Origin of the sequence: Vibrio sp. 10N.222.54.E6 (genome assembly GCF_041473955.1) — a bacterium.
In the GTDB taxonomy this organism is placed as follows: domain Bacteria; phylum Pseudomonadota; class Gammaproteobacteria; order Enterobacterales; family Vibrionaceae; genus Vibrio; species Vibrio tasmaniensis_A.
Genome location: NZ_JBFRTD010000010.1, coordinates 1 through 57,671, shown reverse-complemented (window position 1 = coordinate 57,671; position 57,671 = coordinate 1). Strand labels below are relative to the sequence as shown.

Genomic DNA, 57,671 nt, shown 5'->3' with positions numbered 1-57,671 from the left:
GAAACTGAACTGGTTCAATGGCCTAAAAATGCCATCGATCTATTGCGATCGCAGCAATGGCGAAGTTCAGAAGCTAAATGAATTTGGCTATGAAGACTTCAAACGATCATTATCACAATGGTCGGTTAAGTAACTAAGTCATAGTTTTAGAACAATAAAAAGAGCAGCCGGTGAGCTGCTCTTTTTTTTATAGATAACTGTTACCAGAGAAAAGAGTAAGGATAGAAGTGAAATGCTATCCGTTAGCTCTCAATCATCACTCGAGTATCTTCACTGAGCGTTTCTAATTCATTCACGACATCATCAATCAAGACTTCAATTGGCAACTTCACAGCGATCTTGGAAGTAAATAGACTTGAGCTAACACCACCGCCACCCGCGATAAAGACTCGGTGACAATCCATATCTAGAATGCTAATTCCTTGTCTGTCTAGTACATGTGTCACTTCGTTGACGATGCCAGCTCGGTCGTTAGAGTCGAGTCGTAAGTGATGTATTGTGTCTTGTGCGTTGTGAGTGTGGTCTGAATCAACAAACTGCACGATCAAGTCAGCATTGGCACTGAAAGCATCCTTAACAATTGATTCGTTGATGGCGGGAAGTTGAATCTTTAATACACCTGCAACTTGATCTTCAATAAAGTTAACTTTACTGATGAGCCATTTTCCGTCGTTTTCGTGAGTAACCGCAGCAAGTTGCTTGATTGTTGCTGGTGATGCTTGTCCGATAAAGTTTACGATAAATGTACTGTTCATATCAGCCCCCAAAGTCTCAATTGTTCGTTGCTAATTAAATGTTTGATATCACGCGATAAAGTTCTTTAATTTCAGTGTAGAAGGTTACATCGAACAATGTTTGACCTGTGTCAATTTTTGAAACTAAGCTGTGATGCAAAAAAAGAGAATGAAGAGTAGGGCACAAAAAAAGCGGCTAGAGAGCCGCTTTTAGAAGAGTTGTCGCATTTATTTGAAATGCAGTAACATAGAGTTCAGAGACTGGAAGTCGATTTAAAACGTTACTTTAAAGTTCATACCAACAAACTGAGAGTCGTATGTTGCCCCTGCATCGTAGGCGAATCGTGCTGCGTCTTTGTTATCCCACCAAGGGTTAGTATTCAGATTAACTTCTGCGTCACCACCCCATGCATCACTTACCCAGTAGTGGATATGGCCAACAGGGTTGAGGAAGAATAATGAAACATCACCCATGGTTTGAGAGCCCATCACTTCGCCACCTGAAGCAACAATGTCTTGCTCTGCTTCTAGCATCATTTCACCGACAACAGCCCCAAAGAATGGTGTAATAAAGATATCTTGCCATGAAGGTACTTCAGCAAACGCTTCTACGCCGTATTCCCAGAAAAATGTCGACATTGTCCAAGAGTATAAGAAAGACTCAAACTCGTCATAACCAGCATGTCGAGCTGCGGTGTAGTAAACACCGCCGAAATACGGATGCATTACGTAGTTTAGGAAGTGCTCATCACGGTCCCATACAGGGCCTTCAGAAACGTTATCTTTCCATTTTTTACCTAGTGCACTGATATCACGCTGGTCATCATCCCACTTAGTGATGCTTTCCGGTAAAAGCGTCATGAGGCCAACGGTTGCGACACTTAAACCAAGAATGGTATAAGTTTGGCCCATGAGGTAATCCCAATCTTTGCCATCGCTAACGGTAAGGTAGAGTGGTTGTTTTTCGATCGTTAAATCATATTGGTCGCTTGTTTCGCTTAGCGCATAATTGTTACTAGGCTTATAGGTGTACAAGCTTTCATTAACACAGTAATCTTGAGCGCATTCATCCGAATAAGAAAGGTTGATTGGTTGGTCGAAGTCGTATTGGCTTGCAACCGAGTTAACTGACATTAGCATTGTAAATGCAGCAGTAACCTTCGTTAGTAACGGTGATTTGGCCACAAGGGTCTCCATGAGAAGTTAATAATTGATCCGAGTCACAATTATCTATTAAATGCTTAGTTTAGGGAACTAATAATTTATTGCTTTTCCTAAGAAAACCTTAGATTAAGCATTAGTAATATTTGTGAAAAGGTGAATGACTCAAACTCAACCTTAGACTAGTTTGTAAATAATGCCGTGTCTTTTAATGGCCACAAGGGATATAAATATGACGAAAATCGCAATGTTAAGCACTGGTGAAGAAGTTCTTCATGGGGACATTGTCGACACAAACGCAGCTTGGATGTCTGCTGAGTTTTATCAGCACGGCTTTGCTTTGGCAAAGCGTTCAACTGTGGGCGATCAAATGAACGCTCTGATCGAAGAACTGCTGATGCTGAGCTTCAACTATGATGTGGTTATCGTCAATGGTGGTTTGGGGCCGACAACTGATGATATGAGTGCGGCGGCTGCGGCTGCGGCCTCAGATCAAAAGCTTGTCATGTTCCCTGAGTGGCTGACTCGTATGGAAGAGATGTTCTCTGGACGTGGTATGCCGATGCCTGACAGTAACCTTAAGCAAGCTTTATTACCCGCGAGTTCAGAGATTGTTGATAATCCTGTGGGTACGGCTTGCGGCTTCAAGCTGAAAATCAACGATGCGACTTTCTATTTCACTCCTGGTGTACCGAGTGAATTCAAACGTATGGTGACGTTTGAGATTCTTCCTGACTTGTCGCGTACCTACCCTCAAGTGGTTGCCTCTGAATGCAGTCGATTGTTTACGTTTGGTTTGTCTGAATCGGGTATCTCGGATGTGTTAGACCAGCTTAAGCTTCCAGCAGGCTATGAACTTGGCTACCGCTCTTATCTGCCTTTTATTGAGGTCAAACTGTTTGGTCCTAAGGCAGACTTAGAAACTCGCGTTAAGCTTCTGCAAATGGTTTACAAGCTGCTAGAGAGTAATGTCGTGAGCGTTGATGAGCCAATGATTGACCATATTGGACACATCATGGCGGAAAAAAAGAAGACGTTATCTGTATCTGAAGTGTCGACCAAAGGCGCCCTATCAGCGTGGCTGCAATTGAATGAGCAGGTTGAAGATTGCTTTGGGCATTCATGGGTCATGGCTGAGCCAAAAGAGAGCGAACTTGAAAAGAGTGATCCATTAGCCGCAACCTTTGCACTGGCTGGCGCTACAAGAGAGAAGTGCGGTACAGAACTGGCTTTGGTTACTGGTAAATTAGAAGGCAACACATTCAGCGTCGCATTGTCGACTGAAGCAGGAGAGTGGGGGCAGGTGCTTGAGTTTTATCGTCAGTACTCACGCGAAGACCAACGCAACGTGATTAAGACCGTTGCCGCCGATATGCTGAGAAGGCATCTAGACAACAAACCGATGTTTGGTACTTACTCTTCGGTTAAGCGATTGAAAGACATGTTTATTCCTAAAGCGGTACTATAAAACCAAGTCAACGCTATAAAGTCCAAGTTAAAGCTATAAAGCTATATATGTAATAAATCATATACATCAATAAAGCCGAGTTGGTGCAATAAGCGAGTTGTATGATTGAGCCAACATGAAATACAAAAAGGGCCTGATAATGAAGATTATCGGGCCCTTAAATTTTTAAGCTTTTCTGTTAACGATTCAACATTGTACTAATCGTGCTAAGTATAAGATCTAAGTACAAGTATTAAGCACTTTTTTGCTTATTTCTGTGAATAACGTTACTCAGCGATAGTTCTGTTTTTGCTTTACAGATACAAGGCAAAATTTCATCGCCTTGTGTGTAAGCCATAGCAAAACCAACGTACTCGACTTCACCAGAATCCAACGTACAGCGGCAAGCGCCACAGTGGCCATCTCGGCAGTTGTATTCTGGCTCTAACCCTGCTTGTTCCATTGTTTCCAATAGAGTATTTGAAGGGTTAGATTCAATAGAAGTCAGCTTGTTGATTTTGATTGTTGGCATTACAGCTCAAACCCTTCAAAGTCGTCAGCTTTTACTTCGTTGTCGATTTGGCCAACTAGGTAAGAACTGATTTCAGCTTCTTGTGGAGCAACTTGAACGTTATCTGAAGACAACCAAGCGTTGATCCATGGAATTGGGTTCGATGTTGCTTCTGGGTAAGCCGTACCTAGACCAACCGCTTGCATACGGATGTTGGTAATGTACTCAACGTATTGGCAAAGAATATCTTTGTTTAGACCAATCATAGAGCCATCTTTGAATAGGTATTCTGCCCACTCTTTCTCTTGCTCAGCCGCTTCTTTGAATAGGTCGAAACACTCTTGCTTACACTCTTCAGCGATCTGCATGAATTCGAAGTCATCTTGGCCATTACGCAGCAAGTTGATCATGTGCTGTGTACCAGTAAGGTGAAGTGCTTCATCACGAGCGATTAGCTTGATGATCTTCGCGTTACCTTCCATTAGCTCACGTTCAGCGAATGCGAATGAACATGCAAAACTCACGTAGAAACGAATCGCTTCCAGTGCGTTTACAGACATTAGACATACGTAAAGCTTCTTCTTCAGGTCATGAAGTGAAATCTTAACGTCTTCGCCATTGATGTTGTGGTTGCCTTCACCGTAGCGGTGGTAGTCAGCCGTTAGCTTGATTAGGTCATCGTAGTAAAACGCGATGTCTTTAGCACGCTTCAGGATCTCTTCGTTTTCAACGATGTCGTCGAATACTACGCCTGGATCATTTACGATGTTACGGATGATGTGCGTGTAAGAACGAGAGTGAATCGTTTCAGAGAATGACCAAGTCTCAATCCAAGTTTCAACTTCTGGTAGTGATACCAATGGAAGTAGGGCAACGTTAGGGCTGCGGCCTTGGATAGAATCTAGAAGCGTTTGGTACTTCAAGTTAGAGATAAAGATGTGCTTTTCATGCTCAGGAAGCTTGTTGTAGTCGATACGGTCACTAGACACGTCGACCTCTTCTGGGCGCCAGAAGAAAGAAAGCTGCTTCTCGATAAGCTTTTCGAAGATTTCAAATTTTTGTTGGTCGTAACGTGCAACGTTTACCGACTGACCCAAGAACATTGGTTCTTTTAGTTGGTCATTTTTTTGTTGAGAAAAAGTACTGTAAGCCATAAATGCCTCAAATCCTTTAAAGACCCGCAATAAAACGGACCCTGTTAATGCTTTAAACCCAGAGAAGATAACTCTTCTCTGGGGTCTTAATGTTTATTGCGGTTTAGATCTTACAACCGCCGCCTTCACAATCTTCTTCCGGCACTTGAACTGCATCGCCTTGGTCGTCTTTAGCACCATCACGCGTGTTATGGTAGTAAAGCGTTTTAACACCATACTTGTATGCAGTTAGTAGGTCTTTAAGCAGCTGCTTCATTGGAACCTTACCGCTGTCGTAAACACTTGGATCATAGTTAGTGTTTGCAGAGATAGCTTGGTCAACGAATTTTTGCATGATACCCACTAAGTGTAGGTAACCGTCGTTATTGCCAATGTTCCAAAGTAGCTCGTAGTTGTTTTTAAGATTTAAGAAATCAGGAACAACTTGCTTCAGGATACCGTCTTTCGACGCTTTCACTGATACATAACCACGTGGTGGCTCGATACCGTTAGTCGCGTTCGAGATTTGAGACGAAGTCTCAGAAGGCATAAGCGCTGTTAGCGTAGAGTTACGCAGACCGTGCTCCATGATCTCTTCACGTAGCGTGTCCCAATCGTAGTGCAGAGGCTCTTCACATACTAAGTCGATATCTTTTTTATAAGTATCGATTGGCAGTAGGCCTTTCGCGTAGTTGGTCTCGTGGAAAGATGGGCAACGGCCTTGTTCTTTCGCTAGTTCAACAGACGCTTTTAGTAAGTGGTATTGAATTGCTTCAAAAGTACGGTGAGTCAGGCCATTTGCGCTGCCGTCAGAGTACTTAACACCATTCTTCGCCAGGTAGTATGCATAGTTGATGACACCAACACCTAAAGTACGACGATTCATTGTCGATTTGTATGCTGCTGGAAGCGGGTAATCTTGGTAATCAAGCAGTGCATCAAGTGCACGAACAACCAACTCAGAAAGCTCTGCTAAGTCGTCGAGTTCATTGATTGCGCCAAGGTTGAACGCTGAAAGCGTACACAGTGCAATCTCACCTTCGTCATCTTCCACGTTAGAAAGTGGCTTAGTTGGTAGCGCGATTTCTAGACATAGGTTCGATTGACGAACAGGAGCTACTTCAGAATCAAACGGGCTGTGTGTATTACAGTGGTCAACGTTCTGAATGTAGATACGACCAGTAGAAGCACGCTCTTGCATTAGTAGAGAGAACAGTTCAACCGCTTTCACAGTTTCACGTTTCACTGAAGGATCGTTTTCGTACTTAACGTACAGCTCTTCAAAACGCTCTTGGTTTTCGAAGAACGCATCGTAAAGTCCAGGTACATCTGAAGGGGAGAACAGGCTGATGTTGCCACCTTGAACAAGACGAGAGTACATAAGCTTATTAAGCTGTACGCCGTAGTCCATGTGACGAACACGGTTCTCTTCAACACCACGGTTGTTTTTCAGTACTAATAGAGACTGAACTTCACCGTGCCATAGTGGGTAGAACACGGTTGCTGCACCGCCACGAACACCACCTTGAGAACAACATTTTACTGCTGTTTGGAAGTATTTGTAGAAAGGGATACAGCCAGTGTGGAACGCTTCACCACCACGAATTTCAGAACCAAGCGCACGGATACGACCTGCGTTGATACCAATACCAGCACGTTGAGATACGTAACGAACAATAGAGCTTGCTGTTGCGTTGATAGAATCAAGGCTGTCACCACACTCGATCAGTACGCAAGAACTGAATTGACGAGTAGGCGTACGTACACCAGACATAATTGGTGTAGGTAGAGAAATCTTAAACGTAGATGAGGCGTCGTAAAAACGTTTGATGTAATCCAGACGAGTTGATTTCGGGTATTTACCGAATAAACAAGCAGCAACTAGGATGTAAAGGAACTGAGCACTCTCGTAAATTTCTTTTGTTACACGGTTTTGCACGAAGTATTTACCTTCAAGCTGCTTGACCGCTGCATAAGAGAAGTCTAAGTCACGCTTGTGGTCGATGTACGCGTCAAGCTCGTCAAACTCAGCTTTCGTGTAGTCTTCCATTAGGTGGCTATCGTATTTACCCATATCAACCAGTTTTGCAACGTGGTCATATAGAGCCGGTGGCTCGTACTCGCCGTACGCTTTTTTACGTAGGTGGAATACTGACAGACGTGCTGCTAGATATTGGTAATCAGGAGTCTCTTCAGAGATTAAATCCGCTGCTGACTTAATGATTGTCTCATGGATGTCAGTGGTGGTGATGCCATCGTAAAACTGAATGTGAGCTTTCAATTCTACTTGTGATACAGAAACATTGTGCAAGCCTTCAGCTGCCCAAGTGATCACTCGATGGATTTTCTCTAAATCGATTGTTTCTTTGCGCCCGTTACGTTTGGTAACAGTAAGTTGTTGGTTCATTCTGCTTAATTTCCCTAACAAAACTGAACAAAGCCGTGTTTTTGTGTATTTCTGTGTAATTTTTGTAAATTACGTTTCGGCTTTGTGATCTTGGTCTACCCATACATTGTAGTTCAAACACAACATATAGGGGTCATTTGTTTGTTGGGTTACAAGATAGTGCTACAGCTTATATTTTTCAAGGTAAAGAAATGGGAGTGCTTGTGGATAAGTGGTGGATTGAAAAAAAACTGTAAGTGACCACTAACTGACGAGGTTCGATGTGACTTGATTGTATAAAAATAGCCTTTTAAGGTTGCTTTATTTTTGCGCACACATAAAAAAAAATCCCTTGATCTTTGAGCAAAATGGGCAATGGATTTTGGATGATTAAAATTAAATCTAGGTGGTCAAAATGGAAGCGAGCGCACGAAATTTAGACTGAAAAAAGTCGTAAAGTTATGTTAATTACAACTCTTTTCAATCGTCTTTTTCTAAAAGATTTTAAGCTGGGGATATTAATAGTTATTGGGTGAGATTTTGCGTGTGGACTATGTAGTTAACATCTACATTTGTGCCCAAACGATAAGTGTCCGTTAACGGGTTGTAGTGCAGTCCTGTAATCCCCAATTCTTGCAGCGGAGTGTTGTCTATCATCTTGATAAGTTCCGCTGGGCGAATGAACTTTTCGTGGTCGTGAGTACCTTCTGGGACAATCTTAAGTAGCTTTTCTGCACCTACTATAGCGAATAGGTAAGACTTAAAGTTACGGTTCAATGTCGAGAAGAACACATGGCCGCCCGGTTTAACCAACTTTGAACAAGCCGAGATAACCGACTGTGGGTCTGGTACGTGCTCTAGCATTTCCATGCAGGTCACCACATCGTAAGTTTGTGGGTTTTGCTCAGCATGATCTTCAATGGTGCTTTGAATGTAATCAAGCTTGGTGCCGGTTTCTAATGCATGCAGACGAGCGACTTCTAGCGGTTCTTTACCCATATCTAAACCAGTGACTAGCGCACCTTCAACGGCCATGCTCTCAGCCAAAATACCGCCACCGCAGCCAACATCGAGAACTTTTTTGCCAAATAGGCCTTCGGTTTTCTCTAGAACGTAATTTAGGCGCAGTGGGTTGATTTGATGTAGTGGCTTAAACTCGCCTTCTAGATCCCACCAGCGCGACGCCATGTCTTCGAATTTTTTGATTTCTGCTGGGTCTACGTTTTGTGATTTAGTCATAATCGGCATTTCCAAGTTAAATAATGCATCCATGAAATTGCAGGCATTATAACTTGCCTTTTCCTGCTGACCAGAAGATCTACAATTTTGCTAGTTTATTGAGTGTAAAGTGACCATGTTTCAGCAAGATATGACGCTGAGGTGCAATTTCTCATCAATAGATTGGCTACAAGGGTCACAAGATGGTAAAAGGAGAGGGAAAGTGATGCCTCCGTAGGTAAATTTGTGTTATATTTTTCGGTCTTATACGTATTCAAAAATACGATCTGACTATAGAGGGAAAATGGCTCTATGAGCGATCTAGCGAAAGAGATCACGCCCGTAAATATTGAAGATGAGCTTAGAGGTTCATACCTAGACTACGCGATGTCCGTCATCGTTGGTCGTGCCCTTCCAGATGTGCGTGATGGCCTAAAACCAGTACACCGCCGCGTTTTGTTCGCGATGAATGTATTAGGTAATGATTGGAACAAAGCATATAAAAAGTCTGCTCGTGTAGTAGGCGATGTAATCGGTAAATATCACCCACACGGTGATAGTGCGGTATACGAGTCAATTGTTCGTATGGCTCAGCCGTTTTCACTACGCTATATGTTAGTCGATGGCCAAGGTAACTTTGGTTCGGTTGACGGCGATTCAGCTGCGGCAATGCGTTATACCGAAGTTCGTATGTCAAAAATAGCTGGTGAGCTATTAACGGATCTTGATAAAGATACGGTTGACTTCGTTCCTAACTATGATGGAACCGAGCAAATACCAGCAGTTTTACCAACAAAAATACCAAACCTATTGGTTAACGGTGCTTCTGGTATCGCAGTAGGTATGGCTACCAACATCCCGCCACATAACCTTGGCGAAGTTGTTGATGGCTGTTTAGCATTTATCAATAATGAAGACATCACTATTGATGAGCTAATGGACTACATCCCGGGTCCAGACTTCCCGACAGCAGCATTAATCAGTGGCCGTAAGGGCATTGTCGATGCATATAAGACTGGCCGTGGCAAAGTTTACATGCGCTCGCGCGCGAACATTGAAATGGAAAAGAACGGTAAAGAAACAATTATCGTTACTGAAATTCCATATCAAGTGAACAAAGCTCGTCTGATCGAGAAGATTGCAGAACTTGTAAAAGACAAGAAAGTTGAAGGCATCAGTGCACTGCGTGACGAATCTGATAAAGATGGTATGCGTATTGTTATTGAATGTAAGCGTGACGCTGTCGGTGAAGTTGTACTAAACAACCTTTACTCACAAACTCAACTGCAAACAACTTTCGGCATCAACATGGTTGCTCTGAACAACGGCCAACCACAACTTTTCAACATTAAAGATATGTTGAAGTGTTTTGTTGATCACCGTCGTGAAGTTGTGACACGTCGTACTATCTTCGAATTGAAGAAAGCGCGCGACCGTGCACATATCTTGGAAGCTCTATCTTTAGCGCTTGCAAACATTGATGAAATCATTGAACTGATCAAGAACGCACCAACACCAGCAGAAGCTAAAGTTGGTCTAGTATCTCGTGGTTGGGATCTTGGTAACGTTGCATCAATGCTTGAACGTGCTGGTACTGATGCAGCTCGTCCAGATTGGCTTGAAGACCAATACGGTATCCGTGATGGTCAATACTTCCTAACGGAAACTCAAGCGCAAGCTATTCTAGAACTTCGTCTTCACCGCCTAACTGGCCTTGAGCACGAGAAGATTCTAGACGAATACAAAGCACTTCTAGAAGAGATCGCTGAGCTAATGCATATCCTTGCAAGCACTGAGCGTTTGATGGAAGTGATCCGTGAAGAACTTGAAGCGGTACGTGATATCTATGGCGACGAACGTCGTACAGAAATCACAGCAGCGGTTCATGACATCGACATGGAAGAGCTAATTGCTCAAGAAGACGTGGTAGTAACGCTTTCTAACGCAGGTTACGTTAAGTACCAAATCCTAAGCGACTACGAAGCTCAGCGTCGTGGTGGTAAAGGTAAGAGTGCAACTAAGATGAAAGATGAGGATTACATTGAGCGTCTGCTTGTTGCTAATACTCACGATAACATCTTATGTTTCTCTACTCGTGGTAAAACGTACCGCTTGAAAGTTTACCAACTGCCTCAAGCAAGCCGCACGGCTCGTGGTAAGCCTATCGTTAACATTCTTCCTCTAGAAGAAGGTGAGCGTATTACGGCTATCCTGCCTGTTTCTGAGTTCTCTAACGAGAAATTCATCTTCATGGCAACAGGCGACGGTACCGTTAAGAAGACATCACTGGATCAATTCGCAAACGTACGTGCTAACGGCCTAATCGCAGTTAACTTACGTGACGATGATTCACTGATTGGCGTTGATATTACTGACGGTAATAGCGACATCATGCTGTTCTCGAAGTCGGGCAAAGTTGTTCGCTTTAACGAGGACAAAGTACGTCCAATGGGTCGTACTGCCTCTGGTGTTCGTGGTATGAAGCTTCCAGAAGACGATCAAGTGGTTTCACTGATTGTTCCTTCAAACGAAGGCGATATCCTAACTGTGACTCAAAACGGTTACGGTAAGCGTACTGAGCTGGCTGAATACCCAACGAAAGGCCGTGCAACGCAAGGTGTAGTATCTATCAAAGTCTCTGATCGTAATGGCCCAGTAGTTGGTGCTGTTCAGGTTGAAGAAGGCGATGAAATGATGATGATCACCGACGCAGGTACACTAGTACGTACTCGCGTAGCGGAAGTAAGCCAAGTTGGTCGTAACACTCAAGGTGTAACACTGATTCGTACTGCTGAAGACGAGAATGTTGTAGGTCTACAACGTATCGACGAAGTAGAAGAAGCTGAGATTGTTGAAGGCGAAGAAACTGAAGAAGCAAATGCTGACGCAGTAAACGCTGAAACGGCTGTTGTTTCTGAATCAAGTGAAGAGCAAGCATCTGATGCTTCTGACTCTGAAAGTGATAGCGAGCAAGACACTGAGTAATCTCGATTACGTTAAGTAATTAAGCTTACCAATGAAAAAACCGAGCCTAAGTGCTCGGTTTTTTATTGCCTGTCATTTCACTCTTTTTCTCTTCTCTTCTCTTCTCTTCTCATTTGGCTTATGGCTTAGGTTTTAGCACCAACCTTAACCCGTCGCTTTTATGCAAAAGTTTGATACTAAATCTCGAACGCTAAACTTTGATCAATAACGAGACAGTGCGAAAACGATAGAGTAGAGATAGATCTAAATAAAAGGGATGTGGAATGGATATCTGGTTGTTGGTTGCGTTGGTACTAATGAGTCTGTTTTTGATCGCGGTCGTTATTGCCGCGAGCAACAATGGCAGCCATCTAAAAGGCAATGTGGTGATTTCTCTTACAGCGGTGGCTTTGAGCGTGCTGGTCTGGTCTCAACTGAAACAAGAGTTACCTCAACTTCCTTTGGATGATAGCAATAACTACACGGCAACAGATTTCGAAGATGAGCTTCAGCAAAGCCTTGAGCAAGACCCGAATCAATCCGACTTGTGGTTTAAGCTTGGTGGTGTGTACATGCAGAAAGCGGAGTTTGATGCGGCATTCACTTGCTACGATTATGCGATTCGCTTAGATCCTCAAGCGCCTTCTGGCCTCTATGCTGCCAAAGCAACAGCACTTTATTATCTTAGCTCTCAAGCGATGAGTGATGATGTTAATGCGTTGTTGGAGCACTCCATGCAGCTTGATCCCAATGATCGTACGGCATTGATGTTGATTGCGACCGATCACTTCATCAGCATGCGCTATCAACAAGCGATCGATGCGTGGACTCAAATCTTAGATTCCAATCAGAAGGGCATTGATCGTGTCTCTATTATCCATTCGATCAACCAAGCCAAACAGATGATCCGTTAAGCTTGGCTAATTGCTAAAGAGGCGATCTTACTTAAGATCTCATTTCGAAGACTATTGGTTTTCCTGCATTTCGATTAAGCCACCAGCATTGTGGATTTGAGTAAACCCTTGAGCGCGCAAGAATTGATAAGCTTGCCCTGAACGATTGCCACTGCGGCAGTACAACACGATGGGTTGGTCTTTATCTATCTTAGCAAAGTGAGTAGCCACTTCAGAAAGAGGGTAGTTGATGGCGTTGTCTAGATGCCCTTGTTCGAACTCTGCAGGTGTTCTGACATCAACCACTAATGCACCTTTCTCTATTAATTCCCACCCTGTCTCAGCACGCTCAGATGCGTGAACGCTTGAACTGAGTAGTGCAATACATAATGCCGAAAGCGAAAGTAAGATTTTCATTGTTTATTCCTTGAATTGGCGAGTGGATCGGGGATTCGATATTGATCTGTATTCCCCTAAAACCTAAAAAACCAGCCACACAACAATAGTGTGACTGGTTTTTACTTAATGGTCTAATGGAAGAAACTAGTATTCGTAGTTGGCTTCACGCTTTTCAGCTTGCTCTTCCCATTTAGGAACAACCGTGTCTAAGAAGTGCTGTTTCTCTGCGTTCATCTTATCCATGTCCATTCCAAGCGCTTTTTGAGCCGCTTCTTTTGTCGAGATATCTGGAATCTCGATTGGATCGGTGATGCCTTTCTTCGCCAGTAGACGAACAATCTTAGTACGAGCATCCGCGGCGCGGTCAACGGCAGTACCTAGCACTTCTAGAGCGATTTCAGGTGCGTGCATGTGAATACCGTGAGACGCGATAGCGTAGTCCCAACGCCATTGAGCGTGACGGATATCGAGTAAGATAGGTTCCATCTCTTGCTCTGTCGCACCCGCTTCCCATGCTGCGCCTGCTTCAAAGTGAGCAGCAACGATTTGTTTCTCAGCAGTCAGCTTCATGTTTAGTACTTGCGCTTTACGGCTTGAAACGATGTTACGCATAGTTTCTTTCGATTGAGTGTGACAGTTTGCACACGTATCTTCGAAGCGGTCGAATGGGTTACCCACTTTATGGTCGGTATAAACGGTGCCATCTTCTTTGGTCACTTTCGGCATATGACAGTCAGCACAAACAACTTTGTTTTTGCCGTGAATACCTTCGCGCCATGTTTCGAAACCTGGGTGTTGCGCTTTCAGCATGGGTGCTTTCGATACTTTATGCGTCCAATCTTTAAAGTTGATTGCATCATAGTAGCGTTCCATGTCGCCAACGGTTGTACCTTGGTCCCAAGGGAATTTCACACCTTTGGTTGGCCCTGTGAAGTAGTATTCCACGTGGCACTGAGCACAAACAGAAGCTTGTTGGTCTAAACGACTTTGTTCATCAAACTTTTTACCAATCGTTTCAAATGCTCGTTCAACGTAAGGACGAGTCACCTTCAATGCTGGCTCACCATTCTTAAAGCCTTCGCTTTGGGTATCGTGACAGTCTGAACAGCCAATAGGGTTAATGATCTCGTTGCCAAGACGCGCCCATTTACCTTCAAAATAACCATCTTCACCACGCTCTTCGATAACACGAGCGACATCTGGGCTCTTACAACTCCAACACGCCATTGGCATTGGACCAGAGCTTTCGTCCGTTGGGCCGCCAGTACGAAGTGTTTGTCTTACATCGTCAATGGCATAAAAGTGGCCGCGTGCTTTGTTGTAATCTTTTGCGAAGCCGTAGCCAGCCCACATGATGACCATGTTTGGATCTTCTTTTAGTGCGTCTTCAATAACTTCGCTTTCTGAAGTCTGTCTCCATGAATGATATTGATCTGGGTGGTTTTGCTCGAACTGGTCGTTACGAGGGTCGCCAATTTCTTTTTGTTCAGACGCAGCAAAACTGGTCGCGCTTGCTAGTGATGCGCTAACCATTAATAGTGCTGTGACCGAATTACGTATCCAATGCTTTTTCACAGTGATATCTCCAATATACTGATTCTTATACCAAGCGTTGTGAGTTTGCTATTCAAATTAAGAACTGGAGAATTCCTGTTTATATTAATTCATAAACAAACACATTTTGTTACGTGTTGGATATAGCTTGTCTTAGATCAATTAACGGTAGTGACTTCAATCACGTTGAAGTTTATATACCCCTAAAGAGGTATTGGTGGTTAGTGGTATTAAAATTTAATTGAGAATTATTATCATATATAACAATCAATTACCTAGATTGACCATGGTATAAATAGGGTGATTGCGTTCACAGATTAACCTATCCAAATTTCGTATTACCTAATTAGAGGTATATTCTAACTATAGAAAGCGTTGTGGCTTATCCAAAATAAGAATTGATATCATTTAAGCGGTAATAATATCGTTTAAGGGTACTTTTGTTTAACCGGAATATTATTTAGTTGAGAGTTAAATAATGCCGGTATAAGGAAAGGATAAAATGGGCAATATTAAATTGGCCATAGTCATAATGCTTAAATCCCTTCTAGCATTCTGCCTCTATGGTTATTCCATTCATGCTGTTGCTGAGCCTGCTGTTACGCCAGTAGGAGAATCAACAAGACATGAAGTCGAATTAATCCGCGACAAAGACTACAAGTGTGTTCAATGCCATAAAGATTCAAAAGAAACGGTATTGGGTTCACATGGTGAAAGTGCACACGCTTTACTTGGCCGTGAAGTAAATTGTACCGATTGTCATAGTTCAATTAGCCCCGATCACCGTGAAGGTGCACCAGAAGTGGTGAAGTATCGCGCGGCTCAATCACAACCAGGAACCGAAAAGGTTTTCCTCGATCCTAGCTTAATTTTGGATGCCAATAGCCAATGTATCGATTGTCACAAACCTGATGATCTGCGTGAAGCTAGCTGGACCCACGATGTTCACGCGCAAAACTTAACGTGTTCAAACTGCCATGATGTTCATGCGACTGAAGCAAAGGTGTTGGGCTTAGATAAAAAGCAAACCATTAAGCTGTGTGTGGATTGCCATTCAGACTTCAACCAGAAGAAAGAAGGGGAGTAATCTATGAGCTGCTCAAGAAGAAACTTTTTAGCAGGCGCTGGTGCCGTTATTTTTACCACGGGTGTCGCGGGAACTGCGGCGGTGACAAGTCGTAAAACGTTGGCCAATGTTCAAGAAGATGGTGCTAAACGTTATGGAATGATTCATGACGAAACCGCGTGTATTGGTTGTACTGCTTGTACAGAAGCGTGTCGTGAAGTGAATAAAGTACCTGAAGGCGTGTCGCGCTTAGAAATTATTAAGAGCGAACCCCAAGGCGAATATCCAAATGTTGATTACCGTTTTACTCGTAACTCTTGCCAACATTGTGATAACGCGCCGTGTGTGATGGTTTGCCCAACAGGGGCTGCCTACAAAGATGAAAAAACGGGCATTGTGGATGTCCACAAAGAGAAGTGTGTCGGTTGTGGTTACTGTTTGTTAGCGTGTCCATATCAAGTGCGCTTTTTCCATCCAGAGAACAAGTCAGCCGATAAATGTAACTTCTGTCGTGATACCAATCTAGCACAAGGGAAGTTGCCTGCTTGTGTCGAATCTTGCCCAACTAAAGCGCTGACATTCGGCGATTTAAATGACCCTAAGAGTGAGATAAACCAAGTACTTCAATCCGAGGTGGTTTACAGAGATAAAGCCTATCTAGGCACTCAACCAAAACTCTATAAAGTGCCACACCAAAAAGGGGAGATTTGATTATGAGTGCATGGGACGCAGCTTTTCAGTCTGGTACCGTGGTATGGGACTGGATTATAGCAATCTATCTATTTCTCGCGGGGATGTCGGCGGGTGCCGTAATGATCTCCATTTACCTTAAGCGCAAGGTTATTGAAGGCGATCCTGCTCATAATGGTGTGTTAAAGGCGACAGCTTTTCTTGCGCCATTTGGGATCATCTCAGGCTTGCTGATCTTGGTTTTCCACCTGACAAAACCACTGTCATTTTGGAAGATCATGATCTTCTATAATCCAACGTCTGTGATGTCGATGGGTGTGATCTTATTCCAAGTGTATATGGTGATCTTGTTCCTTTGGATCGGCATTATATTTAGAGATCAAATTGTCGTGTTCTTGAGTGACCAAACATGGTTAAAAGGGCGACTCGACTTTGTCGGGAACTGGATTGGCAAATTAGAAGTGTTCGAGAATGCTTTGGAAATATTCTTAGCTGTTCTTGCTTTGATGCTTGCCGCTTATACCGGATTCTTGCTGTCAGCTTTAAATACCTTCCCACTATTGAATAACCCAGTACTGCCGATTTTGTTCTTGTTCTCGAGTTTATCTTCGGGTGCGGCGGCGTGTATTTTATTTGGTGTGTTGGTCTTTAAAGAATCACCTCATAGCCCGAGTATTTCATGGATCCACGGATTTGAACGCCCGGTAGTGATGTTTGAGTTGTTTGTTCTTATCACTTTCTTTACTGGGCTGATCTTCGCTGGTGGTCAAAGTGAACAAGCAGTATGGAACGCAATTGGCAGTGGTTTCTGGGCGAGTTGGTTCTGGTATGGCGTCATCGGTGTTGGTATGGTTTTACCGTTGTTGTTGAATGCCGTCACACCAACATCAATCCGCCATAGCTCGGTGTATATTTTCTCCGTGACTTCGCTAAGCCTAATGGGCGTATTAATGCTGCGAACTTTTGTTCTTTATGCAGGGCAGTTAACGATAGCTTAATTTCGCGCAAGTTTATTAGTGAGCAGATGTCGGATACTAGACATCTGCTTATTAATGAACATGCTTTTAGTAAACATGAGATGCGTGTTCAGATCGGCTCTGCTCTAGCGGAGCCTTATTGAGGTGATATGGTCGGTTCTTTGGGGCTGTTTAGTTTAGTGTTGGTTGCTGTACTCAGTAGCATTATTGGTGTGCATTCGTTTTATCAAATGCTAAACAAACGGACGCAAAATATAAGTTTAGTCCGCAGTTTCTCTCTTTCAAGTGCATTGTTTTCTGTCACTTCTGTCGCATTGCTTGGCTATGCCTTTGTCAGTGATGACTTCTCTATCCTCTATGTCGCTGAACATTCAAATACTCAATTACCCTCATTTTTTAAGCTTGCAGCCGTATGGGCAGGCCATGAAGGTTCCTTGTTGTTTTGGGTACTGACGATCAGCGTCTGGTCTGGCGTTATTGCCTTACAAAAACACTATTCGAATGAATACCAAAGCCGTGTGTTGTGGGTAATGAATCTACTGCTCGCGATATTTGCTTGGTTCACCTTATTCGCATCAAACCCATTTGAAATGAATTCGATTTTGCCGTTAGAAGGGCGTGACCTTAATCCAATGTTGCAAGATGTCGGTCTGATCTTTCACCCTCCATTACTTTACCTTGGCTATGTCGGCTTTTCTGTGGTGCTGGCATTTGCCGTTGCCGCTTTGCTGGTTGATCCTATTGAGTTTGATTGGGTTGCCCATTGTCGCAGTTGGTGTCTAGTCGCTTGGATTTTTTTAACCGCAGGGATCATTCTTGGCTCTTGGTGGGCGTATTACGAATTAGGCTGGGGCGGCTGGTGGTTCTGGGACCCTGTTGAAAATGCCAGTTTGTTACCGTGGCTCACTTCGACAGCCTTGCTGCATTGTTTAGGTGTTGCCAAAGGTAAACAACAGCTTCTGAAGTGGTCTCTAAGCCTTGCTTTCATTACATTTTGTTTGAGTATACTAGGCACATTTATTGTTCGTTCTGGTGTACTCACATCGGTACACGCTTTCGCTGTTGACCCGACTAAAGGTATCGCACTGCTACTTATATTGATGTTGGTGCTAGTGAGCTCTTTCTCTCTTCTTATCATCAGAGGGGAATCTTTTGAATCTAACCCGATTACTAGCTTCGACAGTAAGAGCTTTTTAAGCCTAGTTGCGGTGCTCATTTTTGTATTAGCGACCGCTGTTGTGGTGTTTGGTACATTTTATCCAATGGTCTTTGAACTGCTTGGGCTGGGTAACATATCGGTGGGCGCGCCATACTTTAATCTGTTGATTGCACCTTTGGCTTTGCTTGCACTTGGCGTGGTTGGCTTAGCCCCATTGTTGAGTGTTAAACCTCAAGCAACCAAAGGTGTTATTTCATTGTTAGTTCTTATGTCGTTGGCATTGGGTTACGTTTGTTATTCTTGGCAAGTGGAACAAGTCCAACGACAAGTGATGGCTCTGATGACATGGGCACTCGCATTTTGGGTTTTACTCACTCATGTTTATGGCTTAGCGGTAACGCGCAGTTCCAAGTTCCAACGAAAAGTCTGGGTGATGACATTTGCCCATGTTGGTGTCGCGGTCTTAGCTGTAGGTGCTGCAATGAACAGTTACCACTCGTTTGAGCGCAGCTATAAATTAAGCCCAGATGAACAGGTGGAGTTTATGGACTGGACGCTTGCTCATGAAGATACAGAGCTTTATGTCACCTCAAACTTTACCGCTGAAAAGGCGATACTTAAGCTAGATACTGGCGAGCAAAGTTTTTCTATTTCGCCGGAAAGAAGACATTACCAAGTTCGAGTGATGAACATGAGCGAGCCCGCAATGAAATGGTTCTGGCATGGCGATGTGTATATCACCATGGGTGAGAAAGTTGACGCTACCGCTTATGCATTTCGAGTTCAGTACAAAGCGTATGCTCGTTGGATATGGTTTGGTGGGTTGTTCTCAATTCTAGGTGCTGTGCTTTCACTGACCAATCGTAAAAAGAAAACCGTTAAGGCTGCACAGTATGCATACCAGCGTTCGTAATAAACTCATTGCTCTATTTTCAGTGGCTGTTGCTTTGGTCGTTGCATTTTCATATGCGCTCGACAATAAGCAACAAACGACCAGCGTTTCAGAGCAAAAAAGGGCTTTCCCTGAATTTACGGCAGAAAAACTCGTTACTGATGAGTCATTCGATTCTGAAGCATTAAGCTCTGAAATATTAAGTTCTGAAACGGCTAAGCTTACGCTTTCTGATATTACTCAGCATCCTTACCAACTGGTCAATGTATGGGCTTCATGGTGCGGAATATGTAAAACCGAGCACGCTTTTTTACTCGAACTGCAGAAGAAAGGCATTCCAATTGTGGGTCTCAATTATCGAGATAACCCTGGGGCAGCGCTCAATGTATTGTCCAACGATGGCAACCCATACTCAACTGTGATCAGTGATCCTCAAGGGAAGTTGGCTTTAGAGCTGGGCGTAATCGGTACTCCTGAGACGTATTTAGTCGATGCTGAAGGCCAAATAGTGAAGAAGTTGCTAGGTGTGATTAATGAATCGGTTTGGCGTAAAGAACTCGCTCACTATTTTAAAGGTACAAATGGATGATGAAGTTCCTACTCAACATAGTGCTCATACTTAGCGCTGCTATTGTCGTCAACTTCCCTGTATTAGCTGAGGATTTGTTTACGGCGAGTGATAAAGATACAAGCATTCAGGTAGAGTTATTTGAGTTTGAAAGCCCTAATCAACAACAGCGTGCTATTAGTTTGGCAAAATCGCTGCGCTGTCCACAATGTCAGAATCAAAATTTGATTGAGTCGAACTCTCCCATAGCAAAAGATTTACGCCTTGTTGTATTCAATATGGTGAAAGCAGGGAAGAGTAACAATGAAATCACTCAGTACATGACAGAAAGGTTTGGTGAATTTGTGCTTTATAAGCCAGCAATGAGTGTTTCAAACATATTACTTTGGTTGTTACCGAGCCTATTATTTCTTTTGTTTGTATATTTATCAGTAGCGAGTGTTAGGAATGACTCATAAAAATTGTGTATTACTGTTTACCAATTGAGCTGTATTTTGTAATATTAACGGATTATAAAGGCTAAGCACTGTTATATAAGGATGTGTTTGTGGATAACGTAATCTCAAATTTAAAAAAAGAGTTCTATACTCATGTCCGTTCTGATAAATGGGCAGAAAAATACAGTGCAAAGTCGAGCATCTCTACACTGACACAAGAAGAGTTAAGTGAATTAGAGAATGCTTGGGTGCAGCTTGTTATCTGGAAGCAAACTCAACTAAGCTGATCGTTCCGCAAAAAGTGTAGTCTTAGCCGCAATTGATTGATTTATAACCCCATGTTGGTCATCCCAACGTGGGGTTTTTTGTTACCCAGAAAATTAATTGTTATAATATAACAATTTGTACGTGGTCGACCTTGAAAAAAATTGTTAACAGCCTCATAGTGTCTATCATTAGATAGTTAGCTACAAAATATTGCCTAGACATATAGTGTAGTGTTGTTAAATACATCGAATTTTCAAGTGAGTATAGCTATGGCGGAAGTGCGTGCCAGAATAGATTTCAAAGTAGGGGTAACAAGCAGTATTGATGCTGAACTTCTGTCTTTTCATGGATTGAAAACAGATAAAGAGCATGTTGCTGTGATATTTAAATCAGCGGATAAGACACAAGACATACCTCTTGTTCGTATGCACTCTGAGTGCCTGACTGGTGATGTTTTTCATTCTTCTCGCTGTGACTGTGGTGAGCAGTTAGATGAAACCATCAGAATTATGGGTGAGACGGGGGGAGTGATTCTTTACTTACGCCAAGAAGGTCGTGGTATTGGTTTGTATAACAAAATCGATGCGTACCGTCTGCAAAGCGAAGGCATGAACACCTATGAAGCGAATAACCACCTAGGTTTTGGTGATGATTTACGCGACTTTACCGAAGCGGCAGAAATGCTTCGCGCTTTAGGAACCACAAAAATCCGCTTGGTTACTAACAACCCTAAGAAGATCAATGAGCTGAAATCTTTCGGTATTGAGATTGAAGAAGTGGTGAATACTTCTGCACATATCAAGTCGGGAAATGAGAGTTACCTGAAGGCGAAAGTCTCACACGGTAAGCATAATCTGGATATTTGATAAGCTTCCTTTTATTGCTATAGCACAAAAGTATTTAAAGACCTCACAAATGTGAGGTTTTTTTGTATTTATCTTGCAATAAAATTGTAAGTTTGTATTATTCAAATCTGTAGTGTAAATGATAATGGTTTGCACTATTACTACGAATAATAATTCAAAGCTCAACAAGGATGCTTCATGACCATTAAATCTTTAGTGACAAAAGCCGTAACTTCGTCACTCATTTTTGCCTCTGCTTCTTCTTTTGCAGCAGTAACTCAAGATCAAGTTGTAGAACATTACGCCGATATTGCTCATGCAGTGTTTGCAGATTCAGTAATTACAGCAAAAGCGTTGAACTCTTCTATTGATACCTTCTTAGCTTCTCCTTCTGCTGGCAATTTCGAACAAGTAAAGCAAGCTTGGCTAGACTCTCGTGTACCTTACCAACAGTCTGAAGTATTTCGCTTTGGTAACGTTGTTGTAGATGATTGGGAAGGCCAATTAAATGCATGGCCGCTAGATGAAGGCCTTATCGATTACGTTTCGACTGATTACCAATATGAACTTGGTAACGAAGGCGCTAGCGCAAACATCGTTGCAAATAAGACTTTCCAAATTGGTCAGACAACAGTAGACGCAACTAACATTACTCCAGAGCTAATTGCAGACCTGAACGAGATCGGTGGTTCTGAAGCGAACGTAGCGTCTGGCTACCACGCGATTGAATTCCTACTTTGGGGCCAAGATTTAAACGGTACTAACAGCGGTGCAGGTGAGCGTGCTTACACTGATTTCGTTGTTGGTGCTGAGTGTACTAATGGTAACTGTGACCGTCGTGGCGCATACCTAAAAGCATCAGCTGAACTACTTATCCAAGACCTAGAGTGGATGGAAAAGCAGTGGGCTGAAGGCGAGAAAGGCAACTACCGTCAAGAGCTTCTTTCTGAATCTAGCGAGAACGGCCTACGTAAAATGCTATTTGGTATGGGCTCACTATCTCTAGGTGAACTAGCGGGTGAGCGTATGAAAGTTGCACTAGAAGCAAACTCTACTGAAGACGAGCATGATTGTTTCTCGGATAACACGCATAACTCTCACTACTACAACGAGCAAGGTATCTACAACGTATACACTGGCTTGTACAAGCGTGAAGATGGTTCTCTACTTTCTGGTCCTAGCCTGTTTGACCTAGTAGAGCAAAAAGACGAGCAAGCGGCGAAAGAGATTCAAAAGCAGTTTGACCTAGCACGTGCGCAAGTTGGTCAACTTGTTGTGTCAGCAGAGAAAAATAACCAGCACTTCGATCAGCTAATTGCTGCTGACAACGCTGCAGGTAACGCGCTAGTAAACAAAACAATTGTTTCGCTAGTGTCTCAAACTGCTGCAATCGAACGTGCTGCTGGTGTTATTGGCATTGATAGCCTAAACCCAGACACAGCGGATCACGAGTTTTAAGAACCCGAGTCCAAAACTATTGTAAGGGCTCTTATTGAGCCCTTAATTGTTTGTTATTCAAAAAAGTTACTCTCTAATAAAAACTAAAATCAAAAACACAGCAAGGCAATGTATGAAGTCGTATCTCTCAGCCTCACTATTAACCGCACTGTTTTTCTTATCTCCATTGCACGCCCATGAAACCTACTCTGGAGGCAAAACCACAGTAAAGAAAGAGGGCGCGAACGCTTTTTCTCTTCCTGCAGCCAACCTTCCAATGAGCAAACGTTTGGATTTCAGCGTAGGTAACAGCTTCTTTAGAAACCCTTGGGTTCCTGCGCCGTCATCAACCGATGCGCGTGATGGATTAGGTCCATTGTTCAATACCAACGGTTGTCAAAACTGTCACATCAAAGATGGTCGTGGTCATGCGCCTGAAAAAGATGACCAGAACGCGGTTTCATTGTTGGTCCGCTTAAGTATCCCTGCTGAAACGCCAGAGCAGAGACAAGCCTTCATTCGTGATGGTGGTATTCCTGAACCAACTTACGGCGGCCAGTTACAAGATTTCGCGCTTCAAGGTGTAAAACCCGAGGGCAAAGTGAACATCAGCTACACCGATGTTCCTGTTGAATTCAAAGACGGTACAGTCGTTACTTTGCGTAAACCAATTTTAAAGATTACTGATCTTGCCTTTGGCGAGATGCATCCTAAAACTGAGTTTTCAGCTCGTGTTGCGCCGCCAATGATTGGCCTTGGTTTACTTGAAAGCATCCCGCAAGAAACGATTCTCGGATTTGCTAAACAGCAGTTGGCCGACAAGCAAGGTGTTTCAGGCAAAGCGAACTACGTTCTTGATGTTCAAACTAACGATATGGCGTTGGGTCGATTCGGTTGGAAAGCTGGCCAGCCAAACCTAATGCAGCAAAATGCGGCTGCGTTTAACGGTGATTTGGGCTTAACGAGTCGCTTATTCCCGAATGAAAACTGCACATCAGCGCAATCAACCTGTGATGATTTCCCAAATGGTGGCGAGCCAGAAGTCAGTGATAATATATTAGACTTCGTTGAGTTTTATTCGCAGCATTTAGCGGTCCCTATTCGTCGCAACGTCGATAAGCCTGCTGTAGTGCAAGGCAAAAAATTATTCAAAGACGTTGGTTGTCAGAGTTGCCACCAAGCCGAAATTCGCACAGCAGAGCGTGAAGGGTTACCTGCGTTGTCTAAGCAATTAATCAGCCCGTATACCGATATGTTGTTGCACGATATGGGGGAAGGCTTAGCCGACAATCGCCCTGAATATCTTGCCAATGGCCAAGAGTGGCGTACGACGCCATTATGGGGATTAGGCTATACCAAAGAAGTGAATGGTCATACGTTCCTGCTTCATGACGGTCGCGCAAGAAACGTTATGGAAGCGGTACTTTGGCATGGGGGTGAAGCAGAAATGGCGAAACAAAACGTTTTAGCTCTTAGTAGCAGCGAACGTGAAGCGATATTGGCGTTCTTAAACTCGTTATAGGCTGAGTTGAATTCAGTTTAGTTAACGGCTAGTGACTTAAGAAAGCCGCTATCAAACCACTTAGCACCGCTGAACTTGTAGGAATACGAGGTCAGCGGTCGTTTGGTATTTAATGAACTCATATAATTAAAAGAAAAATTAGGAAGTAAGGTAACAGCATGACGCATAAATTTTTGTTAATGCCTTTGTCGGTATTAATCATGGCAGGCTGCCAATCATCGGGTGAACAAGCTGCTTCATCTGAGGTTAACGGTGTGTCTTATCAAGCTGATACGACCGACCACATCAGTCGCAGTGTCTATCAACAAGAGTTTGATTCTGCCGTCCTATTCGCCAAGCAAGCCAATGAGCTAGAAGTCTTGATGCAGGGTTACTGCCAAACTAATGATGTTGAGTTAGATGCTTTGAAAAGTCAGTGGCAGCTCACCATGAACAGTTGGATGGCACTGCAAGGACAAGAAAGAGGCCCAACTGCGGCACTTGAAGAGAGCTGGAATATTCAATTTTGGCCTGATAAGAAGAACACCACCGGTCTTAAAATGCGTCAATTGACTCAGCAGGATAAAGCATGGTCTCAAGACGAAATCGCACAGCAGAGCGTGACCGTTCAAGGGCTGGGTGCGTTGGAATGGTCCCTTTATGACGAGCAATCGTCACTGCTTCAAGACAAAGCACTAGGCTGCCAATCATCACAAGCGATTACTGAAAACTTAGCGATTAAGTCATCTTCGATTGCACAGGCATGGCAGGTTAACCCTTGGCTAGCGTTAGACGAGACTCGTTGGGAGTCTGAATACATCGCTTTATTGACCAACCAACTTGATTACAGCATGAAAAAGCTGAGTCGTCCGATGGCTAAAATCGGTCATCCGCGTCCTTACTTCTCAGAATCATGGCGTGCACAAACTTCGATGACTCAACTAAAAGCGAATGTAGCAGCACTTCAGAATTTGTACCTAGCCGATGGCAATGGCCTAGACGGCTTGTTGAGAGAGAAGGGCTTAAATGACCTTGCTGACCGTGTTGCTGACCAGTTCACGCTAACGTTAGATACTTGGCCTACAGACTCAAGTTTGTTCGAGTTGCTGCAGAGCAAAGAGGGCTATCGAAATGTGCTGACTCAATACAACAAACTAGAACGTTTGAAGTACCTGATTCATGAAGAAGTGGCAATAGAGCTTGGCGTGGTAATAGGATTTAATGCTACCGATGGTGACTGATACTACACGAAGAACGCTACTCAAGGCTGCACTGGGTTGTGCTGCTGTACCTGTACTTCCGTTTGGCTGCGCTAGTCGCTCTGGCGCCGCAAGCACATCTAATGATCCTCAACTGATCGGCTGTGCGCTTAATGGTCGTGGCCAATATTCAGCGGTTGTGGCTGACGAATATGGTATGCCGTTGAGTCAACTGCCGATCCCAGATCGTGGGCATGGCGTCGCAATTTGCCCAACATCATCACATGCGGTGGTTTTTGCTCGTCGTCCTGGTGACTATTTTATGGTGTTTGACTATAAAAATGGTCAGCAGATCAAGATGGTTGTGAAAGGTAACAATCGCCACTTCTATGGTCATGGCGTTTACTCATTAGATGGCAAGTTACTGTATGCCACGGAAGGGAAAACCGACAGTAGCCAAGGTGTGATTGGTGTTTACGATGTCTCACAAGGCTATCGTAAGGTCGAGGAGTTCACGGGCTTTGGTATCGGCCCTCATGAAGTGATCATCATGCCGGATGGTAATCTCGCGATTGGTGTTGGCGGCGTTCATACTGACGGTAGAACACCGAAAAACTTGAATTCAATGCAACCGAGTTTAAGTTATGTTTCACCTGAAGGTGCGCTGCTTGATCAGGTTGAATTGCTAGACAAGAAGCTGAGCATTCGACACTTAGCCCATGATGGTGCTGAAACCGTACTATGTGGCCAGCAATATCGTGGTGAACCAGATGAGTATCCTTCGCTGTTGGCGATGCATACTAAAGGTGGGCAGTTTGAATCACTGAATGCAGAACCAGAGCAATGGGCAAGGTTCAATCACTATATCGCCAGTATTGCGGCGTCAGATGATTGGATTATTGCGACTTCGCCAAGAGGCAACTGTTATGGTATTTGGTCTAAAGAAACCCAAGAATTGGTAGAGCTATCTGCGTTGTCTGATGCTTCTGGCGCAGTGCTACTTGATGGTGAGTTTCGACTCAGCTCTGGAGCGGGCAGTGTGGTGAGCCAACGCAAGCCTTATAAAAAATCCAGTCAGCAATCATCCGTCCAGTGGGATAACCATTGGAGTGCAATCTAGTTCATAAAACTCCTTAAAAAATAACATGCTTACTCCTATTTCTTTGCCATACTTATGAGATGATTGGTGATGGGGTTAAGCATGTTAGCAAAATACTTCTGTGGATTATTGGTGTTAGTTTCTGTGCATGCATGGAGCTATACGAGTTCTGACGAGAGCCGATTTATTCCGGCTGATTCAGAGCTCTCTTTTATGCTGATTTATCCAGAGCTTACCCAAAGTATTTATCAAGACTCATCTCTTCCAATTTTGTGGGATTCGCCTGAACTTGTTAAGGCGTTTGAATTCCAGTTGTCGCTTCTCGAACAAGCGCAAATGGCCCCGCTTTTTGAACGACAACTTAAGCAAATCCGCCACTATCAAACTCGTGGGCAATGGCAAGAGTTGGACATCTTGTTAACCGATACCTTTATTTATTACCTAAGCTACGTTGAGAATGCGCCACTTGCCGGTAAAGAGTGGTATTTCTCGGGCAAGCTGCATTCCAAGTTGCCTGCGCCTTCTCCACATATCCTGATGAGATTGAAAAGCAGTGTCACCAATGATTACTTATTAGAAATGGTATTGTCCTATGCGCCGCCTGTTGGGGATTTTGACCAATTCAAGGCGACCTACTCCGTGCTAGAAACTGCGTCTGAACTCAATATAGAGCGATACAGACAGAAAGGGTTGAAACGCTTAGGTGATGAGCTTTCAGACAAAACCATTCTTGTTGAGCGCATTGCTTTGGTTGGTGTTGATACCTCGATGATCGCGGTCGATTTCCCTGTATTTGACCAAGATCTGCAATCGGCAATTAAGTCTTTTCAGCGAATGCACGGCCTTACAGACGATGGGATCGTCGGGCCGGATACGATCAAATGGATCAACATGAGCTTTGATGAACGATTGACTTCGCTGGCTCTCAATGCCGAACGTGTTCGTTTGTGGCCAAGAGACAGAGACTCTCTCATCGTCGTCAATGTCCCTAGTTTTGATATGAAGTATTGGGAAGATGGTGAAGAGGTCTTTGAGTCCAAAGTCGTGGTGGGCAGAAAGTCGCGAAAAACACCGCTTTTAGAGATAAACCTAGATTCGGTTATCTTAAATCCTACTTGGAACGTGCCATGGAAAATCATGGTCAAAGACATCTTGCCTAAAGTAAAAGCGGATGAAAGCTACCTAGAGACACACAACTTTCAAGTGATTGATGGTTGGCGCACCATGGAAACCGTCGACACCACAGATATTGATTGGCAGACCATCAATTTCAATTCGTTCCCATATCGAATGCGTCAACAGGCGGGCTCACGTAATGCATTAGGTTTGTACAAGTTCAACACACCCAACAAGCGAGCTATCTATCTGCACGATACGCCAAGTAAAGGCCTGTTTAATGATGACTTCCGTGCTTACAGTTCAGGTTGTATACGTGTCGAACATGCAGAGGAATTGGCTGAATTGTTGTTTGCCACCAAGGTAAGGAAAGTACCTAACCAAAGTAACGATCTTGCTCCTAATACTAAGGTTCGCCTCAAGAAGCGAATCCCCGTGCATATCATCTATCAAACCGTGCTGTTTGAAGAAGGGGGCATACAGTATCGTGGTGACATCTACCAATATGATAAAGAGGGTGGTTAACCATCATTGAAGCCAATAAGGGTGATCTTGACCAAAAAATGACAACCAAGCTTCTATTGATAAAATTATAATGTGGATCAATAACTAATCGTGCAAAGGTTACAATTACTAACCTTTTGGGCGGTTTTTGTACGTTGACGCAGCAATTTCCATTATGTATCGTGCATTTTTCGTTCGATCTAATTGGTTTTTTTGCTGTATGTCTCAAAGTTTATTTTCACGCCGTCAGTTTCTGACTTACGCTGGTGGTACTGCTGTTGTCGCCTCAATTACTCCTTCTATCGCTTTTGCTTCATACCCTGATCAACCAAGAACGATTAGCATGAACAATCTTCACACAGGTGAACGATTAGAGACCTGTTATTTCGATGGTACTAACTATGTTGGTGATGAAATGGCTCGTCTAAGCAAACTGTGCCGTGATTTCCGTCGTAATGAGATTCATCCAATGGATAAGAACCTGTTTGATCAGATCACTCAGATTCAAAATGTACTGGGTATTCAAAAAGAAGTTCAAATCATCTCTGGTTACCGTTCTCCAGCGACCAATGAAGCACTGCGCTCAAAGTCGAGTGGCGTAGCCAAGAAGAGCTACCACATGTTAGGTAAAGCGATCGATTTCCGTATTGATGGCGTTAACCTAAAAGAATTAAGAGACGTTGCTAAAAGCTTGAATGCGGGTGGTGTCGGTTATTATGCACGTAGCAACTTTATCCATATTGATACAGGTCCAGCCCGCAGTTGGTAGCGTTAAGCTGAATTTACGAGCGAATGCTAGGTACTTGTCAAAGTAGACATCCAATGTCATAGTTTGCCCAAATTTCAGTTTGCCCTCTAAGGTTTGTATATGTCTCTTAAGTATCAAGTTGTCCCTGTTACCTCGTTCTCTCAAAACTGCTCAATTGTGTGGTGTGATGAGACAATGGAAGGCATTGTTGTCGATCCGGGCGGTGATGTTCAGCAACTGGCTGCTATCATCGAAGAGTTAGGTGTTAAAGTGGTGAATTTGGTATTGACTCACGGTCACCTAGACCATGTGGGCGGAACAGTACCGCTTGCTGAAATCTTGAACGTGAACATTGTTGGCCCACATAAAGCCGATAACTTTTGGCTTCAAGGTCTAGAGAATCAAAGCCAGATGTTCGGCTTCCCACTGTGTAAAGCTTTTGAACCAAACACTTGGTTAGAAGAGGGCGACAAAGTGACTTTTGGTAACCAAGTTATCGATGTGATTCACACGCCGGGTCATACTCCGGGTCACGTCGTGCTATTCAGTGAGCAAGCGCGTATGGCGTTTGTTGGTGATGTTTTATTTAACGGTGCTATTGGTCGCACGGATTTCCCGCAAGGCGACTTCAACACGCTAATTGCTTCAATCAAGACTAAACTTTGGCCGCTAGGCAGTGACGTGACATTTGTACCGGGCCATGGTCCAGAGTCTACATTTGGTCGTGAGCGCGCATCAAATCCATTCGTTGCCGACGAGATGCCTCTTTATTAATTAAATCTTTGATTTAATATAAGAACGATTGAAAATGAAGCTTAGCTTTTGTTATGGAAGCTAAGCTTTTTTATTGTGTGCGGTTTTACTTTTAAACCAGTTTAATTTTAATCAGAAAGACGTTCGGCTGCCGCCAAGTAGCGTCGAGCCAGTCCAACAAACTCCTCCCCACTGATATTCAGATCATGGGTTGATATGAAAATGTCATACCCGTGGAAGCCTCTTTGATATTTCATTCTGTTGGCAAGCATCGCCTGTAATCCAGAATAGTCTTTAATCACCGCGTTGTGATTATTTGCTTTATCGGATGAATCCGCATCCATTTGCGTTTGTTGAGCGCTGAAACTCACTTTGTCGGTATTCTTTGATTCTTTATATTGGCTTAATTCCACACACCCGTTTTCGGTACAACGAGTGTGGTAGTGCGATGAGTCTAAAACCATATCTTCAAAGTTCGATTCTTTACCCGCTTGCTTCGCTCCCAAGTACAAAAGTGCTCGTTGGCTGAGCAGTAATTCACAAGTGACTTTAGGACAAATCGAATCGAGGTAGGGCGAGTAATCTTTAACCTTGATACCAATCCAAGGAAGAGGTTGGTGCCATCCATCTTGCTCATAGGTACAAAGCCCAATCTTTTGGATGTTATTCCATTTTAGAACCCACCCGCCTTTATAAAAATGCTGCTGAAAATGAGTCGGTGTGAGGGTGATCATCACTCTGCTGCGCAACATTAAATAATAGCCAGTTCCTAGTAGGGCAATAATGCAAAAAGCACCCACGATCAGTAACTTTGGGTTGTCACTGTAGAGCGCAACGATCAAGCAAACGAAGCCCAAAATGATGGCGAGAATACGATACGAACGTTTGAATGAAGGCAAAGAGAAATTTGTAAGGTGACGAGTGTCCATAGGCAACACCAAATTTTCATATTTTTGTCTGGATGGATAACCAGTGTATATGACCCTGAATTGATAAGTCGATGATTAAATAATAGACGCTAGTAGACAATATCGGTATTTTTCGTCGACTTTCGACGCTTCACTCTACAAATAGCTCCGGTTTTTTGGTATAAATCGCGCTTCAAATTTTCACCACTGCGAAAAGAGCAGTGAACTGGAGAAATATTCAATGAGACTTGCTCATAAGCGTAAGGTGCAGGCTAAACTGCAGAAACGCACTAAAGCGGCTGTAGTTAAAGCAGTGGCAACGCCGAAAAAAGCGAAGCCTGTCGCAGAGAAAGTTGTAGCAGAAAAAACTGTAGCAGCAAAACCAGCGGTAGAGAAAGCAGTAGCAGCAACTAAAGAAGTTGCAGTAGCACTGACTCCTAAGCAACAACAAGTTCTAGACATCGTTGTTAGCAATGCTGAAGGCATTAACCCTAAAGGTATCGGCCTAGCAGCTGGTCAAGAAGACGCGAAAGCAGCTTCATGGGCAACAGGCGCATTGAAAAAACTTCTTGAAGAAAACCTAGTAGCGAAAGAGCAACTTGCAGGTAACAAGGTTATCTACAAAGCTATGTAATCCCGCGGGATTACATTCGCTTCGTTAAAGTTTTTAAGCCTCGATTATCGAGGCTTTTTTGTATCTGGAGGATCATGTTAATCTCAATCCTCAATCCTAAACTCGACCCCATACTCATATTCGAACCTAGCCCCAGAAACCTTATTTCCAATCGGCAGGCCCCTTCCGTTATTCACCAGTCTTTCGCGTGTCCCATGTTTCGAATCAGTAGGCACCAAAGTAGGACGTCTAATTCTCTGAAACTTTGATTTATATGGATAAATGCATTTAAGTGCGTATTTGATGTGTGGCGAGAATAGAGCTTCCTCACGAAATGGAAATCAATTGTTAATGCAGTTTCACTATAACTACTTAGGTATTTATCAATACTAATTACCCTAATGAATCTCCCAGAGCCTTTAAAATCGACATCGCTAAATTATCTCCTACGTAGTTCTACGTAATCCTTTGGTCTAATACGCAGTTTATGTGAGTCCGTCGTGCGTGCTCTCCCTGATATCTTGTTGCTACATCACGGTGCACTCTTATGTTGAATCATAAAAAATGCTCATAGAAAGAGTGTTAACCCAACAAAGGACGTGAATATGAGTCTCATTTCTAACTCCCTCACACGAGTTTTTAAAAACGTTGCAGTTACTGCAGCGGCTTGTTTAGCTTTGGTCGCTACTGGTGCAACTGCTGCTGATAAGGTTTATCGCTTGAAGCTTGCTGAAACATGGGGACCAAACTTCCCTGTATTCGGTGACGCGACGAAGAACATGGCTGCGATGGCTGAGAAAATGTCGAACGGTCGACTGCAAATCAGAATCGATTCTGCGAACAAACACAAAGCACCGCTTGGCGTTTTTGACATGGTTAAGTCTGGTCAATACGACATGGGGCACTCAGGCTCTTACTACTGGAAAGGTAAAGTTCCAAACACGCTTTACTTCACTTCTATGCCTTTCGGTATGACGCCAGCTGAACAATATGCGTGGTTCTATCACGGTGGTGGTATGGAGTTGATGGAGCAGGTTTACTCTCCACATAATCTGATGTCGTTCCCAGGTGGTAATACGGATATCCAGATGGGGGGTTGGTTTCAAAAAGAGATCAACAGTGTGGAAGACCTACAAGGTCTGAAAATGCGTATCCCTGGCTTTGCTGGTGAGATTCTAGCGGAGCTAGGCGCTAAACCTACCAATATTGCCCCAGGTGAGCTTTACACATCTCTAGAGCGTCGCACAATCGATGCACTAGAGTGGGTAGGTCCATCACTTGATCTGCGTATGGGCTTCCACAAGATCGCGCCTTACTACTACACAGGTTGGCATGAGCCGGGTTCAGAGCTTCAATTCCTAGTGAACAAGCGTACATGGAACAAGCTTCCTGAAGACCTACAAGAAATCTTGCGTGTTGCAATGCGTACAGCGGCTTACGACATGTACACACAAGCAACGCACGAAAGTGGCAAGAACTGGGTTTCAATGAAAACAGAATACCCAGACGTACAAGTTAAAGATTTCCCACCAGAGGTTATGTCTGCACTGAAAGAAGCGAACGATCGCCTACTTGCTAAGCACGCTGAGAAAGATGCATTGGCAAAAGAGATTCAAGCTTCACAAGCAAGCTACCTAGAGCAAGTACGTTCATGGACGGATATTTCACACAGAGCTTATTTAAATAGCCAAGCGAAATAATCGACAGTTTTTGAACTGAAGCTAAATGAACCCAAAGCTATTCTTGTTAGGTAACTAAGAGTGACTAAGCGGCGGGTTCATTTTAACCATAATAATTAAGCAGGATAAATCCTGTAATACGCCCAAGAACCCTTTCTACGTCGTGCCTATTGCTAGCTATAAACTGAATCGTTTTTAGTTTGGGTTAGTTGTGCTGCGCGATGTCTTTTCAAATTCCATGGAGTCGGGAATGCGAAGTCTAATTTATATTGAACGCCTGTTTAATCGTATCGGTGATGCACTGGGATGGCTTTCCAGTATGTTGTTTATTCTACTTATCGCTAACGTTGTGTATGACGTTGTCATGAGATATGCCTTCAATGATGTCTCAATCGCTTTCCAAGAGATGGAATGGCACCTTTTCTCAGCCGTTTTTCTATTAGGTGTTCCTTATGCCATCAAGGCTGGTGGTCATGTTCGAGTAGACGTGTTCTACGAACAATTGAGCTTTAAAGCGCAAGCCATTATTGACCTGCTAGGCACACTGATCTTTCTGATGCCTTTCTGTTTGCTGGTTGCTTGGTTTGGTATTGATGTTGCCAAAGAGAGTTATAACCTCGGCGAAACCTCAGGTGACCCGGGTGGCCTGCCATATCGATGGATCATCAAAGCCATGATTCCACTGTCATTTTTCTTGATGGCACTCAGCGGAGTCGGTTTGATCCTGCACTCGTTGAACAAAATTTTTAATCCCCATCTCATCCATGCAAATAACACGCATGCAAACAATATTCATACAAAGAATAAGTAGAGGCTGAACATGATTGGAATAGTAATGTTTTTCGTAGCCTTGTTTGCACTTTTACTAGGCTTCCCGGTGGCGTTTACCTTTGGTGGTATCGCGCTAATCTTTGGTGTTTGGGCGGAAGGCATCGAAATGTTTGCCTTCATGCCATATCGAATTCAATCAATCATGGAAAATACGGTGCTGATGGCCGTTCCATTGTTTGTTTTCATGGGACTTGTTCTACAAAAGACTAAGCTTGCTGAGCAGTTACTTGAGTCTATGGGACGACTGTTTGGTGGTGTACGAGGTGGTATCGCAATCTCGACAGTTCTCGTAGGTTCACTGCTTGCCGCTTCAACCGGTGTGGTAGGCGCTTCTGTGGTTGCAATGGGGCTTATCTCGTTGCCCGTCATGCTCAAGTACAACTACGACAAAGGCTTAGCCTGCGGCACCATCTGTGCGTCTGGTACGTTAGGGCAAATCATTCCGCCATCCATCGTCTTGATTCTATTGGGGGACGTATTGGGTGTTCCGGTAGGTGACTTGTTCCAAGCCGCGATTTGGCCGGGCGTGATGTTAGTGGGGGCTTATATCGTTTATATCTTAATATACGCGAAGCTTAACCCTGAAGCCGCTCAACCAATTGAGCGTGATGATTCCATCAGCCGTAAACAAGAAGTCATCAACGCATTGAAAGCAATCATACCGCCACTCGCGCTGATTATTGTCGTATTGGGCTCTATCTTTGCGGGTGTTGCTACGCCGACAGAGTCTGCTGCTCTGGGTGGTGCGGGTGCGATGGTACTCGCTTTGCTCTACGGTCAGTTTAGTTGGTCGATGGTGTATGACGCCTCTAAAGAGACGGTGAAAGTAACGGCAATGGTATTTGCTATTTTGTTGGGTGCAACGGCATTCTCAATGGCGTTTACCTACACTGGTGGTGATTATCTAGTTGAAGAGTGGATGCTACAACTGCCAGGTGAGAAGTGGGGTTTCTTGATCATTACCATGTTGGTGATTTTGATTCTGGGTTTCTTCATCGACTTCGTAGAAATCTGTTTCATCATTGTGCCGATTATTGCGCCTGTTGCTGAACTGATGGGAATCAACATGACTTGGTTCGCAATCCTTATCGCGATGAACCTTCAAACCTCATTCTTGACGCCACCGTTTGGCTTCAGTTTGTTCTATCTAAAAGGGGTGGCACCAAAAGGTGTGACTACCAAGGATATCTACCGAGGCGTGATGCCTTTCATTTTGATTCAAATCCTCGTACTTGGATCACTTCTCGCTTTCCCATCTTTCTATGGAATGTGAGTGAAGCCTAGAATGTGAATGATATGTTTCAACGGCTATCCATAAATTGATAAAGTAAAACGGCTTATTGATGTTCAATAAGCCGTTTTTTGTGAGGAAAAGGAATGCCTCTAAAAGTTAAGCTGATTTTGCTGACGCTACTCCCGTTGCTGATTGTAACGGCGAGCATTAGTTGGATCTCGTTACACCAAACTAAGACGTTGGGTGAGAAAGAGGTCGAAATCTTCCGAGACAGCTTAATTAAGTCGCGTGAAAACGCCCTCAAAGACACTGTTGATCTCGCATTTGATGCCATCGAACATATCTACAACGATCCCGATATCCAAGAAGCACAAGCCAAAAGAGAAGTTCGAACCATATTGTCTAAACTAAGGTATGGCTCTGACGGTTACTTCTTTGCGTATGATCGCCACGGAACCAATTTGGTTCATCCAATCCAGCCAGAGTTGATAGGGCAAAACTTACTTCAACTGCAAGATGAAGATGGCGACTTTCTGATAGAAGCCTTGTTAAGAGAAGCACAAACAGGCGGAGGATTTCACCAATATTTGTGGCAAAAACCTTCGACAGGTGAGGTGGTATCGAAGCTGAGTTACGCCGCTTGGTTAGAGCGCTGGGACTGGATGATTGGCACCGGCTTGTATATTGAGGATGTGCATCAAGAAGTGGCCTCGATGCAGGCCGCAATTAACAAGAATATTGAAACCACGTTCTTTTCGATTGTGGTGATTCTGAGTGTGACGGTCGCGGTCATCATTGTACTGACGTTGGCCATTAACATGCATGAACATCGGATAGCGGATAACAACTTGAAGGAACTAGCTCATAAGACGGTGATGTTTCAAGAGGACGAAAAGAAGCATCTAGCGCGTGAGTTGCATGATGGTATTAACCAGTTATTAGTGTCGAGTCGCTGTCACTTAGAACTGCTCGGTAATAAGCTACAAAGCGAAGACCTTAAAGTGCATTTGAATAAGTCTCAGCATTCACTGATGCGGGCAATCGAAGAGGTGAGGCATATTTCGCATCAACTTCGACCAAGTTCATTGGATGATATCGGCTTAGAAGCGGCGTTGTCTTCGCTGTTATTAGACTTTCAGGCGCACTCGAGCATTGAAGTGGAAACCTTGTTTAATACGCAGCCGGGAAAGTTGAAATCAGAAGCTGCGACGACTTTATATCGAGTGGTGCAAGAGTCACTGAATAATATAGAGAAACACGCACAAGCGACCAAAGTAACGGTTATCGCACAGCAAATTGGAAATGTGTTGCAGTTGCTCATCCAAGACGATGGAGTCGGTTTCAATACCTATAAAGCAATGGAAAAGCGAGGTATTGGGTTACGTAACATGAGAGAACGGGTGGAGTTCATCGGTGGTGACTTTGAATTGATGAGTGAGGTTGGCTTTGGAACGGAAATTACAGTGTTACTGACACTAGAGGGATTAGTGAATGAGTGAAGTTATTCGAGTTGTGATTGCAGATGATCACCAAGTGGTACTGGATGGCTTTATGGCGAGATTAGAACTCGAGCCTGATATTAGCGTGATAGGTACAGCCAGCAATGGATTAGAAGCCGTTGAAGTGGTTAAAGACTTGCGCCCTGATGTGGTGTTGATGGATATCAGCATGCCTATCATGAATGGTATTGATGCCACTCACCTGATTAAAGAGGAAGATCCTCAAGCTAAGGTGCTGATGCTGACCATGCATAACAACCGTGAATACATCATGAAGGTGATGCAATCGGGTGCTGTCGGCTATATGTTGAAAGAAATTTCGGCTGAAAAAATGGTGCAGGCAATCAAGACGGTCAATCAAGGCTCAACCTATTTCTGTGAAAAAGTGACTCAGAACTTGTTTACTCAGCCTATTACTCCCACACAATCTGTGAAGAACCCATTGAGTAGGCGTGAGGAAGCTGTGTTGAAATTAGTGGCTAAAGGGGAGAGCAGTAAAGAGATCGCGAAGGGATTAAATATCAGTTACCGAACGGTTGAAACCCATAGACAAAATATCAAGCATAAGCTCGACATTCACTCTACGGCAGAGCTTGCCAAGTATGCTGTTAGCTCTGGGCTTGTTGAGTGATGTTACGCTAAATTACAGTGAATGTGTAATTTAATTACCAAATGTGCCGTTTACACCCGTTTTTTGATGGTTTTTTTAGTATTTTTGCGACGAGTTGTTATTCTTCCTTTCGAAATTTAAGTGCCAAATGCAATGTTGCAAATTGTGCGCTACTAATTAGAGAGGATGCATGGAGCCTGTAAAGGATAGGTATAGTATTGATAATACTGATTATACCGTAGGACAAGATAATGTTCAGAAATGGGGTTTTGATGTTCATAACCCTGTATTTGGAATCAGCGCTGGGGCGATAATTGCTTTCCTGATTGCGCTTTTGGTTGCAGAACCTGAAACAGCTAAAGCGGCACTTGATGGCGTTAAGTGGAAAGTCATCGGTAACTTCGATGGTTTCTTTATGTGGGCTGCGAACCTTTTCGTATTTTTCTGTTTTGTCCTCATTATCTCCCCTTACGGAAAGATACGTATAGGTGGCGATGATGCTAAAGCAGAGCACTCTAATCTATCATGGATGTCGATGCTATTTGCTGCAGGTATGGGTATTGGCCTCATGTTCTGGGGTGTGGCAGAGCCCGTTGCTTACTTTACCGGTTGGTATGAAACACCGCTCGGTGTTGAAGCGTATTCTCCTGAAGCGGCTAAGTTGGCACTCGGTGCAACCATCTACAACTGGGGCTTGCACGGTTGGGCAATCTACGCCGTTGTTGCTTTGTCTCTTGCCTTCTTTACTTTCAATAAAGGATTACCGCTTTCTATTCGCTCAATCTTTTACCCGCTACTCGGTGACAGAACTTGGGGGTGGTTTGGTCATATCGTTGATATTGTCGCAGTACTTGCAACATTGTTTGGCCTTGCAACATCACTTGGCCTAGGTGCACAGCAAGCCGCAAGCGGTATTAACCATGTATTTGGTACCGATGGCGGTATTGGTATGCAGCTTATTGTTATTGCAGTGGTAACACTGTTGGCAACAATGTCGGTGATTCGCGGTATTAACGGTGGTGTTAAGGTTCTAAGCAACGTCAACATGGTTGTTGCATTAGGCTTGCTGATCTTCGTAACTATCGCGGGTGGCATGGCGGGTATTAAGGCGATACCAACCGCGCTAATGGGCTACATTGAGAACTTTATTCCTCTTAGCAACCCTCATGGTCGTGATGATGAAACATGGATGCAAGGTTGGACGGTATTTTACTGGGCTTGGTGGATTTCATGGTCACCATTCGTAGGCATGTTCATCGCTCGTATCTCTAAAGGTCGTACAATTCGTGAATTTATCGTTGCAGTCTTATTTATCCCGACGTCTGTCATTATCATTTGGATGGCTATTTTCGGTGGTATTGCGATTGACCAGGTGGCGAATAAAGTGGGTGAGATTGGTATAAACGGTCTGCAAGATATTACACTTTCTCTATTCCACACTTATGATGCGCTGCCAATGAGCTCAGTGCTTTCAGTGGTATCGATTGGTTTGATTATGGTGTTCTTCATCACTTCATCAGACTCAGGTTCATTGGTTATTGATAGCATTACTTCTGGCGGTAAAGTCGATGCACCTGTTCCACAGCGTGTATTTTGGGCATTGATGGGCGGTGCGATTGCGGCGGTTCTACTGTGGGTTGGTGGTACTGAATCTATTCAGGCATTACAAGCTGGAACAGTCTCAATGGCACTACCATTTGCCTTCATATTATTGCTTATGTGCCTAAGTTTGTTTCTTGGTTTACGTACAGAGAATCAATTGGTTAAGCAGCAAAGTGCTTTGAGCTAAAAGTATTTTTTCAAATAGAGGCCGACTTAGTCGGCCTTTTTTTCGCCGCAAATATAAGTGATTACCTATATTTTGTTTGAAAATCCATCGAACTGATTCTAGTTTACTGAAAACAATAAGTTAACCTGCTAAACTTCAGACATCCAAGTATTTGAATTATCGTGACAACAGCTTGTACTACTTGGATCGTATGTTCGAGTTTGTGATTCAGTCACAGGAAAGTTAGGGATATGAGGTCAACAGACCTTATAAGTATTCCGTAGAGAGGAATAATGACTAAAGGTATAGATAAATACAGTATCGACAGTACGGATTACACTGTTGGTCAAGATAACGTCCAAAAATGGGGTTTTGACGTTCATAACCCAGTGTTTGGTATCAGTGCGGGACTCATCACTTTGTTCTTGATCGGTGTGCTGCTTACAGATACCGCTTCAGCAAAGTCAGCATTGGATGGTGTTAAATGGCAAATTATCAATTCATTTGATTGGTTGTTCATTTGGTCCGGCAATATTTTCGTTATTTTTTGCTTAGGCTTGATTGTTTCTCCGTTTGGTAAAATCCGCCTTGGTGGTGTTGATGCAACGGCAGATTACTCATTCATGTCTTGGTTATCGATGCTATTTGCTGCAGGTATGGGTATTGGCTTGATGTTCTGGAGTGTTGCAGAACCTGCGGCTTACTACACAGGTTGGTATGAAACGCCACTTGGCGTAGAGGCAAATACCCCAGAAGCTGCAAAACTAGCACTCGGTGCAACCATGTATCACTGGGGGCTTCACCCTTGGGCTATTTATGGTGTTGTGGCGCTTTCACTGGCTTTCTTCTCTTACAACAAGGGATTACCGCTTTCAATTCGTTCTATCTTCTACCCAATTTTAGGTGATAGAGCGTGGGGCTGGGCTGGTCACATCGTTGATATTCTTGCTGTACTTGCAACCCTGTTTGGTTTGGCGACATCGCTTGGCCTTGGTGCGCAACAAGCGGCAAGTGGTATTCAGCATGTATTCGGCATTGAGGCAGGCTTAGGGTTACAAGTCATTGTTATTACCGTAGTAACTTTGCTAGCGGTCGTATCCGTACTTCGTGGTATTGATGGTGGCGTTAAAGTGATCAGTAACATCAACATGTTGGTTGCTTTCCTACTGCTTATCCTAGTAGCTCTAATCGGCTACGCAGTGACTCTAGGTTCAATCCCTACAACATTGATGGCATACATCGAGAACATCATTCCGTTGAGCAACCCTCACGGTCGTGAAGATGAAGCTTGGTTACATGGTTGGACTGTATTCTACTGGGCCTGGTGGATCTCATGGTCTCCATTTGTCGGTATGTTTATCGCGCGTGTTTCTAAAGGTCGTACTGTTCGTGAGTTCATTACAGCGGTACTGATTGTTCCAACGACAGTGACTATCATTTGGATGTCAGTGTTTGGTGGTATGGCAATTGATCAAATCGTGAATAAGGTTGGTACCCTAGGTCAAAATGGCTTAACTGATGTATCACTGGCAATGTTCCAAATGTTTGATGTATTGCCGTTTGGTACTCTGCTTTCAATCATTGCGGTTGTATTGGTTCTCGTATTCTTTATTACATCGTCTGACTCGGGCTCTTTAGTCATCGACAGTATTACCGCTGGTGGTAAAGTTGATACGCCAGTGCCTCAACGCGTATTCTGGGCGTTCCTTGAAGGTGCGATTGCAGTAGCTCTATTGTGGGTTGGCGGTACTGAAGCCGTTCAAGCTCTGCAAGCGGGTGCAATCTCAACAGCATTGCCATTCACCATCATTCTATTGTTGATGTGTGTGAGCCTACTAATGGGTATGCGAACAGAGAAAAGATAGACTACGTACTATTCGATTTTTCATCTTTTTGATGTCGAATACAAAGTAAAACAAAAGGCAGAAGAGGAAACTCTCCTGCCTTTTTTTATCCATTTTACAGCCTGTAAAACTGTATATATCGTAGAAATCGTCGTTGAAATGGCGCCTTGAATTTGGCGAAAAGTCAAGTAATTGGCGAAAGCTAAGTTTTTGGTTTTATTGCAAATATAATGTGATGTAAAACTGTGAAATAGCTCGAATCGTTTGCTTAAATTGGGTAGTATTCGCTAGATTATCCACTACTCGTGAAACTTTGACATGAAACTAACACTTAAGCAGAAGTTAATAGGTGCTAGCCTATCTGCTGTTGTCGTTATGGCAACAGCGTTAACTTGGTTATCAGCAAACCAATTATTTGAACAGACTCGTAACGGCGTATACCTGCGAGCTGAAAGCGTATCAGAAGCAGCATCTGAAGGTATTAAAAACTGGATTGATATCCGCACCGATATCGCATCAGCATTTAATGACTTTTCACGAGAGGATGATGTTGTTCCTTTCCTTAAGCAAGCTCGTGTAGCGGGTGGCTTTGACGATATCTTTTTAGGTACTCCAGAAGGCGGAATGTACCGTTCACATCCTGAACGTAATCGCGCCGGTTACGATCCTCGTCAACGCCCTTGGTACCAGGAAGCAAACGCAGCCGGTAAGCAAATTATTACAACCGCTTATCAAGATGCGATTACCCAAGCGCTTCTAGTTACGATTGCTGAACCTGTTCGTCATAACGGTAAGCTTGTTGGTGTTGTTGGTGCGGATGTACTTATTGATCAACTAGTCAACGATGTTATCAGCTTAGATGTTGGTGACAACGCTTACGCAATGCTCATTGATGCCTCTGACGGCACATTCCTAGCACACCCAGACTCAGCACTGAGCCTTAAGCCTGTAAGCCAGCTTTCAAACGACATTTCTATGCCTATCATCGAAAACGCAGTGCGTACGGGTAGCATCGAGATCATCAAAGAGCGCGGTGCTGAGAAGCTTCTTTACTTCACTAATGTGCCTAATACGAACTGGATTTTTGCAGTTCAGATGGACAAAGCAACAGAAGAAGCGAATCACTCAACACTACTTACTCAGTTGATCACAACGGCGGTCATTATTACGTTAATCGTAATCGTATTAGTGTCCTGGTTAGTGAGCTTCCTATTCCGTGATTTGAACCGTGTTTCAGCGGCACTTGAAGAAATTGCTTCAGGTGAGGGCGACCTTACACAACGTCTTGAGCCTAAGAGCGATGACGAAATTGGTAAGCTTGCTGAAAACTTCAACCGTTTTGTAGGCAACATGCACACCATGGTGATCAAGCTAAGCGAAGTATCTGCTGCGCTAGGTAACCAAGCACGTCAAACGGCTTCTCAAGCTGAAGAGCGTAGTGCTCGCATTCAGATGCAACAAGACGAAATCAATATGGTAGCAACAGCCGTGAACGAAATGGCTGCAGCAACACAAGAGATTGCGGGTAATGCTGATCAAACTGCACAGAATTCATCTGAAGCTGTTGGCGCGTGTGAGCACGGTACGGGTCAAGTTACACAGACTCAAAGCTCAATCCAAAACCTTGCACAAGAAGTTCAAGTTGCAACGAACGTGATTCTTGAGCTTGAAGAGCACGGCAATAGCATCAACGCTATCTTGTCCAATATCCAAGGCATTGCTGAACAAACTAACTTACTTGCACTTAACGCAGCGATTGAAGCTGCCCGTGCTGGCGAACAAGGTCGCGGTTTTGCGGTTGTTGCTGATGAAGTGAGAGTTTTGAGCCAACGTACACACGGTTCAACTCAAGAAATTCAACAAACGATTGAATTACTGCAAGGTACAACGGGCAAAGCGGTAAGTATCATGAACGATAGCCGAACGCTTGCTGAAACCAGTGTTGATGACTCAAACTCAGCGGCCGCTAGCTTAACGCAAATTCATGCTGCTGTTGAACGTATCAGTGATATGGCGACTCAAATCGCTTCTGCTGCAGAAGAGCAAGCGTCAGTAACGTCTGAGATTACTCGTAACACTGAAGGAATCCGTGACGTATCTAACGAGCTAGCAGGTGAAGCGCACCAAGCTGCAGAACAAGCTGCTCAGCTTTCTGAACTGTCTAATGAACTAGAAAATGAAATCAGCCGTTTTAAGCTGTAATTATAGATAGATAGATAGATAGATAGATAGATAGATAGAACGAAGCCCCAACTTAGGTTGGGGCTTTTTTATGTTCGCTTTTTAGAAGAAGCAAAATGTCGTGATCTAATCATGCTGGGCTATTGTTTATTGAAGGTTAAACAGCCCGAGCGTGACACCGAATATGTTTTATTATGGCTTCTAAACCTTGACTCCGACTGGCGCTAAGCTGAGATTTTAAATCTAACTGGCGGAACCAGTCTTTAATATCGAATTCTAGAACGCTCGCGGGTTGTTGGTTGTTATAGGCGATCAACACCAACGCCAGCAAACCTTTAACTAATGAAGAATCGCTGGTCGCTTGTATCGACATTTTATTCTGTTGACCGATGTAAAGATCTAGCCATACGTTACTTTGGCAGCCTGCGATAAGATGTGTTTTATTCATCTTTTCCATAGGGAAGGGCTCTAACCGGTCTCCCAATTCTATCAAATACATATAACGTTCTTCCCAATCAACGCATCGCTCGAAGTTTCTCTGGAGCTTTTCAGGGGACATAAATTACCTTAATAGTTGGTGGATTCGTTTTAGTGACTGGCACAAGGCGTCTATGTCTTTGGGCCTTGTATACATGCCAATCGATGCGCGACACAGCGAGTTTTGACCGAGTCGTTTTAAAAGGGGCATTGCGCAGAGATGCCCGGTACGAATCGCAATACCATACCTATCTAAGAATGAACCGACATCAAAAGAGTGTTGGTTTTTCATATTAAAGGCCAAAACGCCGGTGCGGTTATCATCGTCGCCATAGAGCTCTATTGCTGGTACCTGTCTAATGCTCTCCACCAAATAATTCATTATATTTTTTTCATAGCCAGAGATCTCTTTGAAGCCGATAGCTTCAATGTAGTCTAGAGCGGCGCCTAAACCTAAAATGCCGGCAATATTCGGAGTACCTGCTTCGAACTTCCATGGCGCTTGGCCAAACGAGGTTCCCAAAGGCAGGGTCACTTGATCGATCATGGCTCCGCCGCCTTCCCATGGCACCATGTTGTCGAGGTGTGTTTTTTTTGCATAAAGCACGCCGATGCCTGTCGGGCCATACAATTTGTGCCCAGAGAAGGCGTAGAAATCACAATCGAGGTCCGTCACATTGACTTCATCGTGCATGACAGCTTGAGCACCGTCGACTAACACGGGGACTTTTGCTTTATGTGCTGCTTTGACTATCGTTTTAATTGGGTTTACGCGGCCTAGAACATTCGATACGTGGCTAATTGCCAGCAGTTTTGTCTTTGTATTCATTAACGACACAAGGTCGTTGAGATTCAAATAGCCATTTTTTGCCATTGGCCAAACACGAATGTTGACATTATAAATTTCAGAAAGCATCTGCCAAGGAACAAGGTTGGCGTGATGCTCCATTTCCGTCACGATGATTTCGTCACCCGCTTTTAACCTAGGGCGCAAATAGCTATTCGCAACGAGATTGATGGCCTCTGTCGTCCCTTTGGTGAACACAATACTTTCTCGGGATTTAGCTGAAATGAACTGAGCAAGTTTTTCTCTTACTTGTTCCATTTCTTCGGTTGCTTTAGAGCTTAGGTAATGGACACCGCGATGAACACTCGCATAATCATGTTGATAAAACTGAGTCATGCGGTCGATAACGATTTGAGGGGTTTGGGCCGTTGCAGCACTGTCTAAATAGACCAAAGGCTTGTCGTAAACTTGAGTTCTTAGAGCTGGGAAGTCGTTAAACCAAGGGCTTGTCTTTTCGCTCGAATCAATCATTAGGACATCCTTTATTGAGTGACGCATTGATTTTATCTATCGCAGATTGTCTTAGGGCGGGGTGTTTAATTCTCTCGGTAACGCCAATGACAAACGCAGAGGTAATCATGTGCTCGGCTCGTTCTTTTGGGATACCTCTAGAGCGTAAGTAGTTGATTTGGTTTGGGTCGATTTGCCCTGTTGTTGCACCATGGCTGCATTTGACATCATCGGCATAAATCTCTAATTGAGGTTTAGAGTTTACTTGGGCTTCATCGCCTAAAATCAGACTGTGGGTGTCCATTTGCCCGTCTGTTTTTTGCGCGGTAGGGTCAACATAGATCATGCCGTCGAAAACAGACTTAGATTGGTTTCGAGCGATGGTTTTATGATTTTGTTCACTTTGGCAGTGGGGAGAGTTGTGTTTCAAATAGGTGCGAGTATCAAAAACTGCCTCACCTTGAGGTAGGGAAATACTGTCCATAGCGACAAAACCTTGTTCGCCAGTCAGTTCTGAACTTACTTGATGTCGTATCAATTGGCCGGAGTAGAGCAAGCAACAAGAGTAGGCGCTAGCATGCGCATTAATCACCAAATCGTTATGACCGAAGTGATGTTGACTTAAGGCCTCTTCGACAATTTTAGTGTGATGATAGTGAGCACCACAACCAACGTGTTGTGTTAAGCGAGATAATGTTACGCCTCTACCACTACCTTGTGAAACATGGTGTTCGATGACGGTGACTTCCGCATGATCTGCGACTTCAATATGGCTTCTGTAGCTTGATACATCACCTTGTTTTCCGGAATTGATATGCAGAAGATGAATAGGTTTCGATACCTGCGTATTCGCTTCGACCTCGATTAATATGCCACTTGAAGCGGTAGCATCAGTAATATAGGTAAAAGCGTCTGGCTTTATTGAACGAGATAGCTCATCGATTTCAATTGGAGAGAGCGCGCAGGTGGGAGTCACTCGAACTTTTGGAATCCAGTCGGAGTATCGAGCTAAAAAGAAGCCGTCGACGAAGACTAATCGATAAGCATCAATGTCTAAACTGAATTTGTTGTATGGCGTGTTAGCTGTCGACTGCTGTGGTGCGCTGCTTAGCTCTAGTTCGTTTAATCGGTCAAGAGGCGTGTATTTCCAGTCCTCATGTTGAGGGGACGGTAACTCAACCCCAAGCAATTTAGACCATTGTTTTTTTTGCCACTCATGCGGTCGAACAAGGGTTTCAAATGAATCAAGCAATGAATGTTTATTGTTCATCAATGATCCACCCATAGCCTTTCTCTTCTAATTCTTGAGCTAACGTGTGGTCACCAGATTTTACAATCTTTCCTTGGTACAACACGTGCACGAAATCTGGTTTGATGTAATTGAGGATACGTTGATAGTGCGTGACCAAAATGAAAGCTCGTTGCTCATTCTGCAGCGCGTTTACACCTTCAGAGACGGCTTTAAGGGCATCAATATCTAGACCTGAGTCGGTCTCGTCTAGTATACAAAGATCAGGTGAGAGCACCGCCATTTGTAGAATGTCATTGCGCTTTTTCTCTCCACCAGAGAATCCCTCATTGACAGAGCGTTGGAGTAAATTTGCCGGCATCTTCAACAATTGCGCTTTTTCTTCCAATAGATCTTCAAAGTCAAAACGATCGATTGGTTCTAAGCCTCGATATTCACGAACCTCGTTGAGAGCTGTATTTAGAAAGAGTTTGTTACTGACACCTGGAATTTCGACAGGGTACTGAAAGGCTAAAAATACCCCTTCACCGGCTCTTTCCTCTGGATCTAGCTCTGTAAGATCTTGACCTTTGAAAACAATCTCACCACTGACGACCTCGTAATCATCCTTGCCTGCCAGTGTGGCGGATAGGGTACTTTTTCCCGACCCATTCGGTCCCATAATTGCGTGAACTTCACCAGGTTTAACAGTTAGGTTAATACCTTTTAGGATAGTATTTTCTTCAACGCTGACATGTAAATTTTTAATTTCTAACATTTTATCCCACACTATGCTCGAGGCTGATTGATAGAAGTTTCTGCGCTTCAACAGCGAATTCGAGTGGTAATTCTGAAAATACGTCTTTACAAAAACCATTGACGATCATGGATATGGCGTTGTCTTCACTGATCCCTCTTTGGGTGCAGTAAAACAGTTGATCTTGGCCAATTCGAGAGGTCGTCGCTTCGTGTTCAACGTGAGCCGACGGGTTTTTGACTTCGATATAAGGAAAAGTGTGAGCCCCACATTCAGCGCCGATTAACATTGAATCGCACTGAGTGAAGTTTCTCGCACCTTCTGCGTTAGGGGTGACTTTAACCAGCCCTCGGTAACTGTTCTGGCTTTTGCCTGCTGAAATCCCTTTTGAAATGATGGTAGAGCGAGAGTGTTTTCCTATATGAACCATCTTGGTGCCGGTATCGGCCTGTTGAACGCCATTTGTTAGAGCGACGGAGAAAAACTCACCAACAGAGTAGTCTCCTTTGAGAATTACGCTTGGGTACTTCCACGTTATCGCTGAACCTGTTTCTGATTGAGTCCAAGACATTTTGCTGTACTCGCCTTCGCAAACCGCACGTTTGGTTACAAAGTTGAGTATGCCGCCTTGTGAATCCTCTGCTCCTGAGAACCAGTTTTGCACTGTGGAATATTTAACTTCAGCACGCTTGTGAATGACGACTTCTACGACGGCGGCGTGAAGCTGATAGGTATCTCTCATCGGGGCAGAGCAACCTTCAATGTAGCTGACGTATGAGTCCTCATCAGCCACTAAAATTGTTCTTTCAAACTGGCCTGTTTTTGCTTGGTTTATTCGAAAGTAGGTAGAGAGTTCTCTTGGGCATCTCACACCTTTCGGGATGTAAACAAAAGTGCCGTCAGAGGCAACAGAGGCATTCAAAGCCGCAAAGAAGTTATCTTCAGGTGGAACAACGGTGCCTAAGTATTGCTGCACAAGTTCAGGGTATTCTTGGATAGCTTCGCTGAATGAACAGAAGATGATCCCGAGTTCTTTCAGTTCGTTTTGATAGGTAGTGGTGACGGAAACTGAATCGAAGATTGCATCGACAGCAATTTCTGAACCTTCTCTAACTGGAATCCCCAGTGTTTCAAAGGCTGTCTCGACTTCTTCGGTTAAAAATTCATTCGAGCCATCACCACTATCTTTATCACAACTATCTTTGTCGCAGCTAGAACAACTTGGCGCGGAGTAGTAACTGTAATCTTGGTAATTTAGGTCTGGATAATCGGCTTTTAACCAATGCGGTTCCTCCATCGTTCGCCATTTACGGAATGCTTTGAGACGAAACTCCAACATCCATTCGGGTTCGTTACGTTTTTTGGAGATTGCTCGAACGACTTGTTCGTTGATTCCCTTCGACAAAGTATCTGAAGATAACTCAGTGTAGAAACCTTCACGATAGTGACTGCTGTGCAGTAACTCTGTAACTTCAGGCTGCGTGTCAATTTCAGGTCGCGTTTCAGCGTCTGGTCGCATTTCAATTTTTGTTTGCGTTTCAACGTCAAGTAGCGTTTTAGCTTCAGACTGCGTTTCTAATGCGCACATGGTTAAACTCCAAAACTCTCGCCACATCCACAAAGGTTCTTCACTTTGGGATTATTGTATACAAAATTACTGTTTAAACCCTGACGCACAAAGTCGATCTCTGTGCCATCGATCATAGGTAGGGCTTTGAGTGCAATATAGAAAATGACGTCATGTGATTCGTACTTGATGTCGTCATCGGATGGCGAATCGATCAGTGCTACTTCATATGCAAACCCTGTACAGCCAGAGGACTTAACCGTGAGGTGGAAGTGCTTTTGTCCATGTGATAACTGGGAAATTCTGTTTGCGGCACTTTCACTTAACGTGACGCCTTGCCACTCCATATCATGTATGGATATGTCATTAGAACCGGAACTCGAAATACTCACCTTACTGCTCCATATTTGACTGGTGACAATAGATGATATTGATTATCATTTGCATATCAACCATGTATTGTCTATGGTCTTTAGGTCGAGGATCAATATGTTGACAAAACATAAATCCCAAATACTATATGTGCCAATATATATTAATAATGATTATCATTAAGATTTGGTTGAGGTTGTATAATATGGATGTCATCGTTTATTCCAAGCCACAGTGTGTGCAATGCACAGCAACGGTTAAGGCGTTACAGAGCAAAGGTATTGAGCATACAGTTGTTGATTTAACGTGCGACGAAATCGCAATGGAAAGGGTTCAATCAATGGGTTATCGACAAGCTCCCGTGGTTGTCGCCAATGACCGCCATTGGTCCGGTTTTAGACCTGACATGATCAGCGCGTTGGGTTAATGATTGTTTATTACTCTAGCGCTTCCGGGAATACGAAGCGATTTGTCGAACAGCTAGGATTACCTGCGATTAGGCTTCCTACTGAGGCCAATGAAAGGGCGCTAGAGATTGAGCAACCATTCGTACTTATATGCCCGACTTATGCCGATGGTGAGGGGCGAGGAGCTGTGCCTAACTCCGTTATAAGTCTATTGAATAACCCGAATAATCGAGCATTGATTAAAGGTGTGATTGCATCGGGAAATCGAAACTTTGGAGCTCTTTTTGCTCGCGGAGGTGCCATTGTCGCTGAAAAATGCAATGTGCCGCTGTTGTATCGTTTCGAACTATCTGGAACCCAGAGCGATATTGATATCGTGACAAATGGGTTAGAACAATTTTGGAAACATCATGGATAACCACTTTGAGAACGAGTCCCTTGACTACCATGCTTTAAACGCAATGTTGAATCTACTTGATGAACAAGGGACGATTCAGTTTGAGGCAGACAAGCAAGCGGCTCGACAGTTTTTCTTACAACACGTTAATCAAAATACCGTTTTCTTTCATAATTTAGACGAGAAGATCGACTATTTGCTTAGAGAGGGGTATTACGAGGCTCAAGTTATTGAGCAATATGATCGCAGTTTTCTTCATCAAATCTGGGCAAACGCCTATCAAGCCAAATTTCGATTCCGCACGTTCTTAGGTGCTTATAAGTTTTTTACTTCCTATGCACTGAAAACTCGTGATGGTAAGCGATATTTAGAAAGGTTCGAAGACCGAGTGGTTATGACTGCGCTGTTACTGGCTCGTGGTGACTGTGAATTTGCACTGGCACTAATGGAAGAAATCATTCATCAACGCTTTCAACCGGCTACGCCCACTTTTATTAACTCCGGTAAAAAGAGCCGTGGTGAATTGATCTCCTGCTTTTTGTTGAGAATCGAAGACAATATGGAGAGCATCGGTCGTGCGATTAACTCATCGTTGCAACTCTCACGTCGTGGCGGTGGTGTTGCTTTACTTCTGACGAACTTAAGAGAGCAAGGTGCGCCCATTAAGGGGATCTTAAATCAAAGTTCAGGTGTCGTCCCTGTGATGAAATTGCTTGAAGACAGTTTCTCGTATGCAAACCAATTGGGGTCTAGGCAAGGCGCGGGTGCTGTCTATCTTAATGTTCACCATCCAGACATCATGCAATTTCTTGATACGAAAAGAGAAAATGCCGATGAAAAAATCAGAATTAAGACCTTGAGCCTTGGTGTTGTCATTCCCGATATTACTCTGGAATTAGCCAAGCAAAACAAAGATATGTACTTGTTTTCTCCTCATGATGTTGAGCGAGTGTATGGCGTACCTTTCTCTGAAATTTGCGTGACGGAGAAGTACCATGAAATGGTGGATGACCCGAGGATCCGCAAAGGGAAAATGAGTGCAAGAGGGCTTTTCCAAACGCTTGCCGAGATCCAATTTGAGTCGGGCTATCCATACATTATGTTCGAAGATACGGTTAATCAGGCTAACCCCATTCAGGGGCGTGTAAATATGTCTAACTTGTGTTCTGAAATATTGCAGGTCAACGAGGCGTCAAATTATGATGACGACTTGAACTATAGTCATGTCGGGCGAGATATTTCGTGCAATTTAGGCTCGATCAATATTGCTAAAGCCTTGGATGGAGGTCGACTATCTCAAACCGTTGACACCGCAATTCGAGCATTAAATGCAGTGTCAGAGATGAGCGCAATCAACAGTGTTCCTTCGATAAGAAAGGGCAACGATGAAAGTCATGCTATTGGTTTAGGTCAGATGAACTTGCATGGGTTTTTGGCTAGAGAACGCATTCACTATGATTCACCAGAGGCCATTGATTTCACCAGCAGTTATTTTGCCTGTGTTTTATATCACTGTCTCGTGGCTTCCAATAAGTTGGCACAAGAGAAAAAGAGTACGTTCAAAGGGTTCGAAGATTCTAGTTACAGTGATGGGTCTTTCTTCGACAAATATTTGCAGCAGGATTTCTCGCCAAAATTGGACGTGGTCCAAGATCTCTTTAGCCGTTTAGATATACGAATACCCACCGTGTCTGAGTGGAACGAATTGAAACAACTCGTCATGAGCTCAGGGCTATACAACCGATACTTACAGGCCATTCCTCCTACAGGCTCAATTAGCTATATCAACGACTCTACCGCTTCTATTCATCCCGTTACCGCTAAAGTGGAGATAAGAAAAGAGGGTAAAATTGGGCGAGTTTACTTCCCTGCGCCGTATTTGAATAACTCCAATTTAGAGTATTTTCGTGACGCTTTTTCCATAGGCCCTAAGGCAATAATCGATGTTTATGCAGCGGCCACTGAACATGTTGATCAAGGCCTTTCATTAACTTTGTTTTTTGACGATGAGGTAACGACGAGAGATATCAACAAAGCTCAGATCTACGCATGGAAAAAGAAAATTAAAACGCTTTACTACATCCGAATGCGACAGAAAGCATTAGAAGGTACTCAAGTCGAAGGGTGCGTGTCGTGCTCACTGTAATAAAGGGATAAACGCAATGAAAAAGATGGAATCCGGACCTGTTCAAGCGATTAACTGGAATCGTATGATTGATGGCAAAGATCTAGAGATTTGGAATCGCCTGACGGTTAATTTTTGGCTGCCTGAAAAGGTACCTTTATCCAATGATATTCAAACATGGAAGCAACTAACTGAAGAAGAGCAAACGCTAACGATTAGAGTTTTTACCGGTTTAACGTTACTCGACACGATTCAGAATACGGTGGGTGCGCCAGCCTTGATGGAAGATGCGAGAACACCTCATGAAGAAGCGGTATTAACTAACATCGCTTTTATGGAAGCCGTTCATGCTCGTAGCTACTCTTCGGTCTTCTCAACTTTGTGTACTACGCCGCAAATTGATGAAGCGTTTCGCTGGGCTGAAGAGAACCCTCTGTTACAGAAAAAAGCACAGATTGTCCTCGATGATTATTTGGCTGAAGGCGATCCGCTAAAGAAAAAAGTGGCCAGTGTTTTTCTAGAGAGTTTCTTATTCTATTCTGGGTTTTATCTACCCATGCATTGGTCGAGTCGGGCTAAACTGACCAATACAGCGGATTTGATCCGTCTGATTATTCGTGATGAGGCGATTCATGGTTACTACATTGGATACAAATTTCAGCTCGCCTACCAATCTCTTAGTGAGGAAGAACAGGCGAGAGTTAAGGATGAAGCTTATTCATTAATGTTCTCTCTTTATGAAATCGAAACACAATATACCGAATCGCTTTATGATCCTGTTGGCTTAACTGAAGATGTGAAGCACTTCCTACATTATAACGCTAACAAAGCGTTGATGAATTTGGGGTTTGAAGCACTGTTCCCTGATGAACTCTGTCAGGTTAACCCTGCTATCATGGCCGCCCTGTCGCCCAATGCTGACGAAAATCATGACTTCTTTTCTGGTTCAGGATCTTCTTATGTCATAGGTAAAGCTGTCGCTACCGAAGACGATGACTGGGATTTTTGAACGAATAGCCCGAGTATGAACTCGGGCTTGAAAGAGGATTACTTACCCCTGAATCGACATCATCGTTCTAAGGCCAGCCGTTTGAAAATTCGGTCACTCAGACGGCAAATTTTGCTTTAACTCTAAAAGCATTTTATAAGCACTTTCGCCAGACATTTCGTATGGGTTAAATTGATCCGAAGTCGAAAATTGTAAGTTCAACAGTTCAGTCAAATTAGACTGCGGAATGTCTCCCATCGACCAATCTCCAAACTCTCGACAATCAACTTCTTTAAAATACAGTATGGTCACTCTCTCGTGCCGCTTATCGTTTAGGATGTGATTGTAGGTATGGTTTACCGCCTCCCTAGAACCTTCAATGCATTGAAGAAAGTACTTTTGATTATGACTGAGAAGCCCTGTTAGATGGCTCTGCCGATTGTGGTCTCGCGAGATAGTGAGTATTTCATCCAGTGCTTTGGAATCACAACATTCGGAAAGTGTACTGACATAAATTAACCGAGTTAGGAACATAGGCATCATTTCGAATTTTTGTTCAAAGGGTATTAATAAATATAAGCCAAGCTCATGGAATTGCGAGTTATTGGCCTAATTGTCACTCGGTGGCTTTTGGAAGAGAAGAGGATGGGGATGAAGTAGCAAAGGACAGCTAGCAAGATGCGCTAAAATGAGCCGAATGTTGTTCATTCAATCATTCTAGCGACCTGCTTGCATCGAGTCTCTCGTTAGTCGTTGAGAACCGAAATCGATTCGACGTTGGAAGATGCATCGAATCGTACATTGACCAATACGCTTTCACGTTCGAAAGTCACATCATCAAAATCAGTGGCTGCGATTTTAAATCCATTCCTTGCGAATAAACTGGTCACTGTTGTTCGTTGTTTCTGTTCCATGGCGCTTGTCAGTAGTTCGTTCATTGTGATCTCCATTAAGTAACCGTGTGCATAGTGTAAGCGTACAGGGTCTACGTTATGAGTTCAATTGCTTAATCAATAAGCTGTGTTGATGAGTTCAATTGAATGATTTTGGCATTCCAAAATGTGATGAATAAGAGGGTAGATGGTCGTATTACCTATGATAAGTATTGTGTAATGTGACCACCGTTCAGTATACTTTTGGGTAGGGATTTATTTAAAAAATTCAATGTAATAAGTGGTTACAAAACACAGGGGTTCGCATCGATTTGTGGAGAGTCAGTCACCTAATGAAGCTTCTTTTTATTGAAATGTTGAATGTCAAAGTAGTGTTGTACTACGCATTTGAATCCAAGAGTAATTATTAAATAAGTTTGATTTTAATGAATCGTTAGTTGCGGTACTTATGCTATTTTTGTCGCAATGAATACTTAGTGAGTAGCCTAAATAAATAATTAATAAGGGAAACGAAAGCAGTGAAGGGAATGAAAAAGTTTATTACTCTATTTTTGGTATTGCTCTGCTTTGGTGTCAGCCATGTTCAGGCCAATGATGCGCGACTTAAGCAAGCTTACCAAAATCACAAAAGTGATGTTCAAGTACGTGGGTCGGGTTTAGTTTCACGATTACTTCCAGACGATAATAAAGGCTCTCGACATCAGAAGTTTATCTTAAGGCTCGACAGCGGACAAACTTTGCTGGTGGCACATAATATTGATTTAGCTCCTCGTATTCAGGGATTGAGAAAGGGCGATAGAGTTGAATTTTATGGGGAGTATGAATGGAACAAGAAAGGTGGCGTGATGCACTGGACCCACAAAGACCCTCGGAATCACCATGCTCATGGCTGGCTGAAGCATAATGGGAAAATATACGAATAGACGACACTTGGCATGGCATATCTGCCATTGAAGAGCATCGTAGAAGGGTGTTAGAGATAGGTAGTGAAAGGGTGCCTATCACTGGGTTTTGTTGTAACTTGGTTTTTAGTGATTTAATAATTTGAGGCTTTATGATTGAAGTGAATTATTTAGTTCAAGTCGTGAGTATTCCTGATGATCTCATTGAAGCATCACAGAAAGCGGGTTCAGACTTGTATATGACCTATAAGTTTTATCAGCTGCTTGTACAGTCCAATCTTTTGTGGCGAGTTTGGTATATCGATGAATTTGGCAAAGTTTGGCTTGAAGTCAATTTGGTTAATGATGTGGGTGACCCAGAATTTCATACGATAGCTTTAGATCAAGGTACTTATCTGAAAATAGACACTGAATGCTATGAAGTGTTGGATGAGTTGAAATAGACGAAAAAGCCGATAGTTCGGCTTTATCATTGGCTCTCGATAGGTCTATTTGTAAGCTAACTTCGCTTGGTTATTTTTACATTAAACCCAACAGGAGACATCGTGAACGCAAACTGTTCAACCACAGCTTCAGGGGCTTGTTGTGGCTCGATGCTGAATTCTTTAAACAATGTATGAAAGGCGAGTTTTATTTCCATCATGGCCAATGAGCGTCCAGGGCATAGCCTTGCTCCTCCACCAAACGGCTGAAGGTTAGAGAAGGAAGCGCCATCTTTTTCTACCCAACGATTCGGGTTAAACGTTGTTGGCTCTTCAAATAAATCAGGGTCAAAACCATTCGCGTGTAGCATTACAAAAACAGGTGTGCCTTTTTTTACTTCGATGTCACCAATCTGAGTGTCTCGTGTGGGTTCCAAATAAAGTTGTGGCGCTACCGGCTTTAATCGCATCGCTTCATACATCACCGCTGTCATATAAGGTGTTCGAGGAAGCGGCCATTCTAAGACCTTCCTCTTCCCTAGGGCGTCAAGTTCATCTTGTAAGGCCAACTCACTACTGCGATTGCCGCTGACTAAGAACGCCATCCATGCCAGTGTATTCGCTGTGGTATCTTCACCCGCTAATAGAAGGGTAATCGCATTAGCCATAATATCTTGGTCAGTTAATGAGGAATCTTGTTCTTGTTCCAATAACATGATTTGCAGCATGTTCTCTGGTGAATCTTTAAGGACTGGTTCGTGAACCAGACGAGCGCGTTGTTTTTCAATACACCCATAAACGAAATGCCCAATGTCCTCCAAACTGGTATCAAACAGCTTGTCTTTTTTCGTTTTGAAAAAACGCCACAATGGAATTGGAGAACTACAGCGTTGATTTATTACCGGAAATACGTTTTGTAAGCTTTTACTTAGTGGCACAGTTGTTTGTTCTATAGAGTTAAAGTCTTCCCCGAACGCTAGCAGAGATGTTACATCAACCGTGTATTTTTTAAATTCTGTTACGAGTTCGACCACTTCTCCTGATTCCGCTAGCATTTCAAAGTGCTTTCCTAGGCGCTCTGTAATCACGCTTAACTGAGGATGAAAATGTTTAAGGTGACTCGGCTGAAACATAGGTTCTGTTAATTTTCGTTGATGCTTCCAACGTTCTTCTTCAGCAGAGAATACGCCATTAAGACCGACTTCATCAAAGACACTCTCGATATTCTTTAGGCGGCGAAACTCCTCAGGTCGAGACTTTAGCACGGACTTGATTTGAGCTGCATCAGACAATACAAGTACATCTTTCATGCCTAGTTTTAAACGAAAATGAGCACCGTACTCTTTAATCCAACACAACATTTGCTGATGAACATTGGACTTTTTTAAATAGCTCACATGTCCTAAAACACCAGAAGTGGGTGGCATTGGTAGTTGCTCAATTCGCTTCATTTTCATTTCCTTATGTATATCATTGATGGCGCGTAACAATACTGAAGTTACGGCTAGAGCGATAAGTAAAAGTCAGCATCTAATTTAGCAAGTTTCATGGTTTGGTAAGTAAAGGTATGTAAGTGAGTGGTTAACCGCTAAGTTTACGAAACCTCGGAACCGGAGATTCCCCGACAATTACTTAACGAATATTTTTGATAGTGGACTAATTACGCCGTTGGCTCCTCTATCTATGATGTGGGTATATATTTGCGTTGTTTTTAGATCGGTATGTCCAAGCTGTTCTTGAACTGTTCTAATATCAGCACCGCTTTGAAGAAGGTGCGTCGCAAATGAATGCCTTAAAGTGTGGCAGGAAATGTTTTTCTCAATGTCGGCTTTTTGGCTAGCGACCTTAATGTGTTTTTGTAGCGCTGTTGGATGAATATGATGCCTGCGTAATTCACCTGTTCGTAAATCGGGTGCCAGACGAGCAGAAGGAAAAAGAAATTGCCAATTTAAGCTTCTTTCTGCACTCGGGTATTTTTTAGCTAGAGAGTCGGGCAGGTATACGCCAGAAAAAGCTTTATCATGTATATCTTGCTGATAGTATTCTGCGGATTTTTGTTGTTGTAACTTGATTGAAGGGAAAAGCTCGGGGGCTATTGTCACTATACGGTTCTTTCCTCCTTTTCCTTGCCACACTCGCACTGATTTGTAGTCATAGTCGATGTCTTGCATTCGTAAGCGTAGACACTCCATCAACCGTAGGCCTGACCCATACATTAATTGGTAAGGTAATTTGAAGTTAGGTGAGCAGTGGTTAAAGAACCTGCCAATTTCTTCTGGAGTCATAACCGTTGGCAACTTTCGGGATTTGTCTGAACGACGAAACTGCATATCAAGTTCAATGGGTTCCTGAACGATTTCTTTGTATAAAAAGACTATCGCATTGAGGGCTAGGCTCTGCGTTTTCTGTGCTGACTTCCTATCAACAACTAAGTGCGTCAGGAAGTCTTCTACATGCCTCGACGTCAGACTTCTGGGATGCTTTTTATCATGATAAAGAATGTACTGGTGAATCCAATAGATGTACGCCTGTGTAGTACGAAGAGCATAGTGTCTCCCCAACATATACTCTTGTATATAGGCTAGAAATGGTGATTTTTGCATTTTAATTTTAACTGGTTATATGTACATGAATTGCAGTTTGGCACATCAATTCATGCTATATAGAAAAAATCTGTATTTTGGGATTCAGGCAGATGCTTGTAGTGCTTAAGTTGCTGTTAGTTTTCATAAAAACGGGGTATGGTTAACTTCATCAAGATACTAGATAGAAAAATTCTATATTTAAATGCAGAATTTTTCTGTCTAAGAGCTGTTGAACTAAGCCGCTTCGCGGAGGGCTTTCCTCTCACTTACCTGATAGACCAAACTTATGATGTATTCATAGATTAAGGAATACATCATGACCTTATTAAGACAACAACTTATCGATGAAATGGCGGTTCGCCGTTTTTCTCCGAAAACCCATGCAAGCTATTTACGTTGGGTTAAAGACCTATCTACTACTTACGATCT

General features: G+C 43.4%; 53 protein-coding genes (1 of these 53 running past the window's edge). 34 read left to right on the top strand and 19 right to left on the bottom strand.

The window, feature by feature from the left end; translation table 11 throughout:
* Positions 1-133 carry the 3' portion of a carboxynorspermidine decarboxylase gene (nspC, locus tag AB4513_RS05165; protein ID WP_102258304.1) on the top strand. It extends 1,007 nt beyond the left edge of the window, so 133 of the gene's 1,140 nt are visible here — the last part of the coding sequence; its start codon lies off the left edge, out of view; it ends in the stop codon at positions 131-133.
* A 109-nt stretch (positions 134-242) separates the two neighbouring features.
* Here the strand turns inward: nspC and AB4513_RS05160 are convergent, their stop codons facing one another.
* Together AB4513_RS05160 and AB4513_RS05155 are read right to left on the bottom strand one after the other, a co-directional pair.
* Positions 243-755 carry a glycine cleavage system protein R gene (locus AB4513_RS05160; protein WP_009848853.1) on the bottom strand — a complete coding sequence of 171 codons (513 nt, stop codon included), beginning with the start codon at positions 753-755 and terminating at the stop codon, positions 243-245.
* Positions 756-1,007: 252 nt separating this feature from the next.
* Complete coding sequence (locus tag AB4513_RS05155) at positions 1,008-1,919, bottom strand: DUF3943 domain-containing protein (RefSeq protein ID WP_009848852.1); 912 nt, start codon at positions 1,917-1,919, stop codon at positions 1,008-1,010.
* A gap of 208 nt (positions 1,920-2,127) precedes the next feature.
* Here AB4513_RS05155 and AB4513_RS05150 point away from each other — a divergent pair, with 208 nt between their 5' ends.
* Positions 2,128-3,363, top strand: a complete 1,236-nt coding sequence (locus AB4513_RS05150) for a CinA family nicotinamide mononucleotide deamidase-related protein (protein WP_102250188.1) — start codon at positions 2,128-2,130, stop codon at positions 3,361-3,363.
* 232 nt (positions 3,364-3,595) lie between these two features.
* On the opposite strand, the gene yfaE is transcribed toward AB4513_RS05150, so the two are convergent.
* The 4 genes from yfaE to ubiG form a co-directional block, all read right to left on the bottom strand.
* Positions 3,596-3,874 (bottom strand): class I ribonucleotide reductase maintenance protein YfaE, encoded by a 279-nt coding sequence (yfaE, locus tag AB4513_RS05145; protein WP_012604325.1) that lies wholly within the window; start codon positions 3,872-3,874, stop codon positions 3,596-3,598.
* Entirely contained in the window at positions 3,874-5,007 is a 1,134-nt protein-coding gene (nrdB, locus tag AB4513_RS05140) for a class Ia ribonucleoside-diphosphate reductase subunit beta (protein ID WP_004733365.1), read from the bottom strand. The genes yfaE and nrdB overlap by 1 nt, the downstream gene beginning before the upstream one ends.
* A 103-nt stretch (positions 5,008-5,110) precedes the next feature.
* The gene (nrdA, locus tag AB4513_RS05135; RefSeq protein ID WP_009848849.1) at positions 5,111-7,393 is read right to left on the bottom strand and encodes a class 1a ribonucleoside-diphosphate reductase subunit alpha; all 2,283 of its coding nucleotides are present in this window, start codon (positions 7,391-7,393) and stop codon (positions 5,111-5,113) included.
* Positions 7,394-7,897: 504 nt separating this feature from the next.
* Positions 7,898-8,644: a bifunctional 2-polyprenyl-6-hydroxyphenol methylase/3-demethylubiquinol 3-O-methyltransferase UbiG gene (gene ubiG / locus AB4513_RS05130; protein ID WP_065680458.1), complete on the bottom strand. Its 747-nt coding sequence runs from the start codon at positions 8,642-8,644 to the stop codon at positions 7,898-7,900.
* Between the two features lie 258 nt (positions 8,645-8,902).
* On the opposite strand from ubiG, the gene gyrA reads away from it, so the two are divergent.
* Positions 8,903-11,575: a DNA topoisomerase (ATP-hydrolyzing) subunit A gene (gyrA, locus tag AB4513_RS05125; RefSeq protein ID WP_017106649.1), complete on the top strand. Its 2,673-nt coding sequence runs from the start codon at positions 8,903-8,905 to the stop codon at positions 11,573-11,575.
* 263 nt (positions 11,576-11,838) lie between these two features.
* Entirely contained in the window at positions 11,839-12,468 is a 630-nt protein-coding gene (locus tag AB4513_RS05120; RefSeq protein ID WP_009848846.1) for a hypothetical protein, read from the top strand.
* A 51-nt stretch (positions 12,469-12,519) separates the two neighbouring features.
* On the opposite strand, the gene AB4513_RS05115 is transcribed toward AB4513_RS05120, so the two are convergent.
* Together AB4513_RS05115 and nrfA are read right to left on the bottom strand one after the other, a co-directional pair.
* On the bottom strand, positions 12,520-12,864 hold the full coding sequence (locus AB4513_RS05115; protein ID WP_009848845.1) for a rhodanese-like domain-containing protein: 345 nt from the start codon (positions 12,862-12,864) through the stop codon (positions 12,520-12,522).
* A gap of 126 nt (positions 12,865-12,990) precedes the next feature.
* On the bottom strand, positions 12,991-14,421 hold the full coding sequence (gene nrfA, locus AB4513_RS05110) for an ammonia-forming nitrite reductase cytochrome c552 subunit (RefSeq protein ID WP_017101428.1): 1,431 nt from the start codon (positions 14,419-14,421) through the stop codon (positions 12,991-12,993).
* A gap of 481 nt (positions 14,422-14,902) precedes the next feature.
* Here nrfA and nrfB point away from each other — a divergent pair, with 481 nt between their 5' ends.
* From nrfB to AB4513_RS05035, 15 genes are all read left to right on the top strand, one after another.
* The gene (gene nrfB / locus AB4513_RS05105) at positions 14,903-15,487 is read left to right on the top strand and encodes a cytochrome c nitrite reductase pentaheme subunit (RefSeq protein WP_009848843.1); all 585 of its coding nucleotides are present in this window, start codon (positions 14,903-14,905) and stop codon (positions 15,485-15,487) included.
* Between the two features lie 3 nt (positions 15,488-15,490).
* Entirely contained in the window at positions 15,491-16,177 is a 687-nt protein-coding gene (gene nrfC, locus AB4513_RS05100) for a cytochrome c nitrite reductase Fe-S protein (RefSeq protein WP_009848842.1), read from the top strand.
* 2 nt (positions 16,178-16,179) lie between these two features.
* Positions 16,180-17,154 carry a cytochrome c nitrite reductase subunit NrfD gene (gene nrfD, locus AB4513_RS05095; protein ID WP_102258305.1) on the top strand — a complete coding sequence of 325 codons (975 nt, stop codon included), beginning with the start codon at positions 16,180-16,182 and terminating at the stop codon, positions 17,152-17,154.
* Positions 17,155-17,282: 128 nt separating this feature from the next.
* Complete coding sequence (locus tag AB4513_RS05090; protein ID WP_102258306.1) at positions 17,283-19,205, top strand: heme lyase CcmF/NrfE family subunit; 1,923 nt, start codon at positions 17,283-17,285, stop codon at positions 19,203-19,205.
* On the top strand, positions 19,186-19,773 hold the full coding sequence (locus tag AB4513_RS05085; RefSeq protein WP_102258307.1) for a DsbE family thiol:disulfide interchange protein: 588 nt from the start codon (positions 19,186-19,188) through the stop codon (positions 19,771-19,773). Before AB4513_RS05090 ends, AB4513_RS05085 begins: the two co-directional genes overlap by 20 nt.
* Positions 19,770-20,210 carry a cytochrome c-type biogenesis protein gene (locus tag AB4513_RS05080; protein WP_102258308.1) on the top strand — a complete coding sequence of 147 codons (441 nt, stop codon included), beginning with the start codon at positions 19,770-19,772 and terminating at the stop codon, positions 20,208-20,210. Before AB4513_RS05085 ends, AB4513_RS05080 begins: the two co-directional genes overlap by 4 nt.
* 89 nt (positions 20,211-20,299) lie before the next feature.
* Complete coding sequence (locus AB4513_RS05075) at positions 20,300-20,476, top strand: hypothetical protein (RefSeq protein ID WP_009848837.1); 177 nt, start codon at positions 20,300-20,302, stop codon at positions 20,474-20,476.
* Positions 20,477-20,725: 249 nt separating this feature from the next.
* A complete protein-coding gene (gene ribA / locus AB4513_RS05070) occupies positions 20,726-21,322 on the top strand; it encodes a GTP cyclohydrolase II (protein ID WP_009848836.1) in 597 nt (198 codons plus the stop codon).
* A 177-nt stretch (positions 21,323-21,499) separates the two neighbouring features.
* Entirely contained in the window at positions 21,500-22,759 is a 1,260-nt protein-coding gene (locus AB4513_RS05065; RefSeq protein WP_102258309.1) for an imelysin family protein, read from the top strand.
* A 112-nt stretch (positions 22,760-22,871) separates the two neighbouring features.
* Positions 22,872-24,260, top strand: coding sequence for a di-heme oxidoredictase family protein (locus AB4513_RS05060; protein ID WP_102258310.1), 1,389 nt, complete (start codon positions 22,872-22,874; stop codon positions 24,258-24,260).
* 158 nt (positions 24,261-24,418) lie between these two features.
* Positions 24,419-25,480, top strand: a complete 1,062-nt coding sequence (locus AB4513_RS05055; protein WP_102258311.1) for an imelysin family protein — start codon at positions 24,419-24,421, stop codon at positions 25,478-25,480.
* A complete protein-coding gene (locus AB4513_RS05050) occupies positions 25,470-26,558 on the top strand; it encodes a DUF1513 domain-containing protein (protein WP_102258312.1) in 1,089 nt (362 codons plus the stop codon). The genes AB4513_RS05055 and AB4513_RS05050 overlap by 11 nt, the downstream gene beginning before the upstream one ends.
* Positions 26,559-26,639: 81 nt before the next feature.
* The gene (locus AB4513_RS05045) at positions 26,640-28,178 is read left to right on the top strand and encodes a murein L,D-transpeptidase (RefSeq protein ID WP_009848831.1); all 1,539 of its coding nucleotides are present in this window, start codon (positions 26,640-26,642) and stop codon (positions 28,176-28,178) included.
* A 199-nt stretch (positions 28,179-28,377) separates the two neighbouring features.
* Complete coding sequence (locus AB4513_RS05040; protein ID WP_009848830.1) at positions 28,378-28,926, top strand: YcbK family protein; 549 nt, start codon at positions 28,378-28,380, stop codon at positions 28,924-28,926.
* Between the two features lie 99 nt (positions 28,927-29,025).
* A complete protein-coding gene (locus AB4513_RS05035) occupies positions 29,026-29,679 on the top strand; it encodes an MBL fold metallo-hydrolase (RefSeq protein WP_004733386.1) in 654 nt (217 codons plus the stop codon).
* 107 nt (positions 29,680-29,786) lie between these two features.
* On the opposite strand, the gene AB4513_RS05030 is transcribed toward AB4513_RS05035, so the two are convergent.
* A complete protein-coding gene (locus tag AB4513_RS05030; protein WP_102258313.1) occupies positions 29,787-30,587 on the bottom strand; it encodes a DUF2982 domain-containing protein in 801 nt (266 codons plus the stop codon).
* A 220-nt stretch (positions 30,588-30,807) separates the two neighbouring features.
* On the opposite strand from AB4513_RS05030, the gene AB4513_RS05025 reads away from it, so the two are divergent.
* The 9 genes from AB4513_RS05025 (at position 30,808) to AB4513_RS04985 (ending at position 42,846) form a co-directional block, all read left to right on the top strand.
* Positions 30,808-31,200: a hypothetical protein gene (locus tag AB4513_RS05025; protein WP_012604302.1), complete on the top strand. Its 393-nt coding sequence runs from the start codon at positions 30,808-30,810 to the stop codon at positions 31,198-31,200.
* Positions 31,201-31,784: 584 nt separating this feature from the next.
* Positions 31,785-32,879 (top strand): TRAP transporter substrate-binding protein, encoded by a 1,095-nt coding sequence (locus tag AB4513_RS05020; RefSeq protein ID WP_009847138.1) that lies wholly within the window; start codon positions 31,785-31,787, stop codon positions 32,877-32,879.
* Between the two features lie 217 nt (positions 32,880-33,096).
* On the top strand, positions 33,097-33,669 hold the full coding sequence (locus tag AB4513_RS05015; RefSeq protein WP_049779139.1) for a TRAP transporter small permease subunit: 573 nt from the start codon (positions 33,097-33,099) through the stop codon (positions 33,667-33,669).
* 9 nt (positions 33,670-33,678) lie between these two features.
* A complete protein-coding gene (locus AB4513_RS05010) occupies positions 33,679-34,962 on the top strand; it encodes a TRAP transporter large permease subunit (protein WP_009847136.1) in 1,284 nt (427 codons plus the stop codon).
* A 104-nt stretch (positions 34,963-35,066) separates the two neighbouring features.
* A complete protein-coding gene (locus tag AB4513_RS05005) occupies positions 35,067-36,422 on the top strand; it encodes a cache domain-containing protein (RefSeq protein ID WP_012604299.1) in 1,356 nt (451 codons plus the stop codon).
* Positions 36,415-37,053, top strand: a complete 639-nt coding sequence (locus AB4513_RS05000; protein WP_012604298.1) for a response regulator transcription factor — start codon at positions 36,415-36,417, stop codon at positions 37,051-37,053. Before AB4513_RS05005 ends, AB4513_RS05000 begins: the two co-directional genes overlap by 8 nt.
* Before the next feature lie 169 nt (positions 37,054-37,222).
* On the top strand, positions 37,223-38,821 hold the full coding sequence (locus tag AB4513_RS04995; RefSeq protein ID WP_012604297.1) for a BCCT family transporter: 1,599 nt from the start codon (positions 37,223-37,225) through the stop codon (positions 38,819-38,821).
* Between the two features lie 272 nt (positions 38,822-39,093).
* Positions 39,094-40,665 carry a BCCT family transporter gene (locus AB4513_RS04990; RefSeq protein ID WP_009847132.1) on the top strand — a complete coding sequence of 524 codons (1,572 nt, stop codon included), beginning with the start codon at positions 39,094-39,096 and terminating at the stop codon, positions 40,663-40,665.
* 297 nt (positions 40,666-40,962) lie between these two features.
* Positions 40,963-42,846 carry a methyl-accepting chemotaxis protein gene (locus tag AB4513_RS04985; protein WP_017101414.1) on the top strand — a complete coding sequence of 628 codons (1,884 nt, stop codon included), beginning with the start codon at positions 40,963-40,965 and terminating at the stop codon, positions 42,844-42,846.
* Between the two features lie 136 nt (positions 42,847-42,982).
* On the opposite strand, the gene AB4513_RS04980 is transcribed toward AB4513_RS04985, so the two are convergent.
* The 6 genes from AB4513_RS04980 to AB4513_RS04955 all read right to left on the bottom strand — a co-directional run bounded on the left by AB4513_RS04980 (position 42,983) and on the right by AB4513_RS04955 (position 48,543).
* The gene (locus tag AB4513_RS04980; protein ID WP_102258314.1) at positions 42,983-43,384 is read right to left on the bottom strand and encodes a SufE family protein; all 402 of its coding nucleotides are present in this window, start codon (positions 43,382-43,384) and stop codon (positions 42,983-42,985) included.
* A 3-nt stretch (positions 43,385-43,387) separates the two neighbouring features.
* Positions 43,388-44,620 (bottom strand): SufS family cysteine desulfurase, encoded by a 1,233-nt coding sequence (locus AB4513_RS04975; RefSeq protein ID WP_102258315.1) that lies wholly within the window; start codon positions 44,618-44,620, stop codon positions 43,388-43,390.
* Positions 44,613-45,869, bottom strand: a complete 1,257-nt coding sequence (gene sufD, locus AB4513_RS04970; RefSeq protein ID WP_240798327.1) for a Fe-S cluster assembly protein SufD — start codon at positions 45,867-45,869, stop codon at positions 44,613-44,615. Before sufD ends, AB4513_RS04975 begins: the two co-directional genes overlap by 8 nt.
* Entirely contained in the window at positions 45,859-46,605 is a 747-nt protein-coding gene (sufC, locus tag AB4513_RS04965; RefSeq protein WP_009847127.1) for a Fe-S cluster assembly ATPase SufC, read from the bottom strand. The genes sufD and sufC overlap by 11 nt, the downstream gene beginning before the upstream one ends.
* Position 46,606: 1 nt before the next feature.
* Positions 46,607-48,103 (bottom strand): Fe-S cluster assembly protein SufB, encoded by a 1,497-nt coding sequence (gene sufB, locus AB4513_RS04960; RefSeq protein WP_102258322.1) that lies wholly within the window; start codon positions 48,101-48,103, stop codon positions 46,607-46,609.
* A 71-nt stretch (positions 48,104-48,174) separates the two neighbouring features.
* Positions 48,175-48,543, bottom strand: coding sequence for an iron-sulfur cluster assembly accessory protein (locus tag AB4513_RS04955; protein WP_009847125.1), 369 nt, complete (start codon positions 48,541-48,543; stop codon positions 48,175-48,177).
* Between the two features lie 185 nt (positions 48,544-48,728).
* On the opposite strand from AB4513_RS04955, the gene nrdH reads away from it, so the two are divergent.
* The 4 genes from nrdH to nrdF are packed head-to-tail and all read left to right on the top strand — an operon-like array spanning position 48,729 to position 52,461.
* Positions 48,729-48,950, top strand: a complete 222-nt coding sequence (nrdH, locus tag AB4513_RS04950) for a glutaredoxin-like protein NrdH (RefSeq protein ID WP_009847124.1) — start codon at positions 48,729-48,731, stop codon at positions 48,948-48,950.
* On the top strand, positions 48,950-49,348 hold the full coding sequence (gene nrdI, locus AB4513_RS04945) for a class Ib ribonucleoside-diphosphate reductase assembly flavoprotein NrdI (RefSeq protein ID WP_012604288.1): 399 nt from the start codon (positions 48,950-48,952) through the stop codon (positions 49,346-49,348). Before nrdH ends, nrdI begins: the two co-directional genes overlap by 1 nt.
* Positions 49,341-51,473: a class 1b ribonucleoside-diphosphate reductase subunit alpha gene (nrdE, locus tag AB4513_RS04940; protein ID WP_102258317.1), complete on the top strand. Its 2,133-nt coding sequence runs from the start codon at positions 49,341-49,343 to the stop codon at positions 51,471-51,473. The genes nrdI and nrdE overlap by 8 nt, the downstream gene beginning before the upstream one ends.
* Before the next feature lie 16 nt (positions 51,474-51,489).
* On the top strand, positions 51,490-52,461 hold the full coding sequence (nrdF, locus tag AB4513_RS04935; RefSeq protein ID WP_017097343.1) for a class 1b ribonucleoside-diphosphate reductase subunit beta: 972 nt from the start codon (positions 51,490-51,492) through the stop codon (positions 52,459-52,461).
* Positions 52,462-52,554: 93 nt separating this feature from the next.
* Here nrdF and AB4513_RS04930 read toward each other — a convergent pair whose 3' ends face one another.
* Both AB4513_RS04930 and AB4513_RS04925 read right to left on the bottom strand, forming a co-directional pair.
* On the bottom strand, positions 52,555-52,974 hold the full coding sequence (locus AB4513_RS04930) for a BLUF domain-containing protein (RefSeq protein ID WP_017097344.1): 420 nt from the start codon (positions 52,972-52,974) through the stop codon (positions 52,555-52,557).
* A gap of 212 nt (positions 52,975-53,186) precedes the next feature.
* On the bottom strand, positions 53,187-53,378 hold the full coding sequence (locus AB4513_RS04925; RefSeq protein ID WP_009847119.1) for a hypothetical protein: 192 nt from the start codon (positions 53,376-53,378) through the stop codon (positions 53,187-53,189).
* 482 nt (positions 53,379-53,860) lie between these two features.
* On the opposite strand from AB4513_RS04925, the gene AB4513_RS04920 reads away from it, so the two are divergent.
* Together AB4513_RS04920 and AB4513_RS04915 are read left to right on the top strand one after the other, a co-directional pair.
* Positions 53,861-54,256: a DUF3465 domain-containing protein gene (locus AB4513_RS04920; RefSeq protein WP_029225537.1), complete on the top strand. Its 396-nt coding sequence runs from the start codon at positions 53,861-53,863 to the stop codon at positions 54,254-54,256.
* Positions 54,257-54,387: 131 nt separating this feature from the next.
* Entirely contained in the window at positions 54,388-54,678 is a 291-nt protein-coding gene (locus tag AB4513_RS04915; protein ID WP_102258318.1) for a hypothetical protein, read from the top strand.
* A gap of 56 nt (positions 54,679-54,734) precedes the next feature.
* On the opposite strand, the gene AB4513_RS04910 is transcribed toward AB4513_RS04915, so the two are convergent.
* Entirely contained in the window at positions 54,735-56,108 is a 1,374-nt protein-coding gene (locus AB4513_RS04910; protein WP_102258319.1) for a cytochrome P450, read from the bottom strand.
* Positions 56,109-56,285: 177 nt separating this feature from the next.
* The gene (locus tag AB4513_RS04905) at positions 56,286-57,260 is read right to left on the bottom strand and encodes an integron integrase (protein ID WP_102258320.1); all 975 of its coding nucleotides are present in this window, start codon (positions 57,258-57,260) and stop codon (positions 56,286-56,288) included.
* Positions 57,261-57,671: the final 411 nt, after the last annotated feature.

What these genes read in the sequence shown, in the direction of transcription:
- AB4513_RS05120 (WP_009848846.1), top strand. Translation starts at nt 11,839, where the DNA reads ATGGATATCTGGTTGTTGGTTGCGTTGGTACTAATGAGTCTGTTTTTG.
- AB4513_RS05050 (WP_102258312.1), top strand. Translation starts at nt 25,470, where the DNA reads ATGGTGACTGATACTACACGAAGAACGCTACTCAAGGCTGCACTGGGT.
- AB4513_RS04995 (WP_012604297.1), top strand. Translation starts at nt 37,223, where the DNA reads ATGGAGCCTGTAAAGGATAGGTATAGTATTGATAATACTGATTATACC.
- AB4513_RS05030 (WP_102258313.1), bottom strand. Translation starts at nt 30,587, where the DNA reads ATGGACACTCGTCACCTTACAAATTTCTCTTTGCCTTCATTCAAACGT.
- nrdF (WP_017097343.1), top strand. Translation starts at nt 51,490, where the DNA reads ATGAAAAAGATGGAATCCGGACCTGTTCAAGCGATTAACTGGAATCGT.
- nrfB (WP_009848843.1), top strand. Translation starts at nt 14,903, where the DNA reads ATGGGCAATATTAAATTGGCCATAGTCATAATGCTTAAATCCCTTCTA.
- nrdA (WP_009848849.1), bottom strand. Translation starts at nt 7,393, where the DNA reads ATGAACCAACAACTTACTGTTACCAAACGTAACGGGCGCAAAGAAACA.
- AB4513_RS05025 (WP_012604302.1), top strand. Translation starts at nt 30,808, where the DNA reads ATGAGACTTGCTCATAAGCGTAAGGTGCAGGCTAAACTGCAGAAACGC.
- AB4513_RS04990 (WP_009847132.1), top strand. Translation starts at nt 39,094, where the DNA reads ATGACTAAAGGTATAGATAAATACAGTATCGACAGTACGGATTACACT.
- sufC (WP_009847127.1), bottom strand. Translation starts at nt 46,605, where the DNA reads ATGTTAGAAATTAAAAATTTACATGTCAGCGTTGAAGAAAATACTATC.
- AB4513_RS05150 (WP_102250188.1), top strand. Translation starts at nt 2,128, where the DNA reads ATGACGAAAATCGCAATGTTAAGCACTGGTGAAGAAGTTCTTCATGGG.
- AB4513_RS04915 (WP_102258318.1), top strand. Translation starts at nt 54,388, where the DNA reads ATGATTGAAGTGAATTATTTAGTTCAAGTCGTGAGTATTCCTGATGAT.
- sufD (WP_240798327.1), bottom strand. Translation starts at nt 45,869, where the DNA reads ATGAACAATAAACATTCATTGCTTGATTCATTTGAAACCCTTGTTCGA.
- AB4513_RS05055 (WP_102258311.1), top strand. Translation starts at nt 24,419, where the DNA reads ATGACGCATAAATTTTTGTTAATGCCTTTGTCGGTATTAATCATGGCA.
- AB4513_RS04910 (WP_102258319.1), bottom strand. Translation starts at nt 56,108, where the DNA reads ATGAAGCGAATTGAGCAACTACCAATGCCACCCACTTCTGGTGTTTTA.
- AB4513_RS04930 (WP_017097344.1), bottom strand. Translation starts at nt 52,974, where the DNA reads ATGTTCCTAACTCGGTTAATTTATGTCAGTACACTTTCCGAATGTTGT.
- AB4513_RS05085 (WP_102258307.1), top strand. Translation starts at nt 19,186, where the DNA reads ATGCATACCAGCGTTCGTAATAAACTCATTGCTCTATTTTCAGTGGCT.
- nrfD (WP_102258305.1), top strand. Translation starts at nt 16,180, where the DNA reads ATGAGTGCATGGGACGCAGCTTTTCAGTCTGGTACCGTGGTATGGGAC.
- AB4513_RS05020 (WP_009847138.1), top strand. Translation starts at nt 31,785, where the DNA reads ATGAGTCTCATTTCTAACTCCCTCACACGAGTTTTTAAAAACGTTGCA.
- ubiG (WP_065680458.1), bottom strand. Translation starts at nt 8,644, where the DNA reads ATGGATGCATTATTTAACTTGGAAATGCCGATTATGACTAAATCACAA.
- nrdB (WP_004733365.1), bottom strand. Translation starts at nt 5,007, where the DNA reads ATGGCTTACAGTACTTTTTCTCAACAAAAAAATGACCAACTAAAAGAA.
- AB4513_RS05000 (WP_012604298.1), top strand. Translation starts at nt 36,415, where the DNA reads ATGAGTGAAGTTATTCGAGTTGTGATTGCAGATGATCACCAAGTGGTA.
- nrdI (WP_012604288.1), top strand. Translation starts at nt 48,950, where the DNA reads ATGATTGTTTATTACTCTAGCGCTTCCGGGAATACGAAGCGATTTGTC.
- AB4513_RS05060 (WP_102258310.1), top strand. Translation starts at nt 22,872, where the DNA reads ATGAAGTCGTATCTCTCAGCCTCACTATTAACCGCACTGTTTTTCTTA.
- yfaE (WP_012604325.1), bottom strand. Translation starts at nt 3,874, where the DNA reads ATGCCAACAATCAAAATCAACAAGCTGACTTCTATTGAATCTAACCCT.
- AB4513_RS05045 (WP_009848831.1), top strand. Translation starts at nt 26,640, where the DNA reads ATGTTAGCAAAATACTTCTGTGGATTATTGGTGTTAGTTTCTGTGCAT.
- sufB (WP_102258322.1), bottom strand. Translation starts at nt 48,103, where the DNA reads ATGCGACCAGACGCTGAAACGCGACCTGAAATTGACACGCAGCCTGAA.
- AB4513_RS05115 (WP_009848845.1), bottom strand. Translation starts at nt 12,864, where the DNA reads ATGAAAATCTTACTTTCGCTTTCGGCATTATGTATTGCACTACTCAGT.
- nrdH (WP_009847124.1), top strand. Translation starts at nt 48,729, where the DNA reads ATGGATGTCATCGTTTATTCCAAGCCACAGTGTGTGCAATGCACAGCA.
- AB4513_RS04925 (WP_009847119.1), bottom strand. Translation starts at nt 53,378, where the DNA reads ATGAACGAACTACTGACAAGCGCCATGGAACAGAAACAACGAACAACA.
- AB4513_RS04980 (WP_102258314.1), bottom strand. Translation starts at nt 43,384, where the DNA reads ATGTCCCCTGAAAAGCTCCAGAGAAACTTCGAGCGATGCGTTGATTGG.
- AB4513_RS05010 (WP_009847136.1), top strand. Translation starts at nt 33,679, where the DNA reads ATGATTGGAATAGTAATGTTTTTCGTAGCCTTGTTTGCACTTTTACTA.
- AB4513_RS04920 (WP_029225537.1), top strand. Translation starts at nt 53,861, where the DNA reads ATGAAAAAGTTTATTACTCTATTTTTGGTATTGCTCTGCTTTGGTGTC.
- ribA (WP_009848836.1), top strand. Translation starts at nt 20,726, where the DNA reads ATGGCGGAAGTGCGTGCCAGAATAGATTTCAAAGTAGGGGTAACAAGC.
- AB4513_RS05080 (WP_102258308.1), top strand. Translation starts at nt 19,770, where the DNA reads ATGATGAAGTTCCTACTCAACATAGTGCTCATACTTAGCGCTGCTATT.
- AB4513_RS04985 (WP_017101414.1), top strand. Translation starts at nt 40,963, where the DNA reads ATGAAACTAACACTTAAGCAGAAGTTAATAGGTGCTAGCCTATCTGCT.
- nrfC (WP_009848842.1), top strand. Translation starts at nt 15,491, where the DNA reads ATGAGCTGCTCAAGAAGAAACTTTTTAGCAGGCGCTGGTGCCGTTATT.
- AB4513_RS05160 (WP_009848853.1), bottom strand. Translation starts at nt 755, where the DNA reads ATGAACAGTACATTTATCGTAAACTTTATCGGACAAGCATCACCAGCA.
- gyrA (WP_017106649.1), top strand. Translation starts at nt 8,903, where the DNA reads ATGAGCGATCTAGCGAAAGAGATCACGCCCGTAAATATTGAAGATGAG.
- AB4513_RS05040 (WP_009848830.1), top strand. Translation starts at nt 28,378, where the DNA reads ATGTCTCAAAGTTTATTTTCACGCCGTCAGTTTCTGACTTACGCTGGT.
- AB4513_RS05005 (WP_012604299.1), top strand. Translation starts at nt 35,067, where the DNA reads ATGCCTCTAAAAGTTAAGCTGATTTTGCTGACGCTACTCCCGTTGCTG.
- AB4513_RS05015 (WP_049779139.1), top strand. Translation starts at nt 33,097, where the DNA reads ATGGAGTCGGGAATGCGAAGTCTAATTTATATTGAACGCCTGTTTAAT.
- AB4513_RS04905 (WP_102258320.1), bottom strand. Translation starts at nt 57,260, where the DNA reads ATGCAAAAATCACCATTTCTAGCCTATATACAAGAGTATATGTTGGGG.
- AB4513_RS04975 (WP_102258315.1), bottom strand. Translation starts at nt 44,620, where the DNA reads ATGATTGATTCGAGCGAAAAGACAAGCCCTTGGTTTAACGACTTCCCA.
- AB4513_RS05065 (WP_102258309.1), top strand. Translation starts at nt 21,500, where the DNA reads ATGACCATTAAATCTTTAGTGACAAAAGCCGTAACTTCGTCACTCATT.
- AB4513_RS05090 (WP_102258306.1), top strand. Translation starts at nt 17,283, where the DNA reads ATGGTCGGTTCTTTGGGGCTGTTTAGTTTAGTGTTGGTTGCTGTACTC.
- AB4513_RS05035 (WP_004733386.1), top strand. Translation starts at nt 29,026, where the DNA reads ATGTCTCTTAAGTATCAAGTTGTCCCTGTTACCTCGTTCTCTCAAAAC.
- nrdE (WP_102258317.1), top strand. Translation starts at nt 49,341, where the DNA reads ATGGATAACCACTTTGAGAACGAGTCCCTTGACTACCATGCTTTAAAC.